The sequence below is a fragment of the Actinospica robiniae DSM 44927 genome (genome assembly GCF_000504285.1).
GTDB lineage: Bacteria > Actinomycetota > Actinomycetes > Streptomycetales > Catenulisporaceae > Actinospica > Actinospica robiniae.
The window spans coordinates 1448820-1506490 of the sequence record NZ_KI632511.1 but is presented as its reverse complement, the minus strand read 5'-3'; the positions used below and the strand labels follow the sequence as shown (position 1 = coordinate 1506490).

Sequence of the window (57671 nt, the reverse complement as noted above, 5' to 3'; positions counted from 1 at the left end):
GGAGAGTACCCCGGTCGCGCGGGGTGTCGGGGCGGCCGCGTGAACTGTCACGGGTGTGAGAGCCGCTAACCCTGCGATACCCAGCCTGGCGCCGCCCGTGCGCCGGCGGACCTGGTTCGCGTGATCACTGAGTCTCCTCCGGGAAGACGATCAAGGTCGGTGGTCCGCTCATGGCGAGGGTGATCAAGGCCAGGTGTCAGTGCTCGAAGGCGTCTTTGATCTTCGCTCCGGCTTGTTCGGTGTCGCCCTTGACCTGGTTGCCGCGGCCCTCGGCGCGAAGGCGGCGGCTGCCGGTGACGCGGCCGAGGAATCTCTTGGTACGGCCCTTGAGCGCTTCGGCGGTGTGCTTGGACTTCTTCGCGACATTCACGTCATTGCCTTTCGTCAACTGGTCTTCGGGCAGTCCGTCGGCGCACCGCTGTCTCTGGCTGACCGGCTGAAGGTTCATGCGGCGAGCAGGCCGGGTCCATGGTGCACGGGCTGAGCCGTGATCTCTCGCGACCCGTCGGCGAGGTCGGGGGCAGGTCGGGGTCGGGGGCTGCGTGCTGCCTGTCGGTCAGGTCGCCGAGCGGGTCGCCCCGCGCCGCGCCGAGCCGGCCCAGGTTCTGATCCAGGAGTCGTGAGACCTCTTCCAGGCGCACACCGAGTTCGGCGGCGATCTGCGCCGGGCTCATCTTGCGCAGGAACCGCATCAACAACACCTGCTTGGCCCGGTACTCCAGCCGGGCGAACATGACCGCGAATGCCTCTCGACTCGGCTGCGTCACGGGCGCGCCGCGCTCCCTGGGCCCGGTCACGCCCTGCGATGCCGCCTCTGGCAGGTCGTTGCGGGCCGCCGTCAATCCCAGTGCGGCGTCGAGCGACTCGGCGACGTCCTCGCAGCTCTCACCCATGGCCACGGCCAGTTCCGGGATGCTCGGGCAACGCCCCAACTCCCGTGTGAGCTGCCCGGCGCTCACGCGCAGTGCCTCGGCAACCTGCCGTGTTCGCCGAGAAGCACGGAGAATTCCGGCGTCGTCCTGGCGACTGGCCTTGACCTCCCGGAGGATCACTGGGACGGCCTGGCTCAGGAAGCTGCCGCCGGACTCGGGATCGAAGCGGTCCACCGCTGCGGCCAGGCTCCGGTAGGCGAGCTGTACATCGTCCTCGCCCTGTGCGCCACGGAATCTGTAGAGCGCTGTGATATACCACGCATCGCGCATGTGGTCCCGGATGACCGCCTCACGCAGGCTCACCCGCAGCCCGTCTTCCGGCCCGAGCGCACCCATCCGCCGCAACAGCTCCACCGTCACCGCGCGATCCGCAGCAGGCGGCGGTGCGGGCGAACCGGCCAGGCGTTCGACCGCAGGCGGAGGCGGGACGTCACCAGAGCGCCCAGCCGGCCGACTGGGCCGGGTAGCGATCACCGCCGCGCTGCTCACCGGATCGGCGCAGGCGCGAGCGCGCCAGGGACGGCGCGGCGGGCAACTGCCGCCGTGGGACAAGACGGCGGGCGCCGCGGCACCGTGTGCCGCGTCGTACCCGAGAACCGTGTGCTCGCCGAGAGTGTCCGGCCACGGTGCGTCGAAAGCGTCGTGCGCGCCGCCGCGTCGTCGGCGGGATCGCCAAGCCGCGGAGGCTGCGGTCAGGAGGGGAACTATCGCGGTACTCAGTGTTGCGGTCACCAGGGCCCCGGCTTCTTCACGGCCGGGGCGTGACTCGCCCCGGCGCACGACGCCGGGGTCCGGGACGGTGCTACTGACAGTAGTGCGCCATGATGCCGCGGGTATAGGGGTCCCCGCGGAAATCTCAACCGGCCCACGGCTGAAACGAGCAGAACGGCTATCTGACGCAGTACACGCTCACCCGAGGCGAGGTCTGGGTGCACGCCCCGGCAAGGGACCTGGGAGCTCTACGTGGTCAAGGCGACGCCGGCACCCTCGGCGCCAGCGGCGCGGTGCCGTTGTGCACGGCGTAGGCGGGCTTGGATTTGAAGCGGTGTATCTTGGCGGTCTCGCCCAGGATATCCGCCGCGGTCAGGGTGGAGCAGCCGTAGATGCCGAACAGGCCGGGGTCGAGTTCGTGCCGCATCAATGGGGGCGGGGCCACGCTCGTATCGCCCCACGCCGATCGACCCCTTGGTCGGTCCCGCGGGCCGCAGAAGGGGACATGGCCATGCACGCGCAGGCAGGAAGCGGTCGAGCGAACCGGCGGGACTTTCCGGCCAGAGGGCCAATGACATCAGTGGTGTACGCGGGGGCTAGAGACCCTCTGCTCGCTCCCCTCGGGCCTCAGCGCGTGAGTCGCGATGGCCAGGCTGTGCACAGCCGGTCCATCGGACCATGTATCAGAGCACTTGCCTTGTCGCCGGGCGGGGTGTGTGGGGCAGCGGCGTGCGGTCGGGTCGGGCTGCCCTTCTTTCCGGAGTGCACATCGGCGCCGAAATCTCGCGGGTGATCGGCGGGGCGCGCCGCGACCGACCGCGGGAACGACTGCTCCTCCCCGGCGAGGTGCGCGGTGACCGACACCCGACGCCGGGCACGTGCAGGACGGTCTCGAGCCCGCCGTCGCGTCGGTCACGCCGCGTCGCCTTGCCGGGATTTACTAGCGGTCGGCGCCGCCCAGTACGGGATCGAGCGAGGACAGGACGGCGACGACGTCGGCGAGCATGCCACCTTGGACCATGGCCGGTACGGCTTGGAGGTTGTTGAAGGAGGGGTCACGCAGGTGAACGCGGTAGGGGCGGGTGCCGCCGTCGCTCACGACGTGGGCGCCGAGCTCACCGCGAGGGGATTCCACCGCCGAGTACACGGCGCCGGGCGGGACCGCGAAGCCTTCGGTCACCAGTTTGAAGTGGATGATGAGAGATTCCATCGACTCGAACATGATCTCCCGGATCCAGTCCGCGGAGGTACCCAGGCCGTCGCCGCCGAGCGCGAGGTGCGCGGGCCAGGCGACCTTACGGTCGGCGATCATGACCGGGCCCGAGGGCATCCGGTCCAGGCACTGTTCGATGATCTTGAGCGATTCCTTCATCTCGGCTATCCGGATCAGGTAGCGGCTGTAGACATCGGCGCCGTCACGGGTGGGGATGGTGAACTCGTAGTCCTGGTAGCCGCAGTACGGTTGCGCCTTGCGCAGGTCGTGGGGCAGCCCGGTGGCACGCAGGACGGGCCCAGTCACCCCCAGCGCGAGGCACCCGGCGAGATTGAGGTAGCCGATCGAGCGGGTCCTGGCCAGGAAGATCGGGTTGTGGTCCAGGAGGCGTTCGAGGTCCCGGATGCGGCCCGGAAGGATGCGCAGCACCTCGCGGGTCGCGGCGTCGGCGCCGGGCGGCAGGTCCTGCACGAGGCCGCCGGGGCGCACGAAGGCGTGGTTCATGCGCTGGCCGGTGACCGCTTCCATGACGTCCAGGATCAGTTCGCGCTCGCGGAAGCAGTTGGTCATCACGGTGAGCGCGCCGAGCTCCAGGCCGCCGGTGGCGATGGCGACCAGGTGCGAGGAGATCCGGTTCAGCTCCATCAGCAGGACCCTGATCGCGCTCGCGCGTGGCGGTATCTGTTCGGTGACGTTCAGGAGCCGCTCGACCGCGAGGCAGTACGCCACCTCGTTGAAGACGGGCGCGAGGTAGTCGGCGCGGGTCACGAACGTCACGCCCTGGGTCCAGTTGCGGTACTCGAGACTCTTTTCGATCCCGGTGTGCAGGTACCCGATGGCGCACCTGGCCTCGATGACGCTCTCGCCCTCTATCTCCAGAATCAGCCGCAGGACGCCGTGGGTGGAAGGGTGCTGAGGCCCCATGTTCACGATGATGCGCTCGTCCGCGCATTCGGCCGTGGCGCGTAGGACTTCCTCCCAGTCGCCGCCGCCCACCGTGATGATCGGCGGGTCGTCCGGCGCGGTGTCCTGGTTGCTCGAAATGGTCTCCGGTTCCAGCGGCGTCATGACGTCACGGGCTCCTTGCGCGTCGAAGCGATCGCGGACGGTCCAGCGTGTCGGACAGGTGCCGGTCGCTGTTCCGGAGCAGCGGGGGCGATCACATGCTCGGGACCGCCCCGCCGGTTGGAGAAGAGCGACAGGTCGCTGGCGCGCACGCCACGTACGGCCTCAGCCGGCGCGTCGTCGTACGCCGCTGCGTTGATGGGCGGCTCGACGAGGCTGCCGACAAGCCAGGCCGCTCCTGAGTCGCCGTTCTGGTCCGCGGTGCTGTCCCGCATGCAGGCTCGCGTGATCAGCCAGGCATGCGTATTGACGCAGTTCTCCGCCTGCCGTAGGCGCCTCATCCGGCCGACGGCCCTTTCCCGAGGGCGTACGCGCGGCGAGACAGGGCCCCGTCGAGCCCGGCGCTCGGCGGCCGGGGCGTGGCGTGGACTTCGGGAAGGGCATGAGGGGACTTGCATCCGGGAGGCGTCGAACTCGATGCCCATGTGGGTCTGGAGGTGGTTTCGCCAATCTGATGTGTCCATGGATATGCCCTGAGCCTTCGGCTCTGAGGCGCCAGATGCGAGAAAGGACTGGGCCCGCCGGATATGGTGGCCGGCGCCTGCCCTTTCCCACATGCTGCACGCCGGAAATCACGGCGCCAGGGGCTGGAGCGTCTTGGACTGCTTCCACAGTAGCGCCCCTAGCCCGGGCGTGACGCCGCGGCAGGCCTCACGAAGCGGGATCCTCGGAGCCGTGGCTCTCGACGCGGACGGCGGTGGGGTCGAGGCAGACCGCCATTCGAGCGATGATGAGATGTGCGACCTGTGTCCACGCCATGCGCACGCGCGTCGTGACCAGGCCGGCCTGCGACGGGACGGGGGTGATCGCGGCCATCCTGTTCGAGCAGACGATGACCTGGACGGTCGACGGGCCCTCGACTGGGCGCTAACTCTGGGAAGAGCGCGACGTCGTCCCGTTCCTGAAAGTGGATAAGGACTTGGCGGACGCGCAGCACGGACGTCGGCGGGATCGAGGCGATCATAGGACAACTGCTCGAGATCGCTGCCCGGATCGCCGCCGCGGGACTCGTGCCGATCATCGAGCCCGAGGAGAGTATCACCAGCCCGCACAAGGCCGAAGCGGAGGGTCTCCTTCAGGCGGCGATGGAGTGGCACGTCGCGGCGCTGCCCGCCGACATGGCGATCATGCGCATGCTGACGATCCCGACCGTCGCCTGCATCTGGATCGAGCCGGTTCGGGACGGTCTCGTGACGAGTTCAGCACTCGGGTCGGCTCGCTCCCCGTCAGAGCGCGACGGGAGGTGCGGACCTGCAGGTCAAGCCGAGACTGAGCAGCGCTCTGGATACCTCGGCGCCAGTGAAATCGCGCCGGTCCTGGCCGGTCACCGCCGCGCCGATCTGCATGACGGGGTACCAGAGGCCGGCCACCTGTGCGCACGCGCCGCGCAGTGGTTCGGGTTCGGCGCCGCGCATGGCTGTCTCCACCTGAGCTGCCTCCAGGTAGAAGGGTTGACCGGCGATCATGCAGCGCATCGTGCCTCGCAAGGGATCGGGGAGCGACGCCGGGCGCGGTTCGACCGGGCTCGCATGCCCGTCTCCACCATACGCCCACGCGAGGAACTGCCACTGAACGCCGAGATCCTCATCCTTCGGCATGAGGTGGCGGTGCTTCGTCGAGCGAATCCGAGGCCGAGGCTCGACTGGACCGACCGGGATCTCTGCGCGCTCGCCCGGCTGTTGCCCGTGGCCTACGCCGGCACTGGCTGGTGACGCCAGAGACGCTGCTGCGCCACCGCGATCAGACGGTGATCAGCAACGTCACTCGGCACCCCCGCATTGAAGACGCGGTCTAGCTTTCGCGCGTGCGTACTCGGTCTCGTCCGGCTTGTTTGGCCGCATAGAGGGCCTCGTCGGCGTGCCTGAGAAGCAAGGATCCGGCGTCGGGTTCGGGCACGTGGGTCGAGAGTTCGGCAACGCCGATGCTGACGGTGAGGGGATGGGGCCAGCCGGTGGACTCGGCGGCGATCGAGGCCCGCAGTTCGTCGGCGCGGGCGGTCGCGTCGGTCAGGGAGCAGTCGACCATGAGCAGCATGAACTCCTCGCCTCCGAATCGGGCCGGGAGGTCGCCACCGCGCGTGTCGCGCAGGAGCAGCGCGGAGAGCCGGCGCAGCACCTCGTCACCGATGTCGTGGCCGGCCGTGTCATTGACCTGTTTGAATCGGTCGGCATCGATCATCAACAGGCATAGGAGACTGCCACGGCGCCGATGTTCAGCCACCTCGCGCGCGAGCGTCTGCAGGAAGGTGCGCCGGGTGGCCAGACCGGTGAGGGTGTCGGTGCCCGCCTGATGCGTGAGGCGCGCTACGAGGCGGCGGCGGCGTCGCTGGAGGGCGGCCGTGGCGTAGAACGTGAGCACGACTGTCGCTGCTGTGGGGCCGAAGTTGGTCAGGGTCCGGTCGGGATCGGCCACGCTCGCGGCCAAGAGGGCGATCAGGCTCACCACGGTGGTGATCCAGGCCACGGATTCAGCAAGCAGGCTCCCGGCGTACATCACGGGCCACAGCAGCAGGATCGCGCCGGTGGGCGCCAACCGCCTACCCGCAAGCATAGGCACCGTGATCAGTACGACCGCGAGAAAAGGCAGAACCGCGGCGAAGCGAACAGGCAGCCTGGTGCGGGCCACCAGGAGCACGAACCCGACGACCGCGCCGATGGCCACACACGTGAAAGCGAGGATCCACACCGACCCGAGGCCGCGCCCGCCCGAGGGCAGCTGCGCCCAGTAGGAGAGATCGGCTGCGAGGCTGACTGCCGCGCCGAGCAGGTAGAAGCTGCCGGCGGTGCTGAACAGTGTCTTACCGAGCGGGGCTGTGAGATCGTCGGGTTCGGTCAACGTGGTGGGCGTCTCCGTCTGCGATCCTGTCCATGCCACGTCGATCGTCGCAGCTCCGGGAAACGGCTGCGGCGCGACGCGCCGTAACCAGGACGGCGAGGACCGCCGTCGGCCCAGGCCCAAGCGCCACCGCGCCGGTGAGTGAGGTCGGTTTGGGACGCCTTGCCGTTTCGATCGGCTGGTTTTCCCCATCTACCTGCCGAAACTCGGAGTCTCCGGCCGGCCCATGCTCCGCGCCCAGGTCGAGGGGGAACGCGACGTGCATGTATTCGCCGAGATGGCCAAGGCCCGCATGCGTACCCGCATCCCGGACCTCGTCGAGGCGCTGACCGGCAGCTTCCGGGAACATCACGCGTTCGTATGCCGCATCCGCGTTGAGCGCATCGACCAGCTGACCGATGCGATCGTGCAGGTGAGCGAACGAATCGAGATCGTGTGCCGCTCTCGGCCCTCCCGGGCGTGCCCGGCAGCCACCACCCGTTCTTCCTCGACGCTCTCCACCGCGACCGCGGCGCGGCCGAACACCAGGTCAAAGCAGGCAAGGAGGTGAACGTCGCCTGGGTCCTAGCGGCGAATATCGCAGCCGACCTCGACCGGTGGACTCGCCTGCTCAGTCCGCATGACGAACTGCGCGCGGTTGATCCTAAGGCAGTTCATCCTGAGCGAGGCGGGCCGGAAGGCCGGCTGCGAGCTGCTCCGGCAGGTCGTAGGCTGGTACCGACCGGGGGCGCGTATCGAGGCTCGCCGAGCAGGGCGGGCCCGCCATCCGGCGGATAGATGATTCCGGACCTTTGCCGGCCCGGGGACAGGCCCGCACATGACTGCAGCCAACGTTCCTCCCGCATTCCGCGGCGATCTCCCGCCGACCGCGGTTCGCCTGCGGCTCAAGCAGCCGAGCGATCACCCGGGCATGGTGAACGGGGCTTGGTGGCCGCGCTCGCGCGACCTGACGCGTGAATTGCCCGCGCTGGTCGCGGCGCTCGATCCGGTGTGGGGACGGATCTATCACGCCACGGTGCAGGTGGCCATGTGGCCCGACATCCCGAAGAAGGTGGTCACCGGCGATCACGTGGTGAGCGTGGGATGGTTCGACGCCGAGCAGGACCGCAGCGACATCTGCCTGATCTCCCTGCGCGGAGGCGCGCGCTGGGATCTGCTCGTCGTACCCCCGGAACTCGACGCCGAGACCGCGGAGCGCCTCATGGTCAACGCCGCCACCGAGGGCAACCTGCAGTCCGCCAGTGCACTGCTCGCCGCGTCGGATGCGGATCCGACAGGGCACGCCTCGGACCCCGAGCGGATCGCCGACTGGGAGTCCGAGGGCGGCCCTGCGCAGGAATCGGCGTAAGGGAGCTGTTCATCGGCAGGAGTACTGCGATGATCGGCCGGCGGACTGGCGGGCCTGCGGGCCGGTGGTGGGCGGTGCTCACTGCCGGCGGAAACCGCCCGAAGACAGCCCTGGCCTTCGGGCACTGGAAGCTCGGGCTCAAACCCGCCGTCTGGACGATGGGAGCCGTGAGAGCCGAGAGGCTCACGCGCGGTTGTGCGAGCGGTGACGGTGAGACTCCCGCAGCCGGCTCTCCTCAAACGCTGGGCCGGGAAGGGCCACCTCCACCGGGCCGGACGCACGAAGTTCACGGCGCAGCCCCGAAACCCGGACGGCACACCTGACCGGGCGACCGGTTGCGCGGTCAGGACGCTGAGATACGAGGATCACGCGCCGGCTCGGAGTGCGGCTTGCCCCCGGACTGGGCCGGCCGGTCAGCACGGGGCCGGAACTCCGGCGGATGAGCCTGCGCATCGCAAACTCCCCTCCGGACCAGTGTCGCCTCACTGACGGAGTCCGGGGAACCTGGACGGGCCTGAGCTGTTCGTGGGGAAGGCGGCGCCGACCGTCCCAGCTCAGCGCTGGTCGGGCGTCGCGTCGCCGCCGGCCAGGGGCCTGGTGGTATCGAGGCCGTGCAGGATGGTGGCCAGACCGGTGGTGAAGCGTTCGTCGCGGTCGTCGACCCACACGTGTTGGCCGAGGGCGACCAGCGTGGGAAAGCGATCGGAGGGCAGGGCACGGAGAAAGGCGTGCAGTTCGGCTCTCCCCAGCTGGATGATCAGGGCCATGCACGAGCGGCCGGGGCCGTGTCCGCGGCGGCACGTGCGCGGCCGGGGGCCAACCGTCGGCGCATGACCGGCGCGGTGCAGCGACGGGGCTTGCCTTCGGAGGCTGCAAAGCCTGGTGGAGATCGGGTGGACAAGAACACCACCGTCGTCTTCCCTGCTCCGCCGATGACCACCATCGCCGAACTCGGCGCATTCCTCGCCCGCGAGACGACCGCAGCCGCGGCGCCGGTGATAGCGACCCGCCCGCCGCTGGACGTCGCTGCGATCAACGGCGTACCCGAAACAGGGAACTGACGCAACGCCCGCACGAACGTGGGAGATAAGACCAGCATGACCGAGTCCACGCATCGTCCGCACCGCTTCCTCGGGCTGGCTGCGCCGCTGCGTCCGCTGCCGGACGACGTGATCGACCTCGACACGCTGCGGGTGCGCCGATGGGACCGCGCCGGGGGAGTCCTTCACGAATGCCAGCACGTCGCATATGTTTTCGGCACTTTCAGGTCTACGCGGGCGCGCGACGGCGGGTGGGTGCGGCCGCCCGTTGCCGTGCGGTGGCGGGCTTACCAGTGTCGGATCTTGTCGTTCGGGCCCTCGAGGTCGCCGCCTTCGGCGACCGCGCGGGCCAGTTCCGACAGTGGCTGGTGGTGTCTGCGGGCATGGTCGCGCAGGACCGCGAACGCGTCGTCGACGTGGACCTGCATCCGTTCTGCGAGCACTCCCTTGGCTTGCTCGATCAGGATCCTGCTGGTCAAGGCGCGCTGGAGCTGGAGCTGGAGCTGGAGCGCCGCCTCGCCGCCGCAGGCGACGGCGCGCTGGTGCGAGATCCCGCCGACTGCGGCCTCGGCCAGCGACCGTCCGAGGTCGACGTCCGCGCGGCCGAGCGGTTCGGGGGTGCAGCCGAAGAGGTTGAGTGCGCCGACGACGGTGTCTCCCAGCTGGAGCGGCAGCGCGTGGGTGATCTGGTAGCCGCTGGCGCGGGCGTGGGCGGCGAAGGCGGGCCAGGCGGTGCCGGCCGCGTCTAGGTCTCCGTTGATGACCGGAGTGCCGCTGCCGAAGCAGTCCAGGCACGGTCCTTCGTCGTTCTGCATCTCGAGCAGTTCCAGCAGCCGGGCGATCTCGTCGGAAGCGGCCAGGGGGTGCAGTTGCCCACCGTGGTCGCCCAGCAGTACCCCGGCCGCGGCCACCGGGAGTAGGTCCACGCAACGTCTGGTCAGCGCGCCGAGGAAGTCGATGATGTCGAAGTCGTCGGCGAGAGTGTCGGAAAGCGCGGCGAAGGTGCCTGCGATACGCTGTTCGCGGCTTTCAGCCGTCTGCTCCACGTCATGCTCCTGCACCTCGGCCTCCATTCCCTGATTGTCCTGAGCGTAGTCGACCCGGTAGCACCTTGGTTGGCCCGCTTCGAACCCGACGAGGCCGGTTGGTGGGTTCACAGGCTTCGCGCGGCGGGTCCTCGCGCCGGGTGCGGGCTCGCTGGGGTCCTGGAGCGCCTGACTGTCCGCCGATACCTGGATCGGCCGAATCTGGCCAGGTCGGGTCTCTTTCTCGCACGATCTACTGTGTCGGTCCGCTAGCCTTCAAGCCGTGTCCACAACTTTGTGCTCGACGCCCTGGGAGCCGCGGGCAGCATACGCGTGCTGGGCGGGTCTGCAGTGTGTTCCCCGGCAGCCCGGTGCCCGCTGGTGAGCGAGCAGGTGGCGCGGGAGGTATCCCGGCCCGACGGGCCGGAGGCGCGGTACGGGGTGGTCGCGGTGGCCTCGTCGGCCGGCGGTATCACCGCGCTGGGGGTGCTGCTCGGTGCGTTGCCGGTCGGGTTCCCGGTCCCGGTGCTGGTGGTGCAGCACCTTGATCCGCGGCACGAGACCGTCATCGCCCACGTGCTGGGGCGCAGCACGCAGTTGCCGGTCAAGCTTGCCGAGGTGGGCGAGCTGGCCCGCCCCGGCACCATCTATGTAGCCCCTCCCAACCAGCACCTGTTGGTCGGCGCGGCGGGGCTGTTGGCGTTGTCGGACAGCGAACTGGTGCATTTCGTGCGTCCGTCGGCGGATTTGCTGTTCGAGTCGATGGCGGGCGCCTACGGTGCGCGGGCGATCGCCTGCGTGCTGACCGGAACCGGCAAGGACGGTGCGATGGGAGTGACCGCGGTCAAGTCCCGCGGCGGCACCGTCATCGCCGAGGACCCGGGATCGGCGGATTTCGCCGGTATGCCGCAGGCGGCCGTGGAGACTGGTGTGGTCGACTTCGTGCTTCCGCTCGAGGAGATCGCCCAGGTCATCCGCGATCTGGTCGGATCGGCGGGCCAATGACCGCGGACGATGTCGCACCGGATCCGGAGCCCGGTGGCGACCTGGAAGAGCTGCTGGTCTTCATCCGGGAATCCCGTGGCTTCGACTTCGCCGGCTACAAGCGTTCCACGCTGGGCCGGAGAATTCGCAAGAGGATGGCTGACGCCCGGATCGGGGACTACGCCGACTACCGGGACCGCTTGGAGGCCGACGCCGAGGAGTTCCGGGCCCTGTTCAACACGATCCTGATCAACGTCACCGGCTTCACCCGGGATGCCGAGGCCTGGGCCTATCTGCAGCGGGAGGTGCTGCCCGAGCTGATCGCGGCCCGCGGGGCGGACGAGGAGATCCGGGTGTGGAGCGCCGGGTGCTCCAGCGGCCAGGAGCCGTACTCCCTGGCGATCCTGTTCGCCGAGGTCCTCGGCGTCGAGGAATGCGCCCGGCGCGTCAAGATCTACGGCACGGACGTCGACGAGGAGGCGCTGCGCGAGGCGCGTAGCGGCCTGTACTCGGCCAAGGCGCTCGAGCCCCTGGCTCCGGAACTGCGGGCCAAGTACTTCGAGCCCAACGGTTCCCAGTTCGCGTTCCGGCCCGACCTGCGCCGGCGGGTGATCTTCGGCCGGCACGACATCACCCGGGACGCGCCGATCTCCCGCCTCGACCTCCTGGTATGCCGCAATACCCTGATGTACTTCAACTCCGAGGCCCAGTCGCGGATCGTCGACCGATTCCACTTCGCCCTGCGTGAGGGCGGCCACCTGTTCCTGGGCAAGGCCGAGATGCTGCTGTCCGACGGCGAGCGCTTCGAGGTCGCCAACATGCGCCAGCGGATCTTCCGGCGCCGCCCGGGGGAATCGGTCGCGCCCTACAATCCGGCGCCGCTGAAGATGGACGCCACCAGCGGCGCGGAGGTCCGGGAGGCCGGGCGCAGGCGCCAACTGCGCGACCTGACCCTGGAGACCTCCCCGAGCGCCACCATCGCGCTCGACCCCGATGGCGCGATCGTCCTGATCAATGCCGCCGCTCGGGCCCAGTTCGGCCTGACCACGTACGACCTGAACCGGCCGTTTCGGGATCTGGAGATCTCCTACCGGCCGATCGAGCTGCGCTCGCTGATCGAGCAGGCCGAAACCGAGCGCCACGCCGTCCGGGTTGCCGCGGCCGAACGGCAGTTGCACGACGGTGACATCCAGTTCCTGGACATCGTCATCCAGCCGATGTCCGCCGCCGACGGCCAGCCGGTCGGGGTCGCGCTGACGTTCCTGGACACCACGGTCACGACGAGGCTGAACAACGAGCTCACCCGCACCCGGGGGGAGCTGGAGGCGGCTTACGACGCGTTGCAGTCCACGAACGAGGAGTTGGAGACCACGAATGAGGAGCTCCAGTCCAGTATCGAGGAGTTGGAGACCACGAATGAGGAACTCCAGTCGACGAATGAGGAGCTGGAGACCACCAACGAGGAGCTCCAGTCCGGCAACGAGGAACTGGAGACCATGAACGAGGAGATGCGGATCCGCTCCGGGGAACTGGATGAGGCCCGCAATTTCCTGGAGGGCGTGCTCTCCAGCATCGCGGCCGGCGTGGTGGTGCTGGACGCGGATCTGCGAGTGCACAGCTGGAACCGGGGCGCGGAAGACATGTGGGGGCTGCGCTCCGGCGAGGTCCGCCTGCGGCCGTTCTTCTCCCTGGACTTCGGCCTGCCGACCGACGAGGTGCGCAAGGTCGTCGCGAGCTGCCAGACGAGTGGGGCCCGGTCCGGGCCGGTGGACGTCGCCGCCGTCAACCGCATCGGCCGCACCATCCTGTGTTCGATCGCTTGTTCCCCGATGGACGGCGGCGGCGTCGTCCTGCTGATGGAGGGCACCGACCGCGCCTGACACCGCGTCCGCCCCTTTTCCGATGCGCGAGCGCTTTGCCGCGGGGCGGCGTATCCTGCGAACATGCCCCTCCCGCCTGAATCTGGCCGGGAACTCGACCAAGCGGTGCAGAACGCGGCTGTCGAGCACCGCCGCGCCGCGCGTGCCGCCGAGATCGCCATCCGGCATGAGGCACAGATGGAAACGGCCACCGAGGAGATGCGGGGATTCCACGGGCGCATGGCGGCCGTGCACCGCCAAGTCGAGCAGCAGCACCGAACCGCGGCCCGGATCCACAGCGTCCATGCCGACCGGCTGCGCCGCTGGCACGAGGGATCCGTCGACCCGCAGGTCCAGCCCAGGTTCATGGCGGCCGTCGCAGAGACCCTCGGTGCGGCGGGCGCCGCGCTCACATTGTTCGGGCCCGATGAGGCCGAAACCCTTGCCGCGGCCTCTGACCCGGCCAGCAGGACTGCCCAGGGCCTCGAGTTCACCCTCGGCGAGGGGCCGGCCCGTGAAACGGTGAGGCTGTGCCGCCCGATCATCGCCGCCGGCATGCAGATGGCGCAGATATGGCCGATCTACGGTCCCGCCGTGGAGCAACTGGGCATCCGTGCGGTCGCGGCCGTCCCGGTCGCGGCAGCCGGTGCCCGCCTGGGAGCCCTCACCATCTTCGACCCGCCGCGGGCCCACGGCCCGGATCTGGAGACGTTCCAAGCGGCCGCGGTCACTCTGGCCGTGTCGCTGCTACCCCCGTGGAGCGCACCCGATGCCGATCAACCCGTGGGCCGGCCGCCGTTTCTCGAGCAGGGCGATCCGTGTGCCGTGGTGAACCAGGCCGCCGGCATGGTGTCGGTGCAATGCCGCTGCAGCGCCGCGGACGCGCTCGCTCTGATCAGAGCGCACGCCTTCGCAGAGAACCGGCCGGTGGACGATGTGGCCGCCGCGATCATCGACCGCACGCTTCGCCTGAACTGAGGGAGCCTGCGGGGATCGTAAACAGCCAATCGGCTGTGGCCAGCGCGCTCGTCTTGGGGTCAGGCGCTCTGTGGGCTCTGCCGGTGTTGTAGTGCTTGAGGCAAGCTCCAGGGAGCGCTGCAGGTGCCGCTCGCTGACGAGGAGCATGCGGTCGGTGCACTCGGATCGGATGGTGCGCACGACCCGTTCGGCGTGGGGGTTCATCCGCGGGCACTGCGGCGCACTCCGCAGAAGCGTCATGAGGATCTTCGTGTTCTGGCCCGGTGGCGCAGCGAGCGGGCCAGAATGCTGTCATGCAGGGTGAGTGGACGGGTGAAGTGTCGGTCCGGATGTCTGGGCTACGTGTCGGGAGGTCAGGCTGCGTGAATGAGTGGTGCAGCGCCCGGTATGCCCTGCGCCACGCCCAGGCGACAGAACGCCGAGTGCCGTGGCACCGGCCGTCCACGTGTGGGGGCACCGCGAGACCCGGATGGCCTCGGGCGTCTCTCGACAGCGTTGCCCGGGACCATGGACGCCATGATCGGCTAGCTGGCACGATCCCCGGAGTATCGGGTGTTTCAGTCCGCCGATCATCTGCCGCCCGGGTGCGCGCTCCATGCTCGCCCGATATCCTGCAGACGTGGTGTGGTGAGCGGAGTGGCGCGCCGGCCAACGCACCCGGGGCCGCGGGCCCCGATCGTTGCCCTGCCTATAACGGCTGCGTTCCGGACCTGCCGCCGCTGCGGGCGGCGGCCAGCGGAACGCGGGCGCAGTTGATCGCGAGGAAGCTCCTCATGGAGTTCGACGTCACCATCGAGATACCGGCCGGTTCGCGCAACAAGTACGAGATGGACCACGCGCGCGGCCGGATACGCCTGGACCGGATGCTGTTCACCGCGACCCGCTACCCGGCGGACTACGGGTACGTTGACGGGACGCTGGGCTCGGACGGAGAGCCGCTGGACGCGCTGGTGCTCAACGGCGAGCCGATCTTCCCCGGCGTGGTCATCCGGGTCCGTGCACTCGGGATGTTCCGGATGAGCGACGAGTCCGGCCGCGACGACAAGGTCCTGTGCGTGCCGGCCACGGACCCGCGCGTGGCCCACCTGCGTGAGCTTGAGGACGTGTCGGAGTTCGACCGGTTGGAGTTCGCCCATTTCTTCGAGGTCTACAAGGCGCTGGAGCCGGGCAAGTCCGTCGACGGCGCCTCGTGGGCCGACCGGGCCGCGGCCGAAACCGAGATCGTCACCTCCCGCGAACGCGTCGCGCGATCGACTCCGCGCACCGGCGATCCCGGGACCGACCCGGCAACGTAACGCCCCTCGGTGCTCGAACGAGCCGGACGCTGTGGTGGTGTCGGCCCGAGGCGATTGCGGGTACTGTGAGAGTCGGATCATTTGCCGTCCACGACGCCCCGGCCCTCGGCGCTGCCATTCCCGCGCATCGAACCCGCTCCGGCGTCAGGTCCGGCCGCTCTCCGGCCGAGCGCCCTGCACAGCGTCATCGATGCGCCCCGGTCGAAACTCCGAACGACCCGAGGAGCGCGCCTTCATGTTCGCTGTCACCGTCATCGTCATCGTCCTGCTGGTTGTGGCACTGGTGGCCGTCGCCGGCTACAACAGCCTGGTCAAGAAGCGCAACCGCACCAAGGAGGCCTGGTCCCAGATCGATGTGGAGCTCAAGCGCCGGCACGATCTGATCCCGAACCTGGTGGCGAGCGTGAAAGGCTACGCGGCGCACGAGAGCGGCACGTTCGAGGCGGTTACCGCGTCGCGGGCGGCTGCGATCAGTGCTGGCGCCGGCACGAACCCGGCCGCCATCGCGAGCGCCGAGAACGCGTTGAGCAGTTCACTGCGCTCGCTGTTCGCGGTGACCGAGAACTACCCGGCGCTGCGCGCGCAGGAAGGCTTCCTGGGATTGCAGGAGCAGCTCGCCACCAGCGAGGACAAGCTCGAATACGCCAGGCGCCACTACAACACCAGCGTCCGCGATTACAACACCGCGACGCAGTCCTTCCCCCGGACCGTGCTGGCCAGTCCCTTCGGGTTCCGTCCGTTCGAGTTCTTCGAAACCGCCGCCGATCGGGAGACCCCGGTCGTCGACTTCGCCGCGCCGAGCGGCTCGACGGCGAACTGAGGCGTGGGCAGCGTGTACGAGCAGATAGCGAGCAACAAGCGACGCACCATCCTCTACATCGGCGTGTTCATCCTCGTATGGCTCGGCATCGGCGCGATCGTGGGCACGCTGTACGACGCGATTTCGCCCGGGCTCCCCGGCGCGCCGAGCACGGAAACGCGCGATCTGGTGGCCGGGATCGCTCTGGCCTTGGTGCTCGCGGCAGCGGCGACCGCGTTCACCCTGTGCTCGGGGACCCGCCTGGTGCACCGGCCCGTTTTGTCGGATCGAGCCGCGGAAACCGGACAGATCGCAGCGGCACGACTGTCTTGCATCGCCGGATTGCTCGCCGCTCTCGGCGCTCGACTACCTGAGTCCACCTGAGTCCGCTGGCGGCGCGGCCACTGCCCGCGTGTTCTGAGCGGCGGTTGCCAGCGGTGATAGGTTGAAGCCGATAAGTCCACTGCGGCGCTCACGATCATCGTGGCGCCTCTCGCGGCCCCGCCTTTGCTCAGGTCCAGACCTCGCTTCGGTCATGACGGCGGTCTCCCATCTCGCTGATACTGCGGTATCGGATAGGGGCCACGGCATGACCCGTCTCACCCTCGCAGCCATCGTCGCCGCGCCGCCCACTCCGGGTGCGCGTCTCGGCCCTGCATGCAGCCAGCGCTTCGCCCTCCGCTTGATTCGGCCGGTGTGATGGCGATTCCCACGATCGCGCAAGGCGATCCGGTCGAGGCGACTGACGCCGCGTCGCCGCCTCCCGATCCCGCCGAGCCCCTGGCGCTGCTCCTGCAACATCTACGCAGTTCGCCGGCGGGAATCTCGGATCGCGAGGCGGCGCGCAGGCTCACCGTCTACGGCCCCAACGCACTGGCCGGCCGCGGAAAGAGACAGTGGCCTGCGGAACTGGTACGGCAGGTGACCCACCCCCTCGCCTTGGTCCTCGCGGTGGCCGGGGTGCTGGCCTGGGCCAGTGGCACCGCCTCGCTGGCGATCGCGATCGCCGCGGTGATCGTCTTGAACGCGGCGTTCGCGTTCTTCCAGGAGGTGCAGGCCGAGAAGGCGGTGGAGGCGCTCGCGGCGTTTCTGCCCGCCCGGGCACACGTCTGGCGCGATGGACGGGACCAGGAAGTGCCGGCGAGCGCGTTGGTGCCGGGCGATGTGCTGGTGGTGGCGGAGGGTGAGAGCATCTGCGCTGATGCCCGCCTGATCGCCGGGGCTCTCGAGGTCGACCTGTCCACGCTGACCGGGGAGTCGGCCCCCGTTTCGCGCTCGGCCGAGGCCCCTGATGTGGCCGGTCCGCTGCTCGAGGCCCGGGATGTGGTGTTCAGCGGCACCGTGTGCACCGGGGGCCAGGGGCGCGCCGTGGTCACCGCGACCGGAATGCACACCGAACTCGGCCGCATCGCGGCGTTGACCGCGCGGGTCAAGCGCGAGGACAGCCCGCTGGAGCGGCAGGTGAAGAAGGTCGCCTGGCTGATCGCCGCGGTCGCGGTCGGCTTCGGGATCGCGTTTTTGCCGCTCGGGCTGCTCGCCGGGCTGGCTTGGGGCGCCGCGATCAGTTTCGCGATCGGGTTGTTGGTGGCCAATGTCCCTGAAGGGCTGCTGCCCACCATCACACTCTCGCTCGCTGTCGGCGTGCGGGACCTGGCCCGGCGCGGTGGTCAAGAGGCTCAGCGCCGTCGAGACGCTCGGGTCCACCACCGTCATCTGCACGGACAAGACCGGAACCCTTACCCAGAACCGGATGCGGGTGACCTCGGTCTGGACCTGCGCGGGCTCGGCCGATCCGTACACGCCGGCCCAGAGCGAGCAGGACGTGAGCGGGATCGAGGTGATGGCCCGTGCTGCAGCGCTGTGCACGAGCGCCGAACTCCCGCAGGGCGCCGCGGCCAAGGCGAGTGGTGATCCGACCGAGATCGCCCTGCTCAACGACGCGCCCGCGCTGCGGCGCGCCGACATCGGCATCGCGATGGGCCGCTCGGGCACCGACGTTGCGCGCGAGGCGGCCACGATGGTGCTGACCGACGACGACTTCGCCACCATCATCGCCGCCGTCCAAGCCGGCGCCGCATCTATGACAATATCGGCAAATTCATCGTCTATATCTTCGCGCACGCCGTGCCCGAGATCGTGCCGTTCCTGGTCTTCGCCCTGTCCGGCGGGAAGATCCCGCTGCCGTTGACGGTCATGCAGATCCTCGCGATCGACCTGGGCACCGATACCCTGCCCTCGCTCGCCCTGAGCTGGGAACCGGCCGAACCCGGCCTGATGGACCGGCCCCCGCGCAAACGCGGCCAAGGGGTGATCAGCGCCCGGATGCTCGCCCGTGCCTGGGGCTTCCTCGGCGTGATCTCCGCCGTGCTGGTGATGGCCGGGTTCCTCGTCACCCTGCTGCACGCGGGCTGGCGCCCGGGTGACGCGACCGGCGCCGGCGCCCCCTTGCACGAGGCCTACCGGCAGGCCACCACCGTGAGCTGGCTCGGCATCGTCGCCTGCCAGGCCGGCACCGCCTTCGCCGTGCGCACCGAACACGCGTCGCTGCGCTCGGTCGGCGTGCTGACCAACAAGCCGCTGCTCGGCGCCCTCGGCTTCGCCCTCGCCTTCGCCGCCGTCATCATCTATCTGCCCGCACTCCACGGCCTGTTCGGCACCGAGGCCCTCTCCCTCGGCCAAATCGCCACCGTCCTTCCGTTCCCCTTCATCGTCTGGGGCGCCGACGAGATCCGCCGCCGGCGCCGCCGTGCAGCCGAAGAGAAAGGCGGCGGCTGAAGATCGGCGGCACGCGCTCGCGCCGGCGCACGAGCAGCCTGAGGGCGCCACGGCCTCACACGGTATCGCCGGCGGCCGATCAGTGGGAGCATCAAAGTACTCAGCGTGCCTGGATCCGTCTGGACCCCGCCCTTCTTCGCCGCTCGTCACCGAACGACAACCCAGCGAAGAAAGCGGCGAAGACCCATGACGAGAGACCCTACGAGACAGTTCACCATCGGCAGCCCGGTCCGGTGCAGCGACGGGGTATGCGGGCAGCTGAGTCGCGTGGTCATCGAGCCGGTGGACCGCGTCCTGACCCATCTGATCGTGAAACCGGACCACCGGCAGAACGCTTCCCGCCTCATCCCCCTCGACGTGGTGCGATTCCCGCGCCGAGGCAGGCCCGACGAGATCGTGTTGCGCTGTTCCCTCGCCGAGTTCGAGACCTTCGAACGCGCGCTCGAGACGCACTTCCTCGCCGGCGCGAGCGGTCACTGGGGCTACCGGCAGGAACAGATGCTCACCTGGCCGCACTACCGGCTCGGCCTCGGAGGTGGCCTGGCCAGGGGAGCTGACGCCTCGGACGTACGTACCGGCGCGGAGCGATCGATCCTCGGCGGCGGCGCGACCCGCACGCCCGCTCGCGATCGCGTACCCGTCCGCGGCATCCAGGTACGCCGTGGCGATCGCGTTCAGGCCCTCGACGGGCCGATCGGCCGGGTCCAGGGCCTGATCGTGGACCGTACAGACCACCAGGTGACCCACGTGCTGCTCGATGAGAGCCACCTGTGGGACCAGAAGAGGGTGGCCATCCCGATCGGCGCGGTCATCGACATGAAGCACGCTGTCCGGCTCGACCTCACCAAGGACCAAGTGCGCAACCTGCCTCCGGTCGAACTCGACGTCCAGGAGTGACGCGGCACCACTACGTTCAAGGAAAGGTTCCCTCGTGAAGCTCCTGATCATCCTCATCGTGATCGTCGCGGCATTGTGCCTGCTCGGGTTCGCCCTGTCCGCGAAGATCGTCAAGCAATACGAGCAGGGCGTGCTCTTCCGGCTCGGACGCGTGCTCGGGGCGCGCAAGCCCGGCTTCCGGATGATCATCCCGTTCGTCGACGTCCTGCACCGCGTCTCGCTGCGGATCATCACCATGCCGATCCAGTCCCAGGGCATCATCACCCGCGACAACGTCAGCGTGGACGTCTCCGCAGTCGCCTACTTCCGCGTCGTGGACGCGATCAAGTCAGTGGTGGCGATCGAGAACGTGCACGCGGCGATCGACCAGATCGCCCAGACCACGCTGCGGAAGGTCGTGGGCCGGCACACGCTGGACGAGACCCTGTCCGAGACCGACCGAATCAACCTCGACATCCGCCAGATCCTGGACGTCAGCACCGTCGAATGGGGCGTGGAGGTGACCCTGGTCGAGCTCAAGGACATCCAGCTGCCCGAGAGCATGAAGCGCGCCATGGCCCGCCAGGCGGAGGCCGAGCGGGAGAAGCGGGCAAAGATCATCAGTGCCGAAGGCGAGTCCCTGGCCGCGGCGGCGCTCGGCGACGCCTCGGACACCATGATGGCCCACCCCCTCGCCCTGCAACTGCGCAACCTGCAGAGCCTGGTGGAGATCGGCGTGGACAAGAACACCACCATCGTCTTCCCTGCTCCGCTGATGACCACCATCGCCGAACTCGGCGCGTTCCTTGCCCGAGAGAAGACCGCCGCCGGCCCCGCCGTCGCGGTTTCCCCGGTCATCGCAGCCGGCGCGCCGCCGGCCGCCGCCACGATCAACGGCATTCCCGATGCAGGGAAGTGACACAATGCCCGCCCGGGCACGGGAGGAGCGGGCGCCATGCCGGACGCGGTCCAGCGCCGCCGGGCACCGCCGCCGTGCGGGCTCGTCAGGGCCCGGGCGGTTCAGCGGTAGAGTGGCCGTGTCTCCCCAGACCCCGGCGGCGTGCAATGTCTTGCAGGAACTGCGGACCTTCGCCGGCAGCGCCGGGGCCTTAGCGCCTTCAGGGCCCGGATCCGTGAAGGTCTGCCAGGCAGCGCGGCGGGAGGCCTCGACCTTGTGCTGAGCAAGCAGATGACCGCGGTGCTCGCGCTGCTCGGCGGCGCCGGGGAGCGGGCCGCCGGACCGGCCGCCGCGGCTGCAGCGGCGGCCGCCGCTGCGCTGGGTGTCGACGGGATCGCGGCCGGGATGGGCACGGGACCTGCGGGCGTGGTGCTGGCCTGGGGCCAGCGGGAGGCCTCCGCCGCGCTGGAGGACGCGCAGTTCACCCTCGGCCAGGGCCCGTGTGCCGAAGCCGTGGCCGCCGGAGCACCGATCCTGATACCCGACCTGGCCGCCGCAGCCGCACGCTGGCCCGCGTTCACCCCGGCCGCCGCGGCGCTGGGCGTCGGCGCGCTCTTCGCGTTCCCGCTCCAGATCGGGGCGATCAGCGTCGGGGTGCTCCTGGCCCATCGCAGCGCCACCGGGCCGATGTCCCCCCAGCAGTTCGCCGACGCCCTCGGCCTGGCCGACGCGGTCACCGTGCTGCTGGTGCACCACGCGAACCCCGGCACCGACCCAGCTGACGCCCTACCAGACGCGCCGCATCCGGGCCGGGCAGCGCCCGCCACCTACCGCGCACAGGTGCACCAGGCCACCGGAATGATCAGCGTGCAGCTGGATGTGGGCCTGGCCGAAGCCCTGGCACGGCTGCGCGCCCACGCCTACGCCCAGGATCGCTCCGTGGCCGACCTCGCCGACGACGTGGTCGCCCGCCGCCTGCGCTTCCACCGGTCCGACCCGTGAAAGCCGACGCCGATGCCCCCGAACCGCGACCCCGCCCGCCCCGCCGACAACCTCCCCGGAGAGATGAACATGACTCGTGAACAGCAGCTCGCCGAAGCCTTCGTCGAGGCGGCCGACACCCTGGTCGACGACTTCGACGTCATCGAATTCCTCCACACCCTCGCCCAGCGCTGCGTGACGCTGCTGGAGATCGACGCCGCAGGCCTTATGCTCTCGGACCAGCGCGGCATCCTGCACGCGACCGCGGCCTCGGCGGAAAACGCCCGCCTGCTCGAACTCTTCGAACTGCAGTCCGACGCAGGCCCCTGTCTCGACGCCTTCCGCACCGGCGAGCCCGTCGTCAACGCCGACCTGCACACCAACGAGCACCGATGGCCCCGCTTCGCCGAAGCGGCCGAGGCCACCGGCTACGTCTCCGTCCACGCCCTGCCGCTGCGCCTGCGCTCCACCGTGATCGGCGCCCTGAACCTGTTCTGTGCCCAACCCGGGCCGCTCAGCGACGAAGACATCCGCACCGGCCAGGCCCTCGCCGACATCGCCACCATCGGCATCCTGGCCCAGCGCAACATCCACCAGGCCGAGTTGCTCACCACCCAACTCCAGAACGCCTTGAACAGCCGGATCGTCATCGAGCAGGCCAAGGGCGTACTGGCCGGACACCACCGCATAACCGTCGACGAGGCTTTCACGCTGCTGCGCGTATACGCCCGCAGCCACAATCGCCGACTGTCCGACCTCGCCCGCGACGTGGCCGTGCAGGACCCCGCCGTCAGCGAGCTCCTCTCCAGCCGGTCCGCTCCCGCCACACTGACCGACGCCGATTGACAGCCGACGCGCTTCCCGGACCCCGCCCGCGACCCCGACCGGCAGACTCCCGGCCGGCCGGGGAATCACCGGGCCGGGACACGGTTCGCTGGAAGGCAGCGGCCGGGAGCACTACCCCTGGTCGGTCACGTCCGGCCGCTGTAGCGTAGGGGGCGTCACCCCGGACCCCGGCGGCACGACCATCCGCCGTCATCGCGGATCTTCTTCGCCAGTTCGGGGTTTTCGCATGTATGGACCGATTCGAGTCGCGATATCGCGACCAGGTCTCGCACAGACCCGGCCGAAAGCGCGGCGGACACCGACGCCCGCCCGAGACAGCCGGAGATCACACCGGTTGACCATCACCGCCTTGACCGGCGCCTCGCGCCGGGCCGCCGACGGATCAGCTCGGCGCGTCCGGGTGAGCCGGACGAGGAGTGACGCGTCATGAACACACAGATCATTGATACCTGGGTCACGAACCCGCAGACCCTCTCCCCGCAGCTGTTGCGCGCGATGGACGCGTATTGGCGGGCGGCGAACTACCTCTCAGTCGGGCAGCTCTACCTCTACCGCAACCCCCTGCTGCGCGAACCGCTCCAGCTCAAGCACGTCAAGCCGCTGATCGTCGGGCACTGGGGTACCACCCCGGGCCAGAACTTCATCTACGTGCACCTGAACCGGGCCATCAAGAAGCACGAGCTGGACATGCTCTACGTCGCCGGCCCCGGCCACGGCGGCCCAGCGCTGGTGGCCCACACCTATCTCGAGGGCAGCTACAGCGAGATCTATCCCGACATCAGCCAGGACGAGGCGGGGATGGAGAGGCTGTTCACCCAGTTCTCCTTCCCCGGCGGCATCTCCAGCCACGTCGCGCCGACCACGCCCGGCTCGATCCACGAGGGCGGCGAGCTGGGCTACTCGCTCAGTCACGCGTTCGGGGCCGTGTTCGACAACCCCGAGCTGATTGTTGCGTGCGTGGTCGGCGACGGCGAGGCCGAGACCGGCCCGCTGGCCACCGCGTGGCACTCCAACAAGTTCCTCGACCCGGTCGGCGACGGTGCGGTCCTCCCGATCCTGCACCTGAACGGGTACAAGATCAGCAACCCCACGGTGCTGGCGCGCATCGGGCACGACGAGCTCGTGCAGTTCTTCCGCGGCTGTGGCTGGGAGCCGCACTTCGTGGAGGGCGACGAGCCCGAGGTGATGCATCAACTGATGGCCGCGGCCGTGGACCGGGCCGTCGAGGAGATCCGGCGCATCCGGCACGCGGCGCGCGAAGGCGGCGAGACGGCGCGTCCGCGCTGGCCGATGATCGTGCTGCGTTCGCCCAAGGGCTGGACCGGCCCGAAACTCGTCGACGGCCTGCCGGTGGAAGGCACGTTCCGCTCCCACCAGGTGCCGCTGCTCGTGGACGCCGAGCATCCCGAGAACCTCGCCCACCTCGAGAACTGGATGCGCGGCTACCGCCCGGCGGAGCTGTTCGACCAGGACGGGCGACTGATGCCGGAGCTGGCCGAACTCGCGCCCGAGGGCGAGCGGCGGATGGGCGCGAACCCCCGCGCCAACGGCGGCCTGCTGCTGCGCGACCTGCGGATGCCCGACTTCCGCGCCCACGCGCTGAACGTGCCCGCGCCCGGCGCGGTGACGGCGCAGGACACGGCCGTGCTCGGCCGATTCCTGCGCGACGTCCTCACCCTGAACGCGGACCGTCGCAATTTCCGGATCTTCGGCCCCGACGAGACGCTCTCCAACCTGCTGGGCGCCGTGTTCGAGGCCACCGACCGGCAGTGGGACGCGCAGCGGCAGGACGGGGACGAGTTCCTCGCGCCCAGCGGACGGGTGCTGGACTCCATGCTCAGCGAGCACCAGAGCGAGGGCTGGCTGGAGGGCTATCTGCTCACCGGGCGCCACGGGGTGTTCAACTGCTACGAGGCGTTCATCCACATCGTCGACTCGATGTTCAACCAGCACGCCAAATGGCTGAAGGTCACCAAGCAGCTGCCCTGGCGGCGCGACATCGCCTCGCTCAACTACCTGCTCGCCTCGCACGTCTGGCAGCAGGACCACAACGGCTTCACGCATCAGGACCCGGGGTTCCTCGACCACGTGGTGAACAAGAAGTCCGACATCGTCCGGGTCTACCTCCCGCCGGACGCCAACTGCCTGCTCTCGGTATTCGACCACTGCCTGCGCAGCCGGCACTACGTGAACGTCGTGGTCGCCGGCAAACGCGCGATGCCCCAATGGCTCTCGATGGACGCCGCGGCCGTGCACTGCACCGAGGGGATCGGGATCTGGCCGTGGGCGAGCAACGACCAGGGCGCCATCCCGGACGTCGTTCTCGCCTGCTGCGGAGACGTCCCGACCCTCGAGGTGCTCGCCGCCACCTCGATCCTGCGCGAGCATCTGCCGGACCTGAGGATCCGCGTGGTCAACGTCGTGGACCTGATGAGGCTGGAACCGGACACCGAGCACCCGCACGGGCTGAGCGATGCGGACTACGACGCGCTGTTCACCACGGACAGACAGATCATCTTCGCCTTCCACGGCTACCCCTGGCTCATCCACCGGCTCACCTACCGCCGCACCAACCGCAACCTGCACGTGCGCGGCTACACCGAGGAAGGCACCATCACCACGCCCTTCGACATGAGGGTGCAGAACCGGCTCGACCGGTTCCACCTCGTCCTCGACGTACTCGACCGGACCCCCGGCATCGGAGCCAAGGGCGACTACCTCAGAGCCATGATGCACGACAGGCTCGTCGAGCACACCCGCTACATCGCTGTGCACGGCCGGGACCTGCCCGAGATCCGCGACTGGACCTGGGCTGCGAGGCCGTGAGCGAAGCCGGACGCGGCAGCGGCCCATCTGCACGCAGCTGTGATCTACCCGGCGCGCGGCACCGCCGCAGAGCGTCGCCGAGAAGGCCGCCGACGGTCGGCTCCCCGCGCGAGACGACCGTCACGCGCACCCGAACGAAGGAGCGAGGAAGTCTTATGACAGATGCCATCGCGGTTCTCGGCACACCGGACGAACGCAGCGCCCCGCGCGCCCTGCTGTGGCTCGGGCGGTCGAGGGTGATGTCCCCGGCCTGGACCGCCATGCGGATCTGGCTCGGGATCATGTGGATCCAGGCCGGTGCGTCCAAGGTGTGGGGCGCGGAGAACCCCGCGTTCCTCCACCACGGCGGCGTCGGCGTGATCGGCTTCGCTACCCACGGCACCTCGGCCTACACCTGGTGGCACACGTTCCTGACCGGCTTCGTCGTCCCCAACGCGGGCTGGATCGGCGTACTGGTCGCCGTCTCCGAGCTCGCCATCGGCGCCGGCCTCGTACTGGGTCTGTTCACCCGCACCGCAGCCCTGGGCAGCCTCGCCCTGCTGTTCACCTACGTCATGTCCGGCACCGCGAGCGTCTGCGCGTTCTACGCCCTGTTCGCCATCGTGCTCCTCGCCACCTGGCGCACCTCCGGCTGGCTCGGGGCAGACGGCCTCATCGCCGGATACCGCGTTCGCCGCCGTGGCCTCCGGCATGAACACCGCGATCACCCGGACTCCCAGGAGGCACAGGCAGCCCGCGAGGACGACGACAGCCAGGACGACCCCGCGCAGAACGCCGCCACGCGGTCCCCTGCCACCGGTCCTGTTACCGGCGCCGTTCCCGGCCCCGTGCCTGAACCCGTAAGCCAGCCTTCGCCCTCGCCGAGCGCCAACGGGACCGGCGAGCACGATCCGGGTCCGGCCATCACCTCGCGTGGCAACCGCGCTCACTAAAACGCCGCCACATCACGGCGAGTCCGCCCGCAACAGTGCTCCAGCGTCCGGACGGACTCGCCGCTCTGACTCGCGTGTCTGTCCAAGCGCTTCCCGGCTCATGGCCGAGATCGCCCACCAGATCAGGCGTCGGGTCCGGCTTCCCGGGCCGATTACCGGTCGCGGGATTTGCGTCGATCGCGGCGGATGCTATGCCGTAGCTGGGTGATGCGCGCGGTTCCCGCGGCGGCCAAGACCAGGGCGCCCGGGTTCGCATACCCGGTGCCCAGCTCACGCCGGCTGGGCGTTACTCTTCCGGGAACGTCGCCGTCGTGGCCGGGTCCGGGGAGCCGGATATCGTCGCTGCCTCACTGCGCAGCGGCTGATCCCTCGGGCGGCTGGCTGCGCGCGTTGTTCTCGAGGCCGTCAGGGTTCTGCCGAGTGCGCGCGTCCAGCCGTACGGCGAGCCACCGCAGCCTCGTCGGCGCCGTCTGTGGCGTGGCTTCGCCCCCCTCTCCGTTCCCTCCGCTTACTCCGATTTCGATCCACCCCCCGGCAAAGAATGCGGCGCAGGTCGCGGCATCGGCCCGATCCAGCTTGGTGACGCCGAGGGATGCGTCCTGGTGCGCGAGCAGGCCGTCCTGAAGACGCAGGCCCAAATCCCGGTCGTGCTCGTGCGGGTGGATCATCAGCTCGGCGCATGCGAACACGTGGCCGGACGCGGTCAATTGCTCGAGGTTCTCCGGGAGCGGACCCGTGAACTCCTGCCACCACGAACCGTCGCGGGCCAGCGGGAAGCCGAAAGCGCATCCGACCAGGCTCGTACCCTGCGCGATCACCATGTCGAAACCCGGGCGCCGCACGTCGGCGGCCAAGCGCCGCAGGAACTCCTCCCGACCGCGGTATTCCTCGCCGGGCTTCGCGTGTGACGACTCGACGTAGAGGTCGGCGAGCTGCTCGCGCAGCGTCTCTGCCTGCCACCGGTCGAGCCGGCGCAGCGGTACGACGCCAGCGGCGAGCGGTCGGCGCAACAGTGCCCTGCGCGCCCGTCCCCCCTCGTTGGGCGCTTTCACGACACGCCGTCCGAGGCGAGCGGAGCGCGGATCATCCTACGCGGTCGAAGGGTATCGAAGAGGTTCGACATGGCTGACGCCTCGTTTCAGGAACACCAAGGGGCGCCACGCAGGAAAACGGGAGGGTCGGACCGTGCCGCCGCTCCGCCCATACCGGCGCCGAGAGTCGGGAGCCGCCGGGGTCTGGAACGTCTGGTGTTCAGCCTACTCCCTGATCGGCCGGAACCCGGCGATCCGTCGGCGCACGAGCAGCGCGGTCGGCGCTGTGCGCCGTCAGTGCACGGCTCGCGTGCCTGGCCCGCCTTAGAAGGTAGTAGTATGATGAGTTCGCCACCCCGGACCCCGGCGGCGTGAGCATCCGTCACATTGCACGGATCTTCATATGTCGGTTCGGGTTTTTCATGCGAGCGACCCGGCCTCGGTTTGGGCGCCCCGCGCCCGGGCCGGTCCGGCGGCCACGGTGAGATGACTGCGCCGCAGATGCGGATTTCCCTCCCTCATCTCACCTTTGGAGTCACCATGGGCATCATCGCCTGGATCGTGCTCGGCATCATCGTCGGCAGCGCGGCCGAATACTTCGTCGGCGGCCGCAAGTCGCACGGCATCATCGTCACCTGCCTGATCGGCGTCGTCGGTGCCGTGGCCGGCGGCTGGGTCGCCGCCAAGCTCTTCCACATCCACAGCATCCATGGTTTCTTCAACCTCTCCACCTGGATCACGGCGCTGATCGGCGCCGTCGTCCTGCTCGGCGCGGTCCAGATGGTGGAAGGCCGGTCCGGCAGCCGTCGCAGTGTGCGGCGATGACCTGGAAGCCGGTCCCGAACCCCGCGAGAAGCCGCTTCGGGTCGCGATCCGCACGACTGCTGCACCCGGCCAACCGGCGCCGCTTCGAGCAGCGAACCCGCGGCGAGCAGTTGGCCGACCGGGTGACCGGGATCTTCGGGTCCTGGCGGTTCATCATCGCGCAGACCTTCGCCGTCGCCGCCTGGATCGCGGTCAACCTGATCGGGTTCGCAGACCACTGGGACCCCTATCCGTTCATCCTGCTCAACCTGCTCTTCTCCACCCAGGCCGCCTACGCCGCTCCGCTGATCCTGCTGAGCCAGAACCGGCAGTCCGACACCGACCGGATCAAGGCCGAACACGACTACCGGGTCAATCAGCTCGCGCTGGGGTACCTGGTGGCCTGGCACCGGGACGTCCACGGCAGGGACTGCCGGTGCGTGCAGGAGGCACTCGACGACGAACCCCTGATCGACCTGCGGCCCGACGACGCGGACCCCCCGGGTCCTGCAGAACCCCGAAGGTCCTGCGGCAACCCGTCAGCCTGGGCGATCTAGAGACAGGGGCCTGATAGTTGGACCGGGTCCCGTCGAAGTCGGTCGTCGACCGGGCCGTGGTGGGCCGCGGCCGGCGTGTACTGTCGCCCTTGCCCGTGGGGGTGCATAATCGCGGTAAAGATCCTCGTCACGCAGCCTGACAGAGTTCTCGGATAGGTCTAGACCAAACGCCGGTCTCGTGGCCCGCCTGGCTGCCTTCACCTGTGAGGTGGATGGATGGCGGCATCGTCGCGCAGTTGTCGGCGAGCATGTTCCCCCACGCACGCGACAGGTCGGCTTCCATGCCCGGCCGGAGGCCACGTGTGCTGCGTGTCAGGCGCGGGAGTCCGGTGATGTTCCAGGGTCGGGCCGGGGGCAGCGACGCCGGGAGGTCGTGGTCGACCGCGGACGACCTGGCCGTACGCGTCGCGGAGGGGGTGGTACGCCAGGCATGGGGGTTGGCGCTGCTGAGGTGGCGCGATCATATGGAATTCGAGCGTCGGGCCGCCGAGGAGCACTGCTCTGCGGCATGTGACGCCGTGGCTGCAGCGTTGCGTGACGGCGACGCCGAGGGGATCGCCACTGCCCACGCGGCTCTGGACCGGGCCGTCGAGACCGCGCTGTCGGCTTCGCTGGACTGTGAGCAGGTTCGGCGGAAGGTCCGGAGGGAGTTGGATCTGCTGGCGGGCGGGGGCGACGGGCGGCCGGTCGCAGGACACGTCCGGCGTTTGGAGGGCGGCGATCCACAGTCCATCGGGCGGGTTCCGGAGATTTCCGCTGATCTCACCCCGCAGGGCAGGGCCCGATACGCGATGTGGCGATTCAGGGTGCGCCTTCGCCGCCGTCTGCGCCGGGTGGTCGGGGTCGGGCGGCCGTGAGGGCCCGCGCCGCCCCGTGGCCCCTGAGGGGCCGGTCTGCTGACGGTCCCTCACGGCGACACCCGGGCGGCGGACCGCGAGCAGGCGCAGACGCCGCGGCGCGGATGCCGGGGGAGCCACATGGCAGTACGTTGGGAAACGCCCATGACGCGCTGACACCCGGCGCCACTCCCACGACGGCTTCCCGGAGGCGATGATGCTCTGCACCGCCGCGCCGCTCGGGGTTGCGCCCGTCAGCGGCATTTCGGGCCACCGTTCGATCAGTGGCGCCACCGACATCCGAGCGCGCCGCCCTCGTCCGTCGCTGGTCTACTGAGCGGGAGAGCCGTATGGGTCTTTCGACGGCGCCGCGGCGGGTGGCACCGCGGGTGCCGCTGCGCCACGGGGAGGGCGGCAAGGATCATCTGACCAGCTTCGGCGGGCTGGCCGCGCTCTCGCTCGACGCGCTCAGTTCTGTGGCGTACGGCCCGGAGGCGATGCTGCTGGTGCTGGTGGGCGCCGGTTCTTCCGCGCTGCACCTGTCCCTGCCGATCGCGCTGGCCATCGCCGAGAGCGCCAGGTTCTTGATGCTCCCGATGGTGGTGTTCGTCTGCGCGATCTTCGGTGTCATCGTGGTCGGGGTCGTGCGCGCGCACCCGGCCGCGGTGGTCGGGGCCGCCGCGCCGATCCGGATCACCGAGTCCCTGGGCGTGCTGTTGGTCCTCAAGGCGTTCGCGGCCGGCTGTTCCGCGCTGACGGGTATCGAGGCGATCGCCAACGGCGTCCCGTCCTTCCGCGAGCCCCGGGCCCAACGCGCCCAGCGCACCGAACTCGTGCTCGGGGTGCTGCTCGGGCCGATGCTGATCGGGCTCGCGGTGCTGGTGGTGCGCGAGCACATCGCGCCGCGTACCGGGGTGACGGTGCTGGCCCAGGCCACCGCGGGTTCGTTCGGGGACGGCTGGGCGTACTCCGCGACGAACATCCTCGTCGCCCTCGTGCTCGCCCTCGCCGCGAACACCAGTTTCGGCGGTCTGCCGGTGCTGATGAGCCTGCTGGCCAGGGACCACCGTCTGCCGCACCTGTTCGCCCTGCGTGCGGAACGGCCGGTCTACCGGGTCGGTGTCCTCGTCCTCGCCTCGCTCGCCGCCGTCCTGCTGATCGCCGTCGACGCGGCCACCAGCCGGCTCATCCCGCTCTACGCGATCGGGGTGTTCATCGGGTTCACCATCAGCCAGGCCGGCCTGCTGCGCCACTGGTACCGCCAGCGCCCGCGCGGTTGGGCTCGGCGAGCGGTCCTGAACGGCACCGGGGCGTTTTTGACCGCGATCGCCGCGATCGTGTTCGTCGCCACCAAGTTCACCGAGGGCGCCTGGCTGGTCGTGATCGCGGTACCCGCGCTGATGCTGTTGTTCGCGCGGGTGCAGAGCTACTACCGGGTCGTGGGGAGCGAGCTCGGCCTCGGCATCGTCCCGGGCCGCCCGCACGCCACCCGGAGCCTGGTGATCGTGCCGGTCGGGGAGATCAGCAGGCTCACCGAGTACGCTCTGACGGCCGCGCTCTCGCTCGGCGACGAGGTCGTGGCCGTGAGCATCCACCTCGAGTCCGAGCGTAGCGCACGGTTCCGCGACGCGTGGGACCAGTGGAATCCCGGGGTGCGCCTGGAGATCGTCGAGAGCCCGCACCGCTCGCTCGTGCACCCGATCCTCGCCTACGTCCGCCGCGCCCAGCAGGACGGGCGGCAGATCGCCGTCCTGATCCCCGAAGTCGAACCCCGCGCCCGCCGCTACCGGATCCTGCAGAACCAGCGCGGACTCCTGCTCGCCACCGTGCTGCGCGCACGGACCGACGTCCTCGTGTGCACCCTGCCCTACCGGCTGACCAGCCGGTAGGGCAGGGTGGGATTGGCCCGGGCCTGGCGCTACGCCGAATCAACGTGGGATCGGATCGCCGGTCCGGTGGATCGGATGCCGAGGTGGCGCAGTGCGCGGATCGCCCCTCCCGCGCCGCACAAGTCGGCCGCCGCCGGACGCGAGGTGCACCTGCCCGTCTTCCTCGCCGACTTGCTGGAGCGCCACCTGAAGGCGTCTCCCGGTACGTTCGTGTTCACCGCGAACCGCGGCGGGCCTCTGCACGCCTCGAACTTCTGCTCCCGCGTCTGGAAACCCGCGCTCGCCGGCCTCACACAGGCAGGCCGACTCCCCGCGTCAGAACTCTTTGGAAAGAGGAAGACTCGATCGGGCCGAGGACTGCGCTTCAATGGCACCGGACTCGTCACGACACCAGAGCCTGTCCGGATTCGGTGCGACGGAAAGGGTGCGGTTGGCCGCTGTGATGTGCGGATGAGGTCAGTTCAGCGCAGATGGGGACAAAGGCATTGGCATTTTCGGCCCTGCTCCCAGCCTGCTCCCTGCTCTCACATTAATGGGAGCAGATACAAGTAAGGCCCATGATTACCTTTCGGTAACACATGGGCCTGACCTGCGTACTTTCGCGGTGGGCGATACTGGGATCGAACCAGTGACCTCTTCGGTGTGAACGAAGCAATTAATTGATATCTCCTACAAGAGATAACAGCACGCATGCGTTTGACGTGCAGCTTTTCTGATTTCATGTCCTGTGGCCCTTCGATTCAGTGCAGTTCGATGCAGTTGAGCGATGTTCGAACGGCCGTTTGCTCCCTGGGTTGCTCCCAGCTTCTACTCCCGGCTGCTCTTAAGCGTGGCCAGTTGCATGTGGAGCGCTTGACGTGCTCCCAAAGCGGCTGACGACCTGTTCGTTTTTCTCGGTGGAAGCCTCTGAACGGCGAGTACTTCTCGGTGCCGGGAGTTGCGAAGGATGTTGTCGGGCCGCTGACCGCTCGTGGAGGGCGCCGGGACGTTGCTCCCTGCTCCCAGCGGAGGTCTGGTCCGCGCGAGCTCTTTGAACGGTCGAGTTCGAGCCGGATAAGCGAAGCGCGTTGCTCCCAGTCCTTGGGAGCAACGTGACCTCTTCGGGCTCGTGAGAGGGCGCATGTGCCGGGTTCTGTCCGCGCCTTCTGGCTTGGTGGCGCGTAGACATGAACCCTCTGAACGGCGGCGCAATCGAGAGTCGTGGACGTATCCCGGTGCGCTTCATCTCGACCTGGCTCTGACGGGCGACGCAGAATCGACAATCGAGGGCGCTAGGAGTGGTGTCCCTGGCGTGAAGGTGCGATGATGCAGGCCAGCGCCGCACAGCGCGCGTGCGGGCGCATTGAAGAACTCTGACACAAGCCCTTCCTGTCGATGTGACAGGAAGCTATCTTCGTGCTCATGCTTGAGGATCCGTGGACACCACCGGCCGTTCTGCTGGCCGTCGATCTAGTCATTTTGACCCTGCGGGCCTCGGTGCTGCACATCCTGCTGGTGGAGCGCAACGTCGAGCCGTTTCACGGCGCTCTCGCGCTGCCCGGCGGCTTCTTGAGCCATGACGCCGAAGGCATCCTGGCTGCGGCGCACCGGGAGCTGAATGAGGAGGCGAGTCTTGGCGGCTCGCGGCTGCACCTCGAGCAGCTCGGCACCTACGGCGCCCCGGGCCGCGATCCGCGCGGCCGTGTGGTGTCGGTGGCCTACCTCGCCATCGCCCCCGGGTTGCCGGAACCGGTGCCCGGCACCGATGCGGCCGGGGCGTTCTGGAGGCCGGTCGACCGCGTGCTCACCGGACGGACCCGCCTTGCGTTCGACCATCGGGAGATCGTGGCGGACGGCGTGGAGCGGGCCCGCGCCAAGCTGGAGCACACCGGGCTGGCTGCCGCGTTCTGCGACGAGACCTTCACGATCTCGGAGCTGCAAGCGGTCTACGAGGCCGTCTGGGGCGTCGCGCTGGACCAGCGCAACTTCTCCCGCAAGGTCCAGGCCGTACCCGACTTCCTGAGCGTGGCGGACGTCAGCCGCCGCGCCACTGGCGGGCGCCCGGCCCGCTTGTTTCGTGCCGACCAGCGGGCGCCGCTCTACCCGCCGATCGTGCGCCCGGACCCAACGAACCGTGAGGAGACTGAGTTGACCGACGACACGGTGGTGATCCTTACTGCCCTCAACCTCGAATACGCTGCTGTCAGGGTGCGGCTGACCGATCTGAAGCCGTACCGTCACCCGCACGGTACGCGGTTTGAGATCGGCACGGTGCCCGGCAGCCGGTGCCGCGTGGTGCTCGGCCTGGCGGCGCGTGGAAATCAGGCCACCGCTGCGCTGGCCGAGCGCGCCATCGAAGAGTTCTCCCCGGCTGCGCTGCTCTTCGTCGGGGTGGCCGGCGCGCTGTGGGACGGTATCGCCCTGGGCGATGTCGTGGTGGCCACCAAGGTCTACACCTACCAGGGCGGCACGAGCGAGGACGACGGGCTCAAGTCGCGTCCGGTCAGCTGGGAGATCCCGCACGAGATCGCTCAACTGGCCGCCCATGTGGAACGGACGGGCGGGTGGACGGCGGGACTACCGACCGGCGCGCTCGTCCCGGCGGTCCGCTTCGGCCCGATTGCGGCCGGCGAGATCGTGCAGAACTCGCGGAGCTCCCGGGAGGCGAAGTACATCCGGGAGCGCTACAACGACGCGCTCGCGATCGAGATGGAGGGCGCCGGCGCGGCGCAGGCCGGCCATCTGAGCGGCACGCCGGTCGCCGTCATCCGCGGCATCAGCGACATGGCCGACGGCACGAAGACCAGTGATGGGGACGGTTCCTGGCAGCCGACAGCCGCCGCCAACGCCGCGGCGTTCGCCGTTGGCCTCGCGCAAGAGCTGATGGCGGAAAGGTTGCAGACGGGAAGGCCGGCACAGGGTGAAGCGGACGGTAAGAGCACGGTGCGCGGCGGCCGAGGGGCGGATGCCGCGATGCAGAGCGAAGGCGGCAGTGATGACGCGGGCGGTGGGGCGAAGGTCCGCACGGTCGCCTTCCACAACCACGGGGCCGGGCAGATCGGGTTCCAGGCAGGCCAGGTCAGCGGGGGCACCTTCCGGATAGGGTTCGGCCCGGAGCCCACGGTGCCGGTCGATCTGTCCGCCGACTTGGCGGCCTTGCGCGATCTGCTGGGGCAGCAGCGCTCGGCCGGCGAGATCGACGAGACCACGTACGAGGCGGCGCAGGCGGAGCTTGCCATCGCGAGCGAGGCGCTGGCGGAGGCCGCCACGCCGGAGGGTCGCAATACGTTCATTCTGGCGCTCAAGCGGCTGCGCGGACTGATCGCCGACGTCGCGGACCTGGCCACCCGTGTGGCCGCGATGCTCGTCACCGCGAAGGCACTATGATGTCCGGGCCTGATCCGGGCGTGTCGTTCACCACCGAAGGCGGTTCATCCGTCGGCTTCCAAGCTGGCGAGGTAAGCGGCGGAATCTTCTATATCGACGCACCGACCTATCGACTCTCCTCGGACGCGTCCCCGGAACAGCAGTACGCGGTCGGCGTCCGTTACCTGGCCGACGGAGTGCCGGTCAAGGCCCGCGAGCTCATCCGCGCGGCCATCGACCGGGGCCTGGACAGCGCGGAGGTACGGTTCCACTGTGTCCTGGCCCTGCTAAGCAAGCGCTCCTACCGCGATCTGAACCGGAGGGACCGGGAAGAGCTGGCGACCCTGCCCGAAATCCTTCCCCGGTACCTGGACGACGAGTGGACCCGGGCCCTGGTCGCGGTCTACGAACTGCTGCACTGCCTGCGGACACACGGCTCACCCGACATGGCGCTGAAAAAGGTGCACGAGCTGAGGGACGAGCAGCGCGGCTTGATCGCCCGTCACCTCGACCTCGTGCTGACCGGCGGCATCAAGGACAGCTTGTGGGCGCAGTCCACTGCCCGAGCCGAGGACGATCGCGCTGGCAGCGGTCGCGGCGACCGGATGTGGGCGTGTTTTCAGGCGAAGCCGATGGAGGCGCGGGTCCGCGAGGCCGAGCCGTCTCCCGTGACGGGAGCGGACAACGCCGTCACGGTGGTGTGGTCTGCTCTGTGCGTGCTGCTGGCCGGCTATGTCGGCTGGACTGTGATCCTCACAGGCCGTCCGCTGCCGATTTGCGCCGTGGTCGTCGTGCTCGGTGCGGGCTACCTCGCCGTCCGGGCGCGTCTGGAATGGCGCTGTCAGAACGACCTCCTCGCCGCGATGGAAAGCAAATACGCCGTCCCCGCCGAAGAAGAGTCGCTCGGAAAGGGGTTCACCAGCCGCGTCGAGAGCCGGTTCGTGCACTACTTCACCAAGTACGCGCCACACCGCTTCGAACTCGAGGACTGGCTGGCAAGTTCGGCGGGCATCCGCAGGGTGCTGCGGATGGAGATCGCCGAGATCTACCGGGAGAGCCGGATCCCGGTCGAGCGGATCGACTGGATCATCCGCTTCCTGGCCATCCGGGTCAGCAAGAGCTGGAACGACGGCAGCGTCTGGGACTTCCGGGAGCAGTACCAGGTCCCCTGGCAGGTCAAGGCCCGCAGCGTGGCTGCGACCGCCGTGATGGCGATCGCAGGGGCCGAGGTGCTCGGAACGCTCCTATCGACGCACTCTGTCCTGGCCCTGCTCGCTTCGGCCGGAGCGATGAAGGCTGGCCGGGACGCTGTCGGCGGGTGGTTCCGCATGGTGAGCGAGGGTCGTCAAGCGCACCAGCGTGAAGTCGAGCGCGAAACCGAGTACGCCCTGCGCCGGGCCGAATGTGAACGCTGGAAAACCAAACTGCAGGAGACCCGGCCGCGGGAGGACGAGCTCGAATACTGGCTGTACTGCGACAAGGTCATCTGGCTCCGCGACGCGCTCAAACACTACCGGTTGGCCTGGCGCGACATCCTGGCCCACGCCTTCCTGCTGGTGCCGGCCCCAGGCGCGCGACGATTCCGGATCGAGGGCGGCCAGCCCCGCTACTCGCACTACACGCTGCGGCTGTTCCTGATCACGGACTGGGGCGTCAGAGAAGCCGACACCAGACTCGACTTCGCCAAAGCCGAATTCCACGGCCAGGACCGCGACAACTACAGCTACTCGTCCGTCTCCTCGGTCCACGTCAAGAAGGCGAGCGAATTCGAGTACACGATCGAGCTCACCCTCACGAACGGGCCCGTCCGGCCCATCCACGTCACCGAACCCGTGATGATCGAAGAAGGCTCCGACGACGATCCTGTCGACGTCGCCCGGATGGACCTCGACGCCACCGGCTTCAGCCATGCCCTGCATATCCTCGAGGGCATCGCCGCGGAGGGCCGCGATTGGATCGACCGCGACCCGCTGCCGGACGAATCCTCCTAGAACGGCTACACCCTGGGGGACAGCATCCTGGTGGCCCAGCGCGCCGTGATGGCTCGCAGCGGCGTCGCGCCGGCTGCTCACTCCGGAGGGGACCGGCTGGGCACGGCCGGGTGGCACCGGCACATGCACCTGTCCGGGATCACTGGCACATACGGCGGACGCCGCACACGGCCGCGCATATGGCGTGCATTCCCGCTGGTGAAAGGGTCTGAGAGCCGGAGGTCTCTGATAAGGAACAAGGAAGAGCTCGAATCAACGAGGAGGCAGGCAATGCCGCAGGGAATGTACTACCGGCGGGGGCACTGGGTGCGCAAGGGCAGGCGCAAGACGAAGGTGAGCGGGTGGGTCGTGCTGGCCGTCGTGCTGGGCGTGGCGTGGCTACTGCTGCACAGCACGCGGAGCAGCGCGGCCCCTGTGTCTAAGCCGACGACGACCGCGCACACATCTAGCTCCCCGACCGCCCGGTGAGCCGTAGGCGGATACGGACGCGAAAGCCGAGCGGGCCGACCGAATGGAGCGCGGCGGCCGCCAGCGCGCTGCTCGCCGTTGCTTTCGTCAGCGAGGCTCTGCGCTCCGCGGCGCGCGAGGTCCCGCTGCCAGCGTACGTAGGCGCCCTGGCCGTCCTCGGCACCGGTTGCGCCGCCGCGACCGCCGCGTGCGCGGGCGGATCTCGATGCGCAACCAGATACGCGGGGCATCGGGCCTTACGATTTCCATGCTCGTGATCGATGGACTGTCGCCGATTGACTTCGAGCTGGCAATCACGGACCTGATGCTGCGTGACGGCATATCGGCCCGGCACGTCGGGCGTGCCGGAGACAAGGCGGCCGACGTCATTGGCACCGATGCCGAGGGCGCCGTCTACATCGCGCAGTGCAAGCACACCACCGTCGGCGGCAAGGTCGGCGTGCGCGTCATCTACGAGGTCAACGGCACCGCCCGCCCGGTCCACGGAGCGGATACAGCGCTCGTGGTGACCAACGGTGCGTTCACCAAGGACGCTCGGGAGCAGGCACGGGACTTCGGTATTCACCTGATTGACAGGACAGCGCTGCACCAGTGGGCCGCCGGGGCTCACATCCAGGCCCTCATTAGCTTCGCCCAGAGCGCGGATCTGCACCGAGCACTTCGACGGGCGCGAGCCCGTCGTTGATCAAGTTCTCATTGGGCCGATCGCGGGGCTCACAGTGACCTCGCCTACGACGACGCCGTCGCGCTCAGCTACGAGTGCCAGCGAGAGTTCGTGCAGAACGCGCTGAGATCTCCGGACTGCACCGCGTGGGTGAGCAGCTTGAGGCACCCCTCGCGGCCTGATCGCACGCACGCCTTCAGGGTTTCCGCTATGACCCGGCGCCGATCGCTGCTCGCAGGGGCGGGTTTAAGGCCATCCCTGTTGCCCCGGTCAGGTCCGATATGGCCACGATTGTCGTGGACTACGCGAGCCAAATCCTAGTGCCGCTCGTCCCGACTACCTTCTCGCGAACCGGTCTGTAGTAGCTTGTCCGGCGGCCTGTGCCCGCCTCTTGCTCGCTCTACCCACAGCTTTCACCTAACTATGTGCACTGGCATGCCGCGGCAGCTTCGCTCATGCGGGCCTGCCGTCAGTGGTCTGTGCTCGCTGCCGTACGAGTTCGCGGAACTCGACGAGCGTCTTGCTATACCAGGCTGCATACGCTTCGTTGGTGGCGTCCTCGTCGTCTTCACCGTCCTCGTCGTCGTAGACGCCATCGGTGTCGGTGTACTCCTTGAAGATCATCCAGCAGCCGTCGATGCCTGACAGGAGGTCTTCGAGGAGGTCGAGGGATGCGCGGGAGGGGTCGAGCGGGGTGGGCCGGATGCCGTGTAGCAGCGCGAGCCGACCGTTATCACTGTCCGGGCCTGTGTATTTCGCTGCTTCTTCCTCTGCCTCCTCGATCTGCTCGAGGTAGGCCTCGACGTCCGGGACGAAGCCGCTCGCGACGACCGCCGCCTCGCGGATGAGGGAGACCGCAACGGAAAACGGGCTTTCGCCGTCGTCCAGCCTTTCGAGGACGAGCGTCGGTGTGCGGAAGGGGAGTGCCTCGATGTCGTCGGCGACTTCAACGACGTTGGTGGGGTCGAGCCCGGACCGCTCGGCGGCGGCGACCGCCGCGGCGGTGGGGTCGATGCTCGTGAACAGTTCGGCGCTGCCCAGTGGCTCGTCGCGGAGGAACGCGTCCGCGGCGGCCACCGGGGCCGGGGACGCCTCGGGGCGGGAGAGCAGAACGGCTTGCTGCGCCCGTCCGTCCAGGTCGCCGCACTCGGCGCTTTCGATCGCGCTGATCTCGAGAACGAATTCGGCGCGCACCCGTTCCGTCAGACCAATGTCCGCGATCTCGTGCAATAAGCCTGCCGAGCCGGTGGGCGGATTCGACGATTGGCTCGTAGCTGACCATCATCATCCCGTGCTCGGGGAGGTTGGGCTTCGTGATCGCCTTCGGGACCTTGCGTAAGATTCCCGGGTCTGCGCCCGGTGCCAGGCCGGGCTGTTGTGGTCCTCGCCGTCGCCGAGGTCGGCCGCCGGCTTCGTGTAGGCACGCCAGAGGCAGTCAGCCAGAATGGTCATTGCATGCGCCAGCACCAGGCCGTGCGCGTCGCCGGTGTCCTGGGTGAGTATGGTCACCGTCGCCGCGCGGTCGCCCTGTCCGGTGCCCCATGTGGCGATGAGTCGCTGGTCTTGCGGATCGAAGGCGAATCGGGTCATGGATCCATCATGACGAGCGGATCCGACACTTGCGCGGGTTTGCACTTCTCGTCTGCTACTACGGCAGTCGGACTTCGTGGGCTGATACGTGTGGTCATGCTGTGAGTGCGAGGCGTGTGCGGTAGTGGTGCCAGCGTGCTCGGGCCTGGTGGCTTCGGCGCCAGTCGGACCAGGCCAGATGGAATTCAATGTCCTGGCTCGCTGGTATTCGCCAAGCGGCGGTCGTGGTCAGTAGGCGCTGGATCTCGGGGACGGTCAGCGCGGTCATGCCACAGTCGGTGGGTGCCTGCTGGTCGGTGTCGTCGGGCAGGACGGGTTGAGGGTGGGCGGCTTTGGCCAGCGCGGATGCGATGGCCAGCAGCGCGTAGGCGGCCAGGGCGAGGGCGGTGTGTCGTTTCCAGGCGCGGTAGCCGCGTACCTGGGTCTGATCCAGGGCGACGGACTGCTTGGCGTCTTGGAAGTCGTCTGTGCGCCACGAGGCGCTGGTGAATCGAGCAGGGGTGAAAGGACTCTACCTCCGGTCAGTCGCAGCTGGCCGGTGAAGCTGGGGGCAGCCGCGCCGGGGAACGCCGGTTGGCGGTGGGAGCAGCCCCGACAACGTACGGGACGGGCCGGAACTGTCAGACGGTCTGGGTCCGGCAAGCAAGGCGAGAAGGTGTACGAGAGGAACCGCTGTCTGACGCCCCGTAAGTCCAGGACCGTGCTCAAATCTGACGGATATGGGCCGGGATGCAGCGCGTGGCCGTCGGGGTCTTGTGGACCTGGCGGGCAACTTCGAAGCCGGTTGGACGATCCGGTGGGAAGGCCACGGTGAAAGCCTGCGGCGTAGCCGTGGCGATGCTGTCGGGGTAAAGGCGGGCGCCTCACTCGCCGATCGATTCGCTGGTGAACGTGGGAACCATCCGCGGTCGCCCTCCCGCCGGGCATCCGGTGCGGCGGTGGGCAGGTCCGTTGCCGGCTGTGGGCCGTGGGATGGGGCGGAGGCCTCGTAGTAGTCCGAACGCGCGAGAGGCGCGTACATGGCGAAGGAGGCCAGCAAGTTGGCAGCGATGGCTACTGGAAGGTCAGGAGAGTGCGTTGGTGAACACTGACGAGCTGGAGTTGCGCTTCTACGAGGCGCAGCGCCGGGTACTGGGGATCCAGGGCAAGCTGCACCGGTGGGCCTGTGACGATCCTCGTCGCAGGTTCGATGATCTGTTCAACCTCGTCGCCGATCCCGCGTTCCTTCTGGTCGCGTGGGATCGGGTACAGGGGAACAAGGGTGCCAAGACGGCCGGGGTCGATGGCCGTACCGCGGCCTCGATCGCGTTGTGGACGGGGGTCGAGGAGTTTCTCGACCAAGTGCGGGACTCGCTTCGGGACCGTAGCTTCCGTCCGCTGCCGGTGCGGGAACGGATGATCCCGAAGGCGGGCGGCAAGTGGCGCCGCCTGGGGATCGCCACGATCCGCGACCGGGTGGTGCAGGCATCCGTGAAACTGGTGTTGGAGCCGATCTTCGAGGCGGATTTCCTCCCGTGCTCCTACGGGCTCCGCCCGAATCGCCGGGCTCATGACGCGGTGGCCGAGGTGCGCCATATGACGACCCATTCCTACGAGTGGATCGTCGAGGGCGATATCAAGGCCTGTTTCGACGAGATCTCGCATTCGGCCCTGATGGTCCGGGTGCGGGCTCGGATCGGGGACAAACGCGTGCTGGCCCTGGTGAAGGCGTTCTTGAAGGCGGGCATCCTCGGTGAGGACCGCGTGCTTCGGGAGAACAACGCCGGAACCCCGCAGGGTTCGATCCTTTCGCCGTTGCTCAGCAACATCGCCCTCTCGGTCCTGGACGAACATATCGCCCAGGGCTCGGGCGGCCCGGCTACCACCGCGTGGCACCGGGCCAGGCGTCGCCGGCACGGTCTTCCCAACTACCGGATCTCCCGGTATGCGGACTTATCCCGAGCTCGGGATAAGTCCGCTTATGCCGATGTTCGAGTTATGCCGAGGTGGTCGGGGCGGTGCTGGCTGGTGGGGGTGGCGTAGCCCGGCGCTCGGGATAACCCGGGCTGGGCTTCGGCTAGATCGTTTCGAGGAAGGACTTTGAAGACGCGGCTGACCCGGGATGGCGTCCTGCGCTTCCACGACATGTACGCGTTCGCCGCCCAGCACGCCCATCGCAATCCACGAGCGGTGGCCGGGCTTCGCCACCGGTTTCCCTTCGTTCTCATCGACGAGATGCAGGACACCGATGCCATGCAGTCCCGCCTCCTCGAGACGGTCTTTGGCAGCTCCGTAGTCATCCAGCGCGTCGGCGATGTGAATCAGCGGATCTATCGGGACAGTGAGAGTAGCGACGCGGACCGCGGCTTCCCGAAGGCATCTGCGCTCGAGCTGCCGGTCAGCCAACGATTCGGAGCCGAAATCGCGAGAGTGGCCACCCGCTTGACGGCCTCCCGCACCCAGCAGATCCACGGCGTCGGCCCAGCCGGAAAACTTGCCATCTTCACGTTTACGGAAGCCTCTGTAGACCGCGTTGTGCCTTCGTTCGAGGACCTGGCTAGAGAAATGGTGCCGGCCGACGTATTCGCGACGGCGGCACCTAGAGTCCTCGGGGGACGCATTAAACCGGGCAAATCGGAACTCTTCCCCAAAGCTGTCTGCTGCTACATGCCGGAACTCACCCCGTCCGGACCGGCGGACCCCCGCGGCGCTCTTCTGTACGCCTATCGCGAGGCTCGTGCCGTCGTACGCCGCCACGAAAGAGTCCGTCCCGGATCAGCACTGCTCTGGGACGCACTTCGTCGCCTCGTTTGGCAACACGAAGCTGCGGCAAGTCCTCAGGCGGAGCCCGCGTTACTGCCCCCATTGCCGGACCTCGGGCGAGAGCCAGGAACCCCCGGCCATCAGATCCGCACGTTGATTGTCACTGCTCTGACGCAAGACCGGGACAGCCCGAACCCGTGGCGCGCCTTCGTTCGATCGCTTGTGGACGCCGTCGAACATGTCGCGGGCCGTCCGCTGGCTGCGATCGGCCTGCTGTGCGATCGCCTCGCGTTCTACACGGATGCACCTAGATCAGCTGGTACTGTCAGGCCATCCATCGCGAGCTCGGTCCACAGCGCGAAGGGCGAGAACCACTGTGCGACCCTGGTTCTCGAATGCGCAACGACAGACGGCAGGGCTTACGATCTTGGGCCTCTCCTGCCGGTGATTGCAGGCCTCGAGCCCATCTCCTCCGTTCGGGAGGTCAACCGCACAGCCGCCTTGACGACGTTCGTGGCTGCAACCAGGGCCCGCTACCTGCTCGCTCTGGCGGTCCACCAGGGACGAGCAAGACCGTTTCTCCCCGCCCTCAGTCAAGACGGTTGGCTCGTCGTCGATCTGTGACCGGGACGGACATACGGCCGAACCAAAGATTGCGGGCGCGATCGCACATGGTGTACCCCGAATTCTGCGGAGGCTCCCGGAACCCGGGTCGCATTAGCTGGAACCGCAAGTCATAAGCTGGATGACCGCAAACCCAAGCCCTGCGGGCCGGTGTTGTCAGAGCGGGCAGATCCGATGGCGGGAGCGACAGACGGCAGCGGAATCATGGTGAGCGTGGGCGAGGACCTGAGCGTGTTCGGGGCGGCAGCGTGCTGCTCGTGCCTGAGTCCACGCTCGACGCGCTCGGTCGCACGGCCAAGAGGCGCTCCTCGCAAGCCACCGGCGCGGTTGTGTTCGTCGTGCCGGAGGCTGTTTCACGGCCGAGGTCTACCCCCAGGTTCGCTACGTCGGCACCCTGGAGCGCTTCCTCAGCCAGACCCCGCAGAAGCCCCGTTCCGGCCCGTTGGGCCGCTGTTGGTGGCACTTGGACCCTAGTTGCCGCCCGTTGGGCCAAGCGCCCGTGTGAGGGCGGCCATCGCCGACAGGGGCCGATCGATCAACTGCGCCCAAGCGGCACTCAACTGCAAACCCGCTCTCGCCGCGAAGATTGCATCACGACACGCCATGAAAGCACCCTGAACTACTTGACTTCTCATCCGACGTGCCGAGACGTCACGCCGGAACGCGTCGTGGAGGCCAACGCGGAAGAGGTCACCCCATACCTTGCTGACGAATCATCAGCGAGTGACGGATTTCCGACGCTGCGCAGAGGATCCAGACGATCCACGGCTCCGCATCGCGGGTGACGACCGTGGCCCTCCGATGCGCGGATCACGCGGTCCGGTCAGTTGCGGAAGGTTGAACGGAATCCGACTGACAAAACTGACGACACGAATCCGCAGGTGAGCACTTATCTGATCTGCTCCCCGCCCTGCTCCCCGGGGAGCAGGGGGAGCGGTGAAAGCGGGGAGCAGAAAGCATAAAGGCCATGATAACTTTGACGGCTATCATGGCCTCTGAGCTGCGGTAATGCTAGTGGGCGATACTGGGATCGAACCAGTGACCTCTTCCGTGTGAATACGGAAATCACCGTATACTCTCGCAAAGAGATCTCCATGAAGATGTCACTGACCTGCACTTACCCAAATCTGATGGCTCGTAAGCCCTGCAGTTACACGCAGTTCAGCGCATTCGCAGGGGAGCGTGCTCCCCGGTTCGGCTCCCCATGACGCTCCCATTGGGATTGGTCGGAGGGTTGAACCCTTCTCACATCACCCGCCTTTCTCTGATGCCCCGCCAGGTACTGCTTCCCGGATGAGTCGGTGCCGCTTCCGCGTCCAGCGTCCGCGCTCTCCGCGCCGACTCGTAGGCCTCCTGAGCTGGGCTGATGTACTCGAAGTGAGACCTCGCGGCGTGCCTCTTCCTGAGCGTCGGAGGCGGCGCTGTGAACGTGAGAATGGGGAGCAGGGTGGGGAGCATGCTCCCCACCGGAGAGGCCGAAGTCTCGTCCGGCTGAGCCGCGGTCAGATCTGATCGACCAGCGCCGAGAGACTGAACCGGTGATCTCCTCCGAGACGTGGAAGCGCTCGGGCGGGTGAGCTGGCGACCTCTTCTGCACTCCGAACGGGGCGATCAATTCGATCGTTACTCCGCGAAGGTGCCGGATCCGCGCTGGGTGGTGATCTGGGAACCGGGGACGACTGGTGTCGCTAGCGCGCTGCGGCTTTGTCCTCTGTCGCGACCGGCGTCTCCGCGCCTTCGCCGTGGCGTGCCGTTCCTGTCGGTGCGGCACGGTAGCAACGACTGCAGCGTCAACCAGGCAAACGCGGCCCTCGCCACTTTCTGCGGCTGGTGCGCGCCGCGGGGCCTCTGGGTCAGGCGCAGGACCACGTGCCCTTGATGGTGAAGGTGAGGTTGCTCGGTGTCCACGGGGTGAATGTCGCATCAATCGTCCCGGATTCCAATGACGCGTCGACCGTTGCATAGTTTGTCGTCTCGGGCATGTAGTACGTGTACGAAGTCGCACCAGCCGAGGTCAGGTAGTCCGCGATCGGGTCAGTAGACTGTATCTCGAAGATCATCGGGGTACTGTTCGCGATACCGGCTTGACCGTCGTTGAGCTGGAAACGTCCCGGTTTGAGTGTTGTGCCCGTGTAGTCGAGAGAGATCTGCCATCGGTTACCGGGCGTGATGAGTGTCGCGCTCCAGGCCCAGCCGTCCGAAGGACCTCCGGATCCCTGCGTGCACAGCGCGTCCGTGGCCGTCACGCCGCTGCCTGACGCCACGGCTCCGGTGAACGCCAGGTGGAGGGTCGCGGGTCTCGTCGTCGATGCGGGCGTCGGGGTGGCGCTGCTGCAGCCGCAGAGCGCAGCGCTTAGAACGACAACGCAGGCCAGAGCGAGCAGGTCGCGGTTGCTCATGTGCGGCACGATACTGACGACCTCCCCGCGCTTTCCGCATGTGGCTGATCCGTGGCTGGATCGAGACCGGACTCATCGGCCGCTACCAGGTACGAGTCGAGGCTGTGGCGCCAGAAAAGGGTCCGAATGCTGAATCGCACCGGGTTCCGTCCATGACTGCCCGCTCGCCGTTCTGCAAAGACGAGCCGTCTGATCCGCAGCGCAATCGGCAGCCGTGGACGGAACCCGGGGTGCGGTTCACACTGCCCCGGGCCAAAGCCAGGCGAATTCGACTACGCCGAAGAGGAGCGAGTGGAGAAACAGCAACCTTGTTGATCAGTAGGTTGCTGGGTGATCATGCCATTTCGAGAGCATCGCTCCGGCTTCCGTGGATCATGCGCATGTGTCGGCGGGCGCGCCTAGGCTAATACCAGCCGGGTTCCCGGACTAGAGCGGGTCGTTCATTGAGGGAGGCGCCGTGTCACTGCCGGAGACGCAGCGTCGCGATCGCAGCAAGTTGCGGCCGGCGGGGATGAAGGTCTCGCCAACCGAAGAACGCGAAGACGCCGGGGTGCGCCACGTGGAGTGCTTCTTCCGCGACGAGCTGCGCTGGCTGTTCCGGGTCCAGCAGCGCTTCGATTACGGGATCGACGCCCACGCCGAGATCGTCAATCTCGACTTTCCGGAGCCGCTCGTGACCGGACGGCTCCTTGCTATTCAGGTCAAGAGCGGTGATTCCTTCTTCGATGAGCCAGACAGTGAAAGGGGATGGAGGTTCCGAGACAGCAACGACCATCTCGCGTACTGGCTGGGCGGGTCCCTGCCGACGGTGGTCGTGCTCGTGAACAGCCGTCGTGAAGCGTACTGGCAGGTCATCTCCACCCGCACCGTCACGGAGAACGCGGACCGCTTCTCGCTCGTGGTCCCGCGCAGCCACCCGCTAGACGCGACCGCGGCCGAAGCACTGATCAGCCTTGCGCGCCGAGCGGACGGGGTCGCCGAGCAGTTCCCGCGCCATCTCGCAGTGCTTTCACCAGGAGTCGTCGAGCTTCTGCAGCGCATCGAAACTGTCGATCAGCTGGGAGCCGCGCGCTTGGCGGAGTATCTCGCCGGCGGCCGTCGCGCTCCAGCGCTTACCGCCGATGCGATGATCAGTGCGGAACCGTCGTGGTTGATCGGGAGCCCGATCGCCGACGCGATGTGGCGCGCCGTCGGCGTCTACGCGAGCGACCATAACTGCTTCAGTCTGGCCGCCGAGGCGTTCTTGCGGGCGGCGGAACTCGAAGGGCCGGATATGACGCGCGATGTCGTCCAAGCCGGGCTTTTGCTGCTGGCCAGTGACCGTGAGGAGGCCAGAGCGCAACTCGTGCGGGCGCGCGAGCTCGGGCAGGTGCTGCTGGCCGACATCGGCCTGAGCCAGCTGGAGGTCCCCGTCGACGACGGCAAGCCGTTCCCGGTTCCGGCGTCCGTGCAGAACGCCGGCAGCGAGCAACTGGCAGCAGAGCCGATCGCCATGATGTTCCTGGCGGAAAACGCCAACCGCTCGGGCAGGGTGGATGAAGCCATCGGGTTCGCAGAGCGTGCAGTGGCCGCAGCCCACCTCCGAGACACCCGTACACGGCTTGAACTAGCCAAACTGCACCATCGTCGCGCACTCATGACGGATATGGCACCTGCCGAGTTCCGCAGGGCCCTGGTCTTCGCGAGCGAGGTCGTCGAGGAACGCCGTCGGTGGGATGGGCCAAGCAGCGAAGCCCTTGCCCTACAGCTTGACATCCTCATCGCGACCGACATGGAGGCAGCGGTGGAAGCCGCTCTCCCCGATAGCGAAGGCGGCAGAGCCCGGCAGACCGAGGTCGCGGACCCCGAGATCGCGCGGCGCGGCGCGTTTGCCGCGCTGGCGGTTGACCGTGCGGATGCTTACCGCGCCTTCCTCACCCGGCTGCCTGACGGCCCCGACCAGCGCGAGCTAGGGGTTCTCGAGGGCGAGGCTACGAGTCGCCCGCCCACGGAGCGCATTGAGGGGTATCGCCGCGTGTTGGACGAATCCGCGGATCCGGGGATGGCTGTACGCGTCGTCGCGGCCCTTGTGCGGCTCGGAGTCTGGCCGCCGGAGGCCGACGACCTACATCAGCGCGCAGTATTTCCGGACGAGACCTACAGGATCTTAACCGCTTGCTACCAGGCACGTTCGGGTGACCGGGTGCTCGGGATCGCCCGACTGCGCGAGATGGCCAACCGCTCCGCGCACGCCGCGCACGAACTCGTCGCAGTCATCGAAGAGCTGGAAGGCCCAGAGCGCGCCATCGAGGAGGCAGAAAAGCAGAGCACCGTCTGGCCGGCGGCCGGCTTAGCGCTACAGCTACTCGATCTCTATGGGAAAAATGGCCGCGAGGACCAGGCCGCAGGGATGATCGAGCGGCGCATCGGCGACGACGGATGGCCCTCGGCGGTGCGGATGAGCCTGGCGAACTGGTACATCGGGCATACGGCGGATAAGGGCTTGTATGACCAGGCTATGGCTTTTGCGGCTAGGGCCATGCAGTTCGGGGACTCTCCCGCACTTACCTGGTCATATGTCAAAGCAATCTTCCTTAAGGGCGACGTAGTCGCCGCGCGTACGGCCCTGGCCCGCCACCGTCCGGACCCGGTGGGCGCGGAGGAGATGAAACTCTTCATTCAACTCCATTTCGGAGTGGAGTTGACCGTTGACGACGCCCAAGTGCTCATTGAGATCGCGCACGGCCTGCCGGACGGAGCGCTGCGCGAGGTGGCGGTGGGCATTCTGGTGCGCGAGGTCCTGCTCGCCCCGCCTCAGCCTGGAACCCGGCACTCCGATCAGGCCAAGCTGGATGTCCAGCGTCTGCAGGAGCAGATTCGCAACCGACCGGGCGGAATGCTCCGACTTGCTGCAGACGACGACGCTACCCTGCGCGAGGCCATGGCGCCGGATCAGCCGGACCCGGCAGAATATCAGAAGATTGCTACCGAGGTCGGCCAGGGGCGCCGCGCAGTGGCGGAGATTGCGCGATTCGTCGCGGCTCCCTACGCGACCGCCATCATCCGCCGCCCTGGCGGCGTGGTCCCGGCGATCGATTTGTCCCCGGGTGTGCGAGCAGCGGGCAGGGCCGCGGCGGGAGAAGCGCTTAAGAGCGGCAGGTGCGTCGCCGACCTTTCATCGCTCCACCTCCTAACCCTCCTCGGAGACGACGATCGGCTTCGGATCATCACATCGCTTCGCCGAATGCTGATCGCGAGAAGCTCAGTGACGGACGCAACGATGACCCGCGAGCGGTTCCGAGAGATCGACCTGTCCTCCTACACCGCTGCGATACTGAAGGACGGCACCGTCCAGCGCTCCACCCTGTCCCTGGAGCAGAAGCAGTACCTTCGTGAGAGCGCGCTCGCACTCGAACTCATCGCCTCACAGACGGAATCGGCCCACCCCTCGATCCGCACAGACGCCCCGGCAGACACCCTCGCCCTTGCTGAGGAGCAGGCCGAGCCGCTGTGGTGCGACGACATCGCTCTGCGCCAACAGGCCAGGCAACGAGGCGTGCGCGCCTTCAGCATCATCGATCTCTTTGACGCACTAGAGGAAACGCTGGTGCTGGTCGACCGTTCAGCGGCGATGCTCGCCCTCGCCGGCCACTTCGTCGTGGATCTTCCGTTAGGCGCCCCGCACATCATTGCGCTGGCCCAAGACAATGGCTGGGCTGCCGGAGTCGGATTGCTGCCCTTACTGCGAACCGAATGGTGGCGGCACCATGTGCCTCAGGCGCCACACATGTGGCTCGAGATCGCGACAGCTGCTGCGGCCCACTCGCCCGAGGCGCTCTTCATGGCCACGCAGGCGGCGTTGTTCGGCTCCGTCAACGCTGCGCCCGCTAGCCGGGCCACCCAGCACTTCCAGCAGATCCTCGTCGACGCGCTGCTCGCCTGCCACCTTGCCAGCACCTCAGCCCCCGAAGAGTTCCTCGCACGGACGGCGTGCGACGCACAGCCGGGCATCGTTCCCGGGCCCGCCTTCGTGCTGAGCGCCCTGATCGACCGGCTCAAGAAGCGGGGCGTCGACAACCCGATCACGATTGCGCGGTCTCTTCTGCCTGAAGCGGGCTTCGACGGCTGAGGTGATGCGCAGCGCCAGCCGCGCCCCTACGGCCGCCCCACAGCCGCCAGAAGGCCGATGCCGAGACTTCGGAACCGGGCGACTCGACGGTCCTGCCCTTCCTCCGCCGCGCCGCTCCACCCGGACCGGACCGGACCGCTGATGATCGCTGTGGCCCGGGGCCGATGCAGCCCTGTTGCACAAGCGGTCGGTTGTGCAACAGAGCCACGGGGTAACGCGGATAATGACCGGATGCCGTTTGGGCCGTTTCGGCAGCGGTGAACGAGATGGCCGGAAGTGTCGGCGGGTGCCGTTAGTCTCGGAGGCGTGGAATCTCCTCACACGAATGCCCGCGTCGGGTTCGACGCCGACTACTACAACGCCTGCCTCTCCTTCGGGCGCGGCGGCGACCGCACCGTCATGGCCGCCTGGCGGGAGCTCGGCGACCTCCTCGCCGGCCGCGCTGGCTGGCACTTCGACATCGTCAACAAGGGCGGGGCCGTTCCCGAGGCTCTGTGGAGCCTCGGCCTGTTCGGCGAATCGCGCCTGAACGTCCGCGTCACCGACGCCGGGTGGTTCGAGTGCTTCGACTACGACGGGGACCGCACCGACGTGTGCTCGACGATCGCCAAGGTGGCCGCGTGGATCGAGGGCGGGGACCGGGAGGAGCGCGCCCGCAAGCCCTCGGACTTGCAGCGCAGGATGGCCAGCGAAGACGACTGGAAGGTGTTCAAGTTCCGCCAGAACACGGTCCTGGTCTCCTGGTCCGATGACTACTACAGCGCCGCGATCCTCGGGGCCGCGCACGACACCGCCTTCGGCACGACCCTGAAGGAGGCCATCGACCGCGCTGGCGAGATGCTCTGCGGCCTGTTCGGCGCGCCCTCCGAGATCGCTCCGGAGCTGAACCTGGTGGCCGAGCTCGACGAGAGCGCCACGAGCCGCCTGCGCCAGAACGGCAAGTAGGGCTGGAAGCTACCGCGACCTACGAAGAGGTCGGGGCCGCGGTACGCGCGCAGTGGCGCCCTTCCCGCGTGTCCGGCGGGGTCGGGGCGGGGCGGGTCAGCGCAGCAGGTCGTCGCGTTCGAGGAGCAGCAGCTGCACGCCGAGCTCGTCGCACCGGGCCTTGGCGCGCTGTTTGGCCTCGTCCTCGATGGGGCTGGTGGCGGCCATCACGTAGATCTCGGAGCGCAGCCGCTGCACAATGTCCAGGTCCTTCTCCAGCTGCTTCTCCGTGAAGGAGTAGCCGGACATCTTCACCTCGCCGCTGACCAGCTTGCCGTCGCAGACCCCGAGGACGTCGGCCTCGCCCTCCACCCCGTCGGTGAAGAACAGGTCGACCCCCGGCTTGAGGAAGGTGTGCTTGTAGCGGCGTTGGAGCGTCCCGAGCACCATCAAATGCGCGATCACGCCGCTGTCGTTGGCGAAGTCCACGCGCCCGTCGAGCCGGTAGTAGACGACCAGGCCGCGCGGCGCGGGCTCGCGCGTGTAGTCGGTCGTGGCGCCGCACACGGGGCACCGCGCGACTCCGCGGGCGGCCTCCGCGGAGAACGGCACGAAGCTCTTGTTTGTGCACTCGCCGCACACGGTCCGGAAACCGCGCTCGGCCCAGCCGATGCCGGCTAGTCGCTCCAGGGCCGTTTGCGCGGCCTCGAAGGACCCGTGCCCCAGGTTCTCGGCGCACTTGAAGGTCCGCTCGCTCCGGCCGCCGAACCTCTCGGCGAACTCCCTCTGCTCTTCGGTCAGCGGCTGGCCCTTGCCGAACAGCTTCTCCAACTCCTTGGCGATCTTCTCGCCGCGCGGGGTGGTCAACTGCCGGATCGACTCGAAGACGTTCGCCTCGCGCAACACGTCGATCGCGCCCTGCTCCATCAGTCCCGCGCCGAGCGCGCCCTTGTCTGACAGGCGGTGCGCATTGGTGACCTCGCGCATCACTGCCTCGTAGCCGGCGGCCAGCGTCGGAATCCGAAGCTCGATCCGCCAATCCCGCTTAAGGTAGTCGGGGATCTGGATGGCCTCGTCATGCCACTCGGCGCTGTCGGTGACGAGCTTCGCCACGGGCTCGCGCTTCGGGAGGGCGTCAAGCGGCTCGCCGGAGATGCTGACGAGCGAGAGCCCGGCAAAGGCCGCCGTGGTGGGCACCGGGCTGGCGAAACGCAGCACGGTCTTCTCCCCGACCACCGGCACATCGACGAACTCAGTCTCGCCATACCGGCGCTCGAACGCGAAGTAGTGGACCGGGCAGTCGAGTTGGTAGGTGAACGGCGCCAAGCGCTTCGGCACCTTGCCCGTCGTGAAAGGCCGGGCCGGCGCCTCCTCGGACAGCTGCAAACCCATGCTCTCGGCGAAGGCGTGCATCGCCTCCTCCGCCACCGACGAGGAGACGATCAGGACGTCGGGCGAGAAGTGAGCAGGCCGTTTCAACGCCTCGAACAATACGCCCGGCCAGCTCATCCAACTGCTGACGTCCGCTGGCAGCAGGTACATCGGCATCACCCCGCGGCCGGCCGGGCGTAACGCCCGCAGGTTCCAGAACTTCAAGCAGTCGCCGAAGTCGTCCTCGGATGTGAGGAAGATGACGGTCGGGGAGGTGGCTGGGGTCAGCGGCGCCCACGCCTCGCGCATCGAGACCGTTGTGGCCTCAAGCAGGGTGTGGCCCCGGAGCTGCGATTCGCCGATATCGAGGCCGCCCTGAGCACGGCGGATCGTCAACCCGGACTCGTGGAAGCCCTTCGCAGCTTCGGCGCTCAGACCGCCCGCAGCGGCCACCTGCCACAGCGGATCGCCCTCGGCAGCAATGGTGTACCCGTTGCTGCCGTCGACGGTCCCTGGAGGTCCCAAGTCGGCAGGGTGGCTCGTGCACTGGGTCACGCCCCACGAGTCGATGTCCTTGATAGGCGTGAGATGCATGCCGAACGAGTCGGCCAACGACTTCGCATGATCGACTGGTGCATCGATGTTCACCAGGCCATCCACGTGGGAGAGTTCGATCATCCGCTGGGAGTCCAAAGAGATCGTGCCGTCGTCACGGACCGGGATGATCAGCTCGGTCTGGCCACCCCACCGCTCGCTCGCTTCCTGCACCGCCCGTCGGAAGCCGTCTAGGCTTTCCTCGGCAATCAGGTAGGCGGCACGCGCGGGCCGCACCGTCACGGTGAAAAGGGCTGACTGTCCGATGAAACTCACAGCACCATCGTGGCCCTGATCTTCTCGAAATTCGAACCGATAACCCGCGCGTGGCCACGGTTGTCGTTGCGCAAGCGGTCGTTTGTCAGACAGGCCCGGCGTCACCCGACCGGCGCCGGGATCGACACCTACACCGAGCTCCACCAGGCCGCCGTCATCGAAACGATCGGCTGGCACCTGGCCACCGAGGCCTTCCCCTCCACCCCCGCAGGCTACCGGCGCCTGCTGACCTGGCTGCGCTCGCACGGCCAAGTGATCGCCGTGGGCATGGAGGGCACCGGATCCTTCGGCGCCGAGCTTGCCCGTTACCTCCGCGCCCACCACGTCACCGTCATCGAGGTCGACCGACCCGACCGCCGAGCGCGCCGTGCCGCAGGCAATTCCGACCCCGTCGACGCCTACGCCGCCGATCGGTCCGTCGGCACCAAGGTCTCGTCCGGTCGCGCTCACTGCGGCTCCGGTGTGAGCCCGATCGCAATCGCGAGGGTGCGGGTGAAGACGACCATCGCGTCGTCGGTCCCAAGGTGAAAGCGCCCGTCGGCGGGCCACCGTGCCGGGGCTCCCGCCACGAGCCATGTCGTGCAGGTCTGCGTGCTCAGCGCCACCGCAAGGGGTAGTCGGCGTCCGTAAGCTCCTTCGCTCCAATGGACCTCAATGCCAACGAGGGGCGTATCGATGATGCCCGACCAGGCCGGGTGCCCAGTAACCGGCGCCTGTGGAGTGCCTCCGGGCTGCCCGATCATCCCCAGGTGGGCCGACACGGGTCCTGGGTAGATCTCCAACCCGTGGTAGTCGAAGCTGTGGCCCCATACCGCTGAAAAGCGAGTGCTGCTGTCAACGAGCAGCTCCACCCCCATCGTGGGCAGGTGCCAGTCCCCGAAGTCCCAGTCCTCGACCTCGGTACGCTCATCGCCGCGGGCTAGGGGGTAGTACGTGACCCCCGTGATGCATCGACCGCGCAGATCGGAAACCGTGCGGGCGTAGTCATCCTCCGTAAGCGGCGTCCACGACATGCCGCCATTGTCATCGCCATGCGGCGCCCGGTCGACCTCGTTTCCACGCACGCGCGAGCCGAGGGGGCATGATCTGCCGTGGCATCGCACGGTGGCTTCGCAGGCCGCGATCGATCCGATGGCGCGGCCGAACTGTCGGTGCCCGGTCCCATAATGGCGTCCATGGTGGACCCGAGTGAGTTCCTGATGGCTGACGGCGTGAGCATCATCGGCCACGGCGACGGCGTCTACCAGATGCGGGTGAGCATCCCCGACGACCCTGATGGGTTCCTCGGTCGGCAGTGCCCTGAGTGCTTGCGCATCTTCAGGATCGACTCGGGCGACTACCAGGGCCTGCCAGATGATATTCGCCTGTGGTGCACCTACTGCGGCCACCGTGCAGAGCACGGAGAGTTCCTGACTGACGGACAGCGCGAACGCGCGATGCGGGCGGCTGGAGATCTCGGCGTACAGCTACTGACCTTCAAAGCGTGATGTCGTCATGGTGGCTCGGGTTGGCGTGCGAGTCCGGTTCCGCTTAGGCAGCCGTCGATGCGGTAGATGTCAAGTCCAGTGAGACAGCTTGTTTCTAGTTGTTGCGCAGGTGGGCTGGCAGGGGCGGTCGGGTTATGGCGTTGGGGTCGTTGATCCAGACGGTTTCGGGGATGGTAGGGGCGGTGGGGCGGCGGGCGAAGCGTTCGGGGTTGGCGGTATAGGCAGCGTTCAGGACGAGTTGGCGCTGGTCGCGGATGAGTTCGGCGGTTCCGTGGTGCACGGAGGCCGGGGTGTGCCAGCCGATGCCGGAGTGGCGGTGGGTGGACGCCGTGCAGTTTCGTAGACAGTAAGTATTATGCTGCTAATGCAAGCTTGTTGTCAAAAATTGACTCGTATTGAGATGGGCTCAGGTATCCGAGCTGGCGCTGGATCCGTGTGCGGTTGTAGTAGGTCTCGATGTACTCGAAGGTGGCCGCACGGACCTGCTTCAGCTCGCTCCAGATCGACAGATGTATGAGTTCCTTCTTGTAGAGCGCGTTGAACGACTCGGCGGCGGCGTTATCGAAGCAGATTCCGGTGTTGCCGACCGAGGGCAGCATGCCGTGGTCGAGGCACAGGTCGCGGAATGCGCGTCCGGTGTAGACGCTGCCTCGGTCGGTGTGCATCACGGTCTGGCCCTGTGCTGGTCGGCGGCGGGCGATCGCCATGCGCAGCGCGTCCAGGACGAGTTCCTCGCGCATGTGGTCGGCCACGGCCCATCCGATCACCTGGCGGGAGAACCCGTCGATCACTGTCGCCAGGTACGCCCAGCCGGCCAGGGTCCAGATGTAGGTGACGTCGCCGTACCAGATCTCGTTCGGCGCGTCGGGGAAGAAGTCGCGTTCGACCAGGTCGAGCAGGCCGCGGTTGTTCGCAGGGTCCTGCATGGTGGTGTTCTTGCGTCTGGCGGCCGGATGTACGCAGCGCAGGCCGGCGGCCCGTGCCAGGCGGCGGACCCGGCGCTGCGAGGTGGCGTGGCCCGCCTTGGCCAGTTCGGCGTGGATGCGGTCGATCCCGTAGCGGCCCTCGTGGTCCTGGTCTATCTTCACGATCTCGGCGGTCAGCTCGGCGTCGCGCTGGGTGTGTGCCGACTCTTGCCGGTTTGACCAGGCGTAATATCCGGATCGGGAGACCGCCAGGATGCGGCACATCAGCTCGATCGGGTAGCGGTCTCGGCGCGGTATGCCTGATTCATCCTGGTCCTCGACGATGGAGGAGATGAAGGCGAACCTCACTGGTTCTGGCTGGCAAACCACGCCGCTGCTTTTTTTAGGAAATCTCTTTCCATGCGCAGCTTGCGCACCTCGTCCTCGAGCTCCCGCAGCCGGGCGCGCTCATCGGCGGTGACGGGCTTCTCGACGACGGTGCCGTTCTTCTTGGCGAGATTGACCCAGTTGCCCAGGGTGGCTTCATGGATGCCGAGGTCGCGGGCGATCTCCGCGACCGGCTTACCCGAGCTGATGACGAGCTCGACCGCCTGGGACTTGTACTCGGCCGTGTACTTCTTTCGCGCTGCTCCCACTGATCAACCTCCGTAGACCAGCCACCTTAGTGGCTCTGAGTGTCTACGAGACTGCCGGGGGTCCAGGGCGTGGTTGTAGTGGGGGAGGTAGGCGTTGACGTATTCAGTCGCGTGGGCGAGGTCGGCGAAGACCTCGGGGAAATAGGGGTCGTATTTTAGGGTTCTGAATTGTGCTTCGGAGTAGGGGTTGTCGTTCGAGGTCTTGGGCCTGCTGTGGGAGCGGGTGATCGCGAGCCGGGTCATCAGGTCGGCGACGGACCCGGCGGTCATCGCGCTGCCGCGGTCGGCGTGGATGTAGGTGGGGCGGATGCCGCCGTTGGCCGCGATCGCGGCGGCGATGAACTCCTCGGCGTCCACGGCGTTCTCCGAGAGCGCCAGGCGCCAGCAGATCGCCTTGCGGGAGTAGATGTCGAGCATCACGTACAGGTGGAAGTAGACGCCTTTCGCGTGCGAGCGCAGGCGGGTGACGTCCCAGGACCACACGTGGTTCGGGCCGGTCGCGACGAGCTCCGGTTTCACGTTCGCCGGGTGTCCGGCCTGCCGTCGGCGTTCGCCGGCCTGGCCGTGCTCGCGCAGGATCCGGTACATCGTGGAGACCGAGCAGTGGTAGCGGCCCTCGTCGAGCTCGCGGGCGTAGAGCTGGGCGGGGGCCAGGTCGGCGTTCTCCTCGGCGTTGAGCAGGGCGAGCACCGCGGCGCGCTCGGCGTCGGTGAGCGCGCAGGGCGGCGAGGCGCGACGCGGGCGGGGACCTTGTACCGGCGGTTTCAGGCGCCGGTAGTGGGTGGCCGGGGAGCGGCCGGTCAGCCGGCACGCCGCTCGGGTGCTCAGCGCCTTTTGAAGAACGGCGAAGCAGGCGTCGAGGTCGGCTTCGACTGCGTCGGCGTGTCCGCGCTCTCGGAGAGCAGTTCCCAGAGCGCGACAACTTTTCCCAGCGCCTCCACCGCCGTCTTCTGCCGCCCGAGCTCGGTCTCGAGCCGCGCGTTGGCGTTGCGCAGCTTCTCGATCTCGGCGTCGCGCGCGTCCTTCTTCGGCCGCCTGGCCGAGGTGCGGGCATCGGTGAGCCCCGTGAGCGCACCGGCGTCGCGGGCGGTACGCCAGTCGATGATGTGCGAGTGGTACAGCCTCTCGCGCCGCAGGATCGCGCCCTTCTCGCCCTCGGGCGCGGCCTCGTACTCGGCCAGGATCCGCAGCTTGTACGCGGCCGGGAACGTGCGCCGCGTCGGGCGCGGGGCCGGATCGGGCCCGGAGGCGGACGGGGGTATGCGGGACGGGGAGGATGACATCGGGGTGGGGCTCCTTGCGGGGTACAGGTCAAGATCTACCCTAACCCGGACTAACCGGGTGACTCACCCCAGACTGGCAGAGAGGGATGAGTGCGGGTTGGTGCTGGATGATGCGTAGGCGCTGGCGTATGGCGTGTTCGAGGTGGGCGAGGTCGGCGAAGGCGATGTTCGCCAGGGCTCGGCGTACCAGGGACCAGATCCCCTCGGTCGGGTTCAGGTCCGGGCTGTAGGCCGGGAGCTGGTAGACGGTGAGCCAGTCGTGTTCGGCGATGAACTTCTTCATGGCCGAGCACACGTGGGTGTTGAGGTTGTCCCAGATCAGGACGATCGGGCCGCCGAGTTGGTGGTGGGCGGCGGTCAGCAGGTCACGGTAGTGGTACCAGGCGAAGCCCTTGCGCCCGTCGGGCTGTCTCGCGGGTGCCGGCCGGTAGATCAGCCTAGGGCGTTCACCGGGCTTGTAGCAGGTCAGTGCGGCTATGGATAGGTGCTGGCGGGAGCGGCCGCGCACGCGCGCGATCGGGGTGTGTCCGCGTCGGGACCAGGTTCGGGAGGTGGGCGGCGTCATCGTGAATCCGGCTTCGTCCTCGAAGACGAGCCAGGCACTCAGCGCCGCCCGGGTTCTTCCGCGTGCGGCCAGGTCTCCTTTACCCACGCCGTCACGGCGTGCTCGTCGCGTTCGACGGCGCGGCGCGCCGGGCTCTGGTGGCTCCAGCCGTGCCGGTGCAGCAGCGCGGCGACGCCCTGCGGCGTATAGCTCTTGTGGAATCGGCGGCCGATGACGGTCTTGATCCGCGCGAGTGTCCAGGTCTGGTCCGGGAAGCCGTGAGCCTCCGGCCCCTTGTCGAGCTC

General features: G+C 68.2%; 47 protein-coding genes and 5 pseudogenes (1 of these 52 only partly in view). 30 read left to right on the top strand and 22 right to left on the bottom strand.

Annotation, left to right across the window (positions count from 1 at the left end; all coding sequences use genetic code 11):
• Window positions 1-196: 196 nt before the first annotated feature.
• From ACTRO_RS45340 to ACTRO_RS42880, 7 genes are all read right to left on the bottom strand, one after another.
• Window positions 197-370: a CsbD family protein gene (locus ACTRO_RS45340; RefSeq protein WP_084316019.1), complete on the bottom strand. Its 174-nt coding sequence runs from the start codon at window positions 368-370 to the stop codon at window positions 197-199.
• Between the two features lies 1 nt (window position 371).
• Window positions 372-1292 carry a sigma-70 family RNA polymerase sigma factor gene (locus tag ACTRO_RS06500; protein WP_034261978.1) on the bottom strand — a complete coding sequence of 307 codons (921 nt, stop codon included), beginning with the start codon at window positions 1290-1292 and terminating at the stop codon, window positions 372-374.
• A gap of 607 nt (window positions 1293-1899) precedes the next feature.
• Window positions 1900-2088 (bottom strand): hypothetical protein, encoded by a 189-nt coding sequence (locus ACTRO_RS46875; RefSeq protein WP_157435854.1) that lies wholly within the window; start codon window positions 2086-2088, stop codon window positions 1900-1902.
• Between the two features lie 495 nt (window positions 2089-2583).
• Entirely contained in the window at window positions 2584-3924 is a 1341-nt protein-coding gene (locus ACTRO_RS06495) for an NADH-quinone oxidoreductase subunit D (protein ID WP_084316018.1), read from the bottom strand.
• A gap of 708 nt (window positions 3925-4632) precedes the next feature.
• Window positions 4633-4797, bottom strand: a complete 165-nt coding sequence (locus tag ACTRO_RS46870; protein WP_157435852.1) for a hypothetical protein — start codon at window positions 4795-4797, stop codon at window positions 4633-4635.
• Window positions 4798-5207: 410 nt separating this feature from the next.
• Window positions 5208-5396, bottom strand: coding sequence for an SCO5918 family protein (locus ACTRO_RS48665; RefSeq protein ID WP_245594661.1), 189 nt, complete (start codon window positions 5394-5396; stop codon window positions 5208-5210).
• 376 nt (window positions 5397-5772) lie between these two features.
• The gene (locus ACTRO_RS42880; protein WP_211244123.1) at window positions 5773-6642 is read right to left on the bottom strand and encodes a GGDEF domain-containing protein; all 870 of its coding nucleotides are present in this window, start codon (window positions 6640-6642) and stop codon (window positions 5773-5775) included.
• A gap of 400 nt (window positions 6643-7042) precedes the next feature.
• On the opposite strand from ACTRO_RS42880, the gene ACTRO_RS42875 reads away from it, so the two are divergent.
• Window positions 7043-7366 carry a hypothetical protein gene (locus ACTRO_RS42875; RefSeq protein ID WP_051450402.1) on the top strand — a complete coding sequence of 108 codons (324 nt, stop codon included), beginning with the start codon at window positions 7043-7045 and terminating at the stop codon, window positions 7364-7366.
• A 267-nt stretch (window positions 7367-7633) separates the two neighbouring features.
• Entirely contained in the window at window positions 7634-8164 is a 531-nt protein-coding gene (locus tag ACTRO_RS06470; protein ID WP_034261974.1) for a DUF5994 family protein, read from the top strand.
• A 554-nt stretch (window positions 8165-8718) separates the two neighbouring features.
• On the opposite strand, the gene ACTRO_RS06465 is transcribed toward ACTRO_RS06470, so the two are convergent.
• On the bottom strand, window positions 8719-8931 hold the full coding sequence (locus ACTRO_RS06465; RefSeq protein ID WP_034261972.1) for a TetR/AcrR family transcriptional regulator C-terminal domain-containing protein: 213 nt from the start codon (window positions 8929-8931) through the stop codon (window positions 8719-8721).
• Window positions 8932-9025: 94 nt separating this feature from the next.
• Between ACTRO_RS06465 and ACTRO_RS45330 the strand changes: the two are divergent.
• A pseudogene (locus tag ACTRO_RS45330) lies at window positions 9026-9225 on the top strand (slipin family protein); the annotation flags it as partial.
• A gap of 266 nt (window positions 9226-9491) precedes the next feature.
• On the opposite strand, the gene ACTRO_RS06460 reads toward ACTRO_RS45330, so the two are convergent.
• Window positions 9492-10277 carry a GAF and ANTAR domain-containing protein gene (locus ACTRO_RS06460; protein ID WP_051450401.1) on the bottom strand — a complete coding sequence of 262 codons (786 nt, stop codon included), beginning with the start codon at window positions 10275-10277 and terminating at the stop codon, window positions 9492-9494.
• 333 nt (window positions 10278-10610) lie between these two features.
• On the opposite strand from ACTRO_RS06460, the gene ACTRO_RS06455 reads away from it, so the two are divergent.
• The 13 genes and pseudogenes from ACTRO_RS06455 (at window position 10611) to ACTRO_RS06395 (ending at window position 26278) form a co-directional block, all read left to right on the top strand.
• Window positions 10611-11234 (top strand): chemotaxis protein CheB, encoded by a 624-nt coding sequence (locus ACTRO_RS06455; RefSeq protein ID WP_051450400.1) that lies wholly within the window; start codon window positions 10611-10613, stop codon window positions 11232-11234.
• Window positions 11231-13093 (top strand): CheR family methyltransferase, encoded by a 1863-nt coding sequence (locus tag ACTRO_RS06450; protein WP_034261965.1) that lies wholly within the window; start codon window positions 11231-11233, stop codon window positions 13091-13093. The genes ACTRO_RS06455 and ACTRO_RS06450 overlap by 4 nt, the downstream gene beginning before the upstream one ends.
• Window positions 13094-13156: 63 nt before the next feature.
• Complete coding sequence (locus tag ACTRO_RS06445) at window positions 13157-14050, top strand: ANTAR domain-containing protein (protein WP_034261962.1); 894 nt, start codon at window positions 13157-13159, stop codon at window positions 14048-14050.
• A 773-nt stretch (window positions 14051-14823) separates the two neighbouring features.
• A complete protein-coding gene (locus ACTRO_RS06440) occupies window positions 14824-15345 on the top strand; it encodes an inorganic diphosphatase (protein WP_051450398.1) in 522 nt (173 codons plus the stop codon).
• 235 nt (window positions 15346-15580) lie between these two features.
• Window positions 15581-16165 (top strand): LemA family protein, encoded by a 585-nt coding sequence (locus ACTRO_RS06435; protein ID WP_034261959.1) that lies wholly within the window; start codon window positions 15581-15583, stop codon window positions 16163-16165.
• A 12-nt stretch (window positions 16166-16177) separates the two neighbouring features.
• Window positions 16178-16528 carry a hypothetical protein gene (locus ACTRO_RS06430; RefSeq protein WP_157435848.1) on the top strand — a complete coding sequence of 117 codons (351 nt, stop codon included), beginning with the start codon at window positions 16178-16180 and terminating at the stop codon, window positions 16526-16528.
• A 315-nt stretch (window positions 16529-16843) separates the two neighbouring features.
• Window positions 16844-18919, top strand: a pseudogene (locus ACTRO_RS50760) (cation-translocating P-type ATPase).
• 186 nt (window positions 18920-19105) lie between these two features.
• Entirely contained in the window at window positions 19106-19816 is a 711-nt protein-coding gene (locus tag ACTRO_RS06420; protein WP_157435846.1) for a PRC-barrel domain-containing protein, read from the top strand.
• Between the two features lie 43 nt (window positions 19817-19859).
• A complete protein-coding gene (locus ACTRO_RS06415) occupies window positions 19860-20714 on the top strand; it encodes a slipin family protein (protein ID WP_425394873.1) in 855 nt (284 codons plus the stop codon).
• Window positions 20715-20969: 255 nt separating this feature from the next.
• Window positions 20970-21695: an ANTAR domain-containing protein gene (locus ACTRO_RS06410; RefSeq protein ID WP_051450395.1), complete on the top strand. Its 726-nt coding sequence runs from the start codon at window positions 20970-20972 to the stop codon at window positions 21693-21695.
• A 69-nt stretch (window positions 21696-21764) separates the two neighbouring features.
• Complete coding sequence (locus ACTRO_RS06405) at window positions 21765-22520, top strand: GAF and ANTAR domain-containing protein (RefSeq protein ID WP_034273412.1); 756 nt, start codon at window positions 21765-21767, stop codon at window positions 22518-22520.
• Window positions 22521-22946: 426 nt separating this feature from the next.
• On the top strand, window positions 22947-25346 hold the full coding sequence (locus ACTRO_RS06400; RefSeq protein WP_034261946.1) for a phosphoketolase family protein: 2400 nt from the start codon (window positions 22947-22949) through the stop codon (window positions 25344-25346).
• Between the two features lie 155 nt (window positions 25347-25501).
• Window positions 25502-26278, top strand: a complete 777-nt coding sequence (locus ACTRO_RS06395; protein ID WP_034261943.1) for a DoxX family protein — start codon at window positions 25502-25504, stop codon at window positions 26276-26278.
• A 347-nt stretch (window positions 26279-26625) separates the two neighbouring features.
• Here the strand turns inward: ACTRO_RS06395 and ACTRO_RS06390 are convergent, their stop codons facing one another.
• The gene (locus tag ACTRO_RS06390; protein WP_211244121.1) at window positions 26626-27330 is read right to left on the bottom strand and encodes a hypothetical protein; all 705 of its coding nucleotides are present in this window, start codon (window positions 27328-27330) and stop codon (window positions 26626-26628) included.
• A 519-nt stretch (window positions 27331-27849) separates the two neighbouring features.
• On the opposite strand from ACTRO_RS06390, the gene ACTRO_RS06385 reads away from it, so the two are divergent.
• The 8 genes and pseudogenes from ACTRO_RS06385 to ACTRO_RS44775 all read left to right on the top strand — a co-directional run bounded on the left by ACTRO_RS06385 (window position 27850) and on the right by ACTRO_RS44775 (window position 37884).
• Window positions 27850-28134 carry a GlsB/YeaQ/YmgE family stress response membrane protein gene (locus tag ACTRO_RS06385; protein ID WP_034261940.1) on the top strand — a complete coding sequence of 95 codons (285 nt, stop codon included), beginning with the start codon at window positions 27850-27852 and terminating at the stop codon, window positions 28132-28134.
• Window positions 28131-28670, top strand: a complete 540-nt coding sequence (locus ACTRO_RS42860; protein ID WP_051450394.1) for a DUF1003 domain-containing protein — start codon at window positions 28131-28133, stop codon at window positions 28668-28670. Before ACTRO_RS06385 ends, ACTRO_RS42860 begins: the two co-directional genes overlap by 4 nt.
• 1186 nt (window positions 28671-29856) lie before the next feature.
• A complete protein-coding gene (locus tag ACTRO_RS06370; protein WP_034261934.1) occupies window positions 29857-31395 on the top strand; it encodes an amino acid permease in 1539 nt (512 codons plus the stop codon).
• Window positions 31396-32796: 1401 nt separating this feature from the next.
• A pseudogene (locus ACTRO_RS50755) lies at window positions 32797-33519 on the top strand (NUDIX hydrolase); the annotation flags it as partial.
• 18 nt (window positions 33520-33537) lie between these two features.
• Window positions 33538-34761, top strand: coding sequence for a 5'-methylthioadenosine/S-adenosylhomocysteine nucleosidase family protein (locus tag ACTRO_RS50750; RefSeq protein WP_425394872.1), 1224 nt, complete (start codon window positions 33538-33540; stop codon window positions 34759-34761).
• Window positions 34762-34781: 20 nt separating this feature from the next.
• Window positions 34782-36731 carry a hypothetical protein gene (locus tag ACTRO_RS06360; RefSeq protein ID WP_157435844.1) on the top strand — a complete coding sequence of 650 codons (1950 nt, stop codon included), beginning with the start codon at window positions 34782-34784 and terminating at the stop codon, window positions 36729-36731.
• A gap of 270 nt (window positions 36732-37001) precedes the next feature.
• Window positions 37002-37199 carry a hypothetical protein gene (locus ACTRO_RS06355; protein ID WP_034261931.1) on the top strand — a complete coding sequence of 66 codons (198 nt, stop codon included), beginning with the start codon at window positions 37002-37004 and terminating at the stop codon, window positions 37197-37199.
• A 247-nt stretch (window positions 37200-37446) separates the two neighbouring features.
• Window positions 37447-37884 carry a restriction endonuclease gene (locus tag ACTRO_RS44775; RefSeq protein ID WP_051450392.1) on the top strand — a complete coding sequence of 146 codons (438 nt, stop codon included), beginning with the start codon at window positions 37447-37449 and terminating at the stop codon, window positions 37882-37884.
• A 432-nt stretch (window positions 37885-38316) separates the two neighbouring features.
• Here ACTRO_RS44775 and ACTRO_RS06345 read toward each other — a convergent pair whose 3' ends face one another.
• The 3 genes and pseudogenes from ACTRO_RS06345 to ACTRO_RS51300 form a co-directional block, all read right to left on the bottom strand.
• Window positions 38317-39093: a hypothetical protein gene (locus ACTRO_RS06345; RefSeq protein WP_157435842.1), complete on the bottom strand. Its 777-nt coding sequence runs from the start codon at window positions 39091-39093 to the stop codon at window positions 38317-38319.
• A 54-nt stretch (window positions 39094-39147) separates the two neighbouring features.
• Window positions 39148-39453, bottom strand: coding sequence for a hypothetical protein (locus ACTRO_RS06340; protein WP_034261926.1), 306 nt, complete (start codon window positions 39451-39453; stop codon window positions 39148-39150).
• Window positions 39454-39547: 94 nt separating this feature from the next.
• Window positions 39548-39928 (bottom strand): annotated as a pseudogene (locus ACTRO_RS51300) (IS701 family transposase); the annotation flags it as partial.
• A gap of 605 nt (window positions 39929-40533) precedes the next feature.
• On the opposite strand from ACTRO_RS51300, the pseudogene ACTRO_RS06335 reads away from it, so the two are divergent.
• Both ACTRO_RS06335 and ACTRO_RS06330 read left to right on the top strand, forming a co-directional pair.
• Window positions 40534-41385: pseudogene (locus tag ACTRO_RS06335) on the top strand (reverse transcriptase domain-containing protein); the annotation flags it as partial.
• Between the two features lie 147 nt (window positions 41386-41532).
• Complete coding sequence (locus ACTRO_RS06330; RefSeq protein WP_034261923.1) at window positions 41533-42819, top strand: UvrD-helicase domain-containing protein; 1287 nt, start codon at window positions 41533-41535, stop codon at window positions 42817-42819.
• Between the two features lie 1853 nt (window positions 42820-44672).
• Here ACTRO_RS06330 and ACTRO_RS46860 read toward each other — a convergent pair.
• A complete protein-coding gene (locus tag ACTRO_RS46860; RefSeq protein WP_157435838.1) occupies window positions 44673-45218 on the bottom strand; it encodes a hypothetical protein in 546 nt (181 codons plus the stop codon).
• A 457-nt stretch (window positions 45219-45675) separates the two neighbouring features.
• Here ACTRO_RS46860 and ACTRO_RS42850 point away from each other — a divergent pair, with 457 nt between their 5' ends.
• Window positions 45676-49326: a DUF4365 domain-containing protein gene (locus tag ACTRO_RS42850; protein WP_084316014.1), complete on the top strand. Its 3651-nt coding sequence runs from the start codon at window positions 45676-45678 to the stop codon at window positions 49324-49326.
• A 306-nt stretch (window positions 49327-49632) separates the two neighbouring features.
• Window positions 49633-50271, top strand: coding sequence for a hypothetical protein (locus ACTRO_RS06315; RefSeq protein WP_034261917.1), 639 nt, complete (start codon window positions 49633-49635; stop codon window positions 50269-50271).
• Between the two features lie 96 nt (window positions 50272-50367).
• Here the strand turns inward: ACTRO_RS06315 and ACTRO_RS06310 are convergent, their stop codons facing one another.
• Complete coding sequence (locus ACTRO_RS06310; RefSeq protein WP_157435836.1) at window positions 50368-52596, bottom strand: hypothetical protein; 2229 nt, start codon at window positions 52594-52596, stop codon at window positions 50368-50370.
• On the opposite strand from ACTRO_RS06310, the gene ACTRO_RS50745 reads away from it, so the two are divergent.
• Entirely contained in the window at window positions 52501-53019 is a 519-nt protein-coding gene (locus ACTRO_RS50745) for an IS110 family transposase (protein ID WP_051450390.1), read from the top strand. The genes ACTRO_RS06310 and ACTRO_RS50745 overlap by 96 nt on opposite strands.
• Here the strand turns inward: ACTRO_RS50745 and ACTRO_RS47955 are convergent.
• The gene (locus tag ACTRO_RS47955; protein WP_034261911.1) at window positions 52938-53504 is read right to left on the bottom strand and encodes a hypothetical protein; all 567 of its coding nucleotides are present in this window, start codon (window positions 53502-53504) and stop codon (window positions 52938-52940) included. The genes ACTRO_RS50745 and ACTRO_RS47955 overlap by 82 nt on opposite strands.
• A gap of 78 nt (window positions 53505-53582) precedes the next feature.
• Between ACTRO_RS47955 and ACTRO_RS06295 the strand changes: the two genes are divergently transcribed.
• Entirely contained in the window at window positions 53583-53978 is a 396-nt protein-coding gene (locus ACTRO_RS06295; RefSeq protein WP_169739825.1) for a hypothetical protein, read from the top strand.
• A 94-nt stretch (window positions 53979-54072) separates the two neighbouring features.
• On the opposite strand, the gene ACTRO_RS06290 is transcribed toward ACTRO_RS06295, so the two are convergent.
• The 6 genes from ACTRO_RS06290 to ACTRO_RS51295 all read right to left on the bottom strand — a co-directional run.
• Window positions 54073-54258, bottom strand: a complete 186-nt coding sequence (locus ACTRO_RS06290; protein ID WP_034261904.1) for a hypothetical protein — start codon at window positions 54256-54258, stop codon at window positions 54073-54075.
• A gap of 73 nt (window positions 54259-54331) precedes the next feature.
• Window positions 54332-55252 carry an IS3 family transposase gene (locus tag ACTRO_RS06285; RefSeq protein ID WP_211244118.1) on the bottom strand — a complete coding sequence of 307 codons (921 nt, stop codon included), beginning with the start codon at window positions 55250-55252 and terminating at the stop codon, window positions 54332-54334.
• On the bottom strand, window positions 55249-55539 hold the full coding sequence (locus ACTRO_RS48645) for a transposase (protein WP_034261878.1): 291 nt from the start codon (window positions 55537-55539) through the stop codon (window positions 55249-55251). The genes ACTRO_RS06285 and ACTRO_RS48645 overlap by 4 nt, the downstream gene beginning before the upstream one ends.
• A gap of 3 nt (window positions 55540-55542) precedes the next feature.
• A complete protein-coding gene (locus ACTRO_RS06275; RefSeq protein ID WP_051450389.1) occupies window positions 55543-56229 on the bottom strand; it encodes an IS3 family transposase in 687 nt (228 codons plus the stop codon).
• Window positions 56230-56363: 134 nt separating this feature from the next.
• Entirely contained in the window at window positions 56364-56822 is a 459-nt protein-coding gene (locus ACTRO_RS06270; protein WP_051450385.1) for a hypothetical protein, read from the bottom strand.
• A 40-nt stretch (window positions 56823-56862) separates the two neighbouring features.
• Window positions 56863-57671 (bottom strand): IS630 family transposase gene (locus ACTRO_RS51295; RefSeq protein WP_425394855.1). Its coding sequence is split into 2 segments (ribosomal slippage): window positions 56863-57474 and window positions 57477-57671, totalling 1059 coding nucleotides (it continues 252 nt past the right edge of the window); the frame shifts between segments, so codons are not numbered across the junction.

Bases quoted from the DNA above. Each gene is read 5' to 3' on its own strand.
- ACTRO_RS06495 (WP_084316018.1), bottom strand. From the start codon at position 3,924: ATGACGCCGCTGGAACCGGAGACCATTTCGAGCAACCAGGACACCGCG.
- ACTRO_RS46870 (WP_157435852.1), bottom strand. From the start codon at position 4,797: ATGGCCGCGATCACCCCCGTCCCGTCGCAGGCCGGCCTGGTCACGACG.
- ACTRO_RS48665 (WP_245594661.1), bottom strand. From the start codon at position 5,396: ATGCGCGGCGCCGAACCCGAACCACTGCGCGGCGCGTGCGCACAGGTG.
- ACTRO_RS42875 (WP_051450402.1), top strand. From the start codon at position 7,043: ATGCTCCGCGCCCAGGTCGAGGGGGAACGCGACGTGCATGTATTCGCC.
- ACTRO_RS06470 (WP_034261974.1), top strand. From the start codon at position 7,634: ATGACTGCAGCCAACGTTCCTCCCGCATTCCGCGGCGATCTCCCGCCG.
- ACTRO_RS06465 (WP_034261972.1), bottom strand. From the start codon at position 8,931: ATGGCCCTGATCATCCAGCTGGGGAGAGCCGAACTGCACGCCTTTCTC.
- ACTRO_RS06460 (WP_051450401.1), bottom strand. From the start codon at position 10,277: ATGGAGGCCGAGGTGCAGGAGCATGACGTGGAGCAGACGGCTGAAAGC.
- ACTRO_RS06450 (WP_034261965.1), top strand. From the start codon at position 11,231: ATGACCGCGGACGATGTCGCACCGGATCCGGAGCCCGGTGGCGACCTG.
- ACTRO_RS06445 (WP_034261962.1), top strand. From the start codon at position 13,157: ATGCCCCTCCCGCCTGAATCTGGCCGGGAACTCGACCAAGCGGTGCAG.
- ACTRO_RS06440 (WP_051450398.1), top strand. From the start codon at position 14,824: ATGGAGTTCGACGTCACCATCGAGATACCGGCCGGTTCGCGCAACAAG.
- ACTRO_RS06435 (WP_034261959.1), top strand. From the start codon at position 15,581: ATGTTCGCTGTCACCGTCATCGTCATCGTCCTGCTGGTTGTGGCACTG.
- ACTRO_RS06420 (WP_157435846.1), top strand. From the start codon at position 19,106: ATGACGAGAGACCCTACGAGACAGTTCACCATCGGCAGCCCGGTCCGG.
- ACTRO_RS06405 (WP_034273412.1), top strand. From the start codon at position 21,765: ATGACTCGTGAACAGCAGCTCGCCGAAGCCTTCGTCGAGGCGGCCGAC.
- ACTRO_RS06400 (WP_034261946.1), top strand. From the start codon at position 22,947: ATGAACACACAGATCATTGATACCTGGGTCACGAACCCGCAGACCCTC.
- ACTRO_RS06395 (WP_034261943.1), top strand. From the start codon at position 25,502: ATGACAGATGCCATCGCGGTTCTCGGCACACCGGACGAACGCAGCGCC.
- ACTRO_RS06385 (WP_034261940.1), top strand. From the start codon at position 27,850: ATGGGCATCATCGCCTGGATCGTGCTCGGCATCATCGTCGGCAGCGCG.
- ACTRO_RS42860 (WP_051450394.1), top strand. From the start codon at position 28,131: ATGACCTGGAAGCCGGTCCCGAACCCCGCGAGAAGCCGCTTCGGGTCG.
- ACTRO_RS06370 (WP_034261934.1), top strand. From the start codon at position 29,857: ATGGGTCTTTCGACGGCGCCGCGGCGGGTGGCACCGCGGGTGCCGCTG.
- ACTRO_RS06355 (WP_034261931.1), top strand. From the start codon at position 37,002: ATGCCGCAGGGAATGTACTACCGGCGGGGGCACTGGGTGCGCAAGGGC.
- ACTRO_RS44775 (WP_051450392.1), top strand. From the start codon at position 37,447: ATGCTCGTGATCGATGGACTGTCGCCGATTGACTTCGAGCTGGCAATC.
- ACTRO_RS06340 (WP_034261926.1), bottom strand. From the start codon at position 39,453: ATGACCCGATTCGCCTTCGATCCGCAAGACCAGCGACTCATCGCCACA.
- ACTRO_RS46860 (WP_157435838.1), bottom strand. From the start codon at position 45,218: ATGAGCAACCGCGACCTGCTCGCTCTGGCCTGCGTTGTCGTTCTAAGC.
- ACTRO_RS47955 (WP_034261911.1), bottom strand. From the start codon at position 53,504: ATGTCGTGGACGCCGCTTACGGAGGATGACTACGCCCGCACGGTTTCC.
- ACTRO_RS06270 (WP_051450385.1), bottom strand. From the start codon at position 56,822: ATGTCATCCTCCCCGTCCCGCATACCCCCGTCCGCCTCCGGGCCCGAT.